Consider the following 56,646-nt stretch of genomic DNA (forward strand, 5'->3'; position numbering starts at 1 on the left):
GGTATCGCGCATTTTTTTAGATGCTGAAACGGCGCGCGCTCAAACCGTGGCGTTGTCAAAGATTTTTGGTGAGTTTGTTGGCAACAAACGAATGCCAATGCTCATTTTAGACAACGATGGATTCTTGAATGATCGAACCAAGTTCAATGCGCGCGCCGCTGCAATACTGGGATTCTCTATCTTTGGGCGTGATGCAAAATATGCGCTTGATGAAAACTTGCAGCCGCGTTGGGACGAGATCAACGAATGGCTAAACAAGTACAAGGACACGCCCATCTTCGTATTTGGTTTTACGTTCATCGTTTGGAAGCACTTTATCCAAGCACTTAGTGCAAAGGGCCTTCAACTGAATCTGGCAAAAGACAGCGTACTTCTGCATGGAGGTGGTTGGAAGCGAATGATTGAAGAAAGTGTAAACAACGCGGAGTTCAAGCGGATGATCGCGGCGACAACGGGTATTGAGCGCGTTCACAACTACTACGGCATGGTCGAACAAGTCGGCTCGATCTTTTTCGAATGCAGCTGTGGCTTTCTGCACGCACCCAGCTACGCAGACGTGGTCATTCGTGATGAGCTAACTTTAGGCGCACTACCCATAGGTGCGCAAGGCGTCATTCAAGTAGTGAGCACGTTGCCTAGAAGTTATCCTGGCCACAGTCTACTCACAGAGGATGTAGGCACCTTGTTGGGTGAGGATGACTGCAATTGCGGTCGCAAGGGGAAATATTTCGAAGTGCGCGGCCGCCTCAAAAATGTAGAGGTGAGAGGCTGCAGTGATACTCGACCGATGGTGACGACGTGAGACAGGCATTTAGTGGGTTTAGCGAAGGCGAGTCTTTCGAAGACGCACTGGGTCGTCTCAGCAAGATGCCGGCCATGCCGCCTTTTGACCCGGCACTCGTGGCGTTTGTCTCTGCTTTTTCAGATCGGGTCCGCGCTCTACCTGGCCTTCGCAGTCACCCCGAACTCGCAACCCTTGCGCATTGGTTTAGGGGTTCAGCCTTGCGAAACATGGCGCGGCTTGTTGAAGGGGATAGTCGCTACGTCACGCGCCCTAGAGGGCTGGTTTTCCATATTGCGCCATCGAACGTTGACGCCCTCTTTGCGTATGGTTGGTTGATGTCCCTTTTATGCGGCAATACCAATATTGCGCGACTGTCTCAGAAGTCATCAGACTCGAAGGACTGGTTGGTGGGTATTGTCCGGGACCTCACGTCTGATCCAATGCATGCAAACGTGGCCAGACGTTCTCTATTGTTGACTTATGATCATTCGGATAGCGCCACCGCGGATATTTCAAGTGTTTGCCACGCGCGCTTAATTTGGGGAGGCGATTCAACTGTGCAACTGTTGCGTACAGTTTCGCTCTCACCACTTGCAGTGGAAATGGCATTTCCAGACCGCTTTGGTGTGGCCGTTATCAAATCTTCGGCGTTGCTTCATTTGAGCGACGAAGATCTCTCTCAACTGGCGCAACGCTTTTGTAACGACATGTTGTGGTTTGGACAACAGGCCTGCTCGTCGCCGCGCACGGTGTATTGGGTAGGCCAGTCCTCGGAGACTCGTGCAGCAAAAGCCAGGTTTTGGTCAGCAGTGTCGGCCCGCGCGGCATTTGTTCAAGAAGATGATGCCGCCTCCAGAATGGCCCGAATTTCAGATGCGTTTCTGATCGCAGCCAAGCAAGGGAATATTTCTCTTAAAGAAGAGACATCGCTTGCCACTTACCCTCTCCATTTGGAGGCAGAAGGGCCAGATGCAAGCTCGCGCGAACTTCAATCCGGTTACGGCATGGTTCTAGAGTCATCAATCTCAGATCTTTCCACGCTCTCAGCATTTTTAGATGACCGAGACCAAACCCTCATTGAATTTGGTTTTGATGATGAAGAGATACGTGAACTCGTGGGAAGTCTCACCAACCGCGCCATAGATCGTATTGTTCCGATGGGTCGTGCGTTGGATTTCAGTTCGACATGGGATGGAATGGATCTCTTCAGTATTCTCTGTCGCCGCATCAATCTGAGGGCTTCATGAATCTTTCCTATTTCTACTTAGCGGGCACGATCGGCTTTACCGTGCTTGGCCAAATGATCCTAAAGTGGCAAGTGAGTGAAAATGCTCATCTGCTCGTTAAGCCCTTTTCAATACGTGCACTCGCCGGCTTTATTTTGTCGCCGTGGGTGATGTTCGCATTTGCGTCGGCTTTTGCAGCCTCTTTGTGCTGGATGATGGCCATTAGCCGGATGCCAATCAGTAAGGCATATCCATTTATGGCCATTAACTTTCCGTTGGTTGCCGTTGCCGCCGTACTCTTTTTTAAAGAACAGATGGATTTCGCTCGTGTCGCGGGAACGGTCTTGATCATGATCGGGGTGCTGGTCCTCTCACGCTCTACCGTTTAAGCACCGACTAAATGTGTCCTCTATAGTCCACCTTGTGCCACACCCTCAATCACATTTTCCGGCTCATCTAACTGCACTGAGATTATCGCCATGATCCCATTCAACAAGCCGTACCTCACCGGGCTCGAGTTGTCTAACATTCAAGAAGCCCATGCCAACGGCCACCTATCGGGTGATGGTCCATTTACAAAAAAGTGTCATGCTTGGCTACGGGAGAATACTGGCGCGGCACGTGCGCTCCTGACGCACAGCTGCACTGCGGCGTTAGAGATGTCGGCTATGTTGCTGAATCTTGCGCCGGGTGACGAAGTGATCATGCCGTCGTTCACTTTCGTTTCGACCGCGAACGCTTTCGTACTGAGGGGAGCGATCCCCGTGTTCGTTGATATTCGAACCGATACCCTGAATATTGACGAACGACTGATCGAAGCTGCGATTACACCTAAGACGAAGGCTATTTGTGTCGTTCACTATGCCGGTGTTTCTTGCGAAATGGATCAGATCATGGCCATTGCACGCCGCCATGGCTTGGCCATTGTTGAGGATGCAGCACAAGGCATCATGTCCAAGTATCGAGGCAAGCCACTGGGCACGATCGGTGACCTAGGTGCACTCAGCTTCCACGAAACGAAGAACATCATTTCGGGCGAAGGGGGTGCACTGCTTTGTCGTGATGATGAATTTTCAGAGCGTGCCGAAATCTTGCGCGAAAAAGGCACGAATAGAAGCCGCTTTTTTCGTGGACAGGTCGACAAGTACACTTGGGTCGATCTTGGCTCATCATTCTTGCCAGGCGAAGTCACCGCTGCATTTCTTGCTGCGCAAATGGAACGTGCAGATGACATCACGGCAAAGCGACTGTCAATTTGGTCGACTTACCACGACTGGGCTGCCGAACACGAAGCAGCAGGACGCGTGCGTCGCCCTATTATTCCCGAGCATTGCGATCACAACGCGCACATGTATTACTTACTTATGCCGAGCCCCGAAGTGCGTACGCATTTCATCGAAGGCATGAAGGCAAAGGGCATAGGCTGTGTTTTCCACTATATTCCGTTGCATTCGTCACCCGGCGGCATCCAATACGGTCGTGCGCATGGTGTACTCAATACGACGGACGATGTCAGTGATCGCCTTGTTCGGTTGCCGCTTTGGATTGGCATAGAACCATACATGGATAATATTATCCACGCCGCTGATAGCCTGCTACGCAGTTGACTGAAATGGACACGTTTAAGAGCTTGACGCGCGAGAATCCAAACCTCTTGTCTAGATTGTTGGCTAGACCTCTCGCACTGATCCTAGTTGCATTTGCATGCGGTAATGCTTTGTACTTTAGTGCATCGGCGGCTACACCGCTAATTCAAGCTGATGCTTGGTACTTTCTTGAACATTTCATTTACAAGTACATAGATGGAACACTTGGATTTCTAGACCTTTTCATACAGCGAGGCGGTGGCGACCATGCTCAACCGCTGCAAAAGCTCGTGTTGCTCTGGCACACCCGCTACTTTGGAATGGATTTTAGGATAGAAGGCATCGTTGGCACATTTGCGGCGATCGCATGCTTCGCTTTAGTCGCCTTCGTCCTCATGAAAAACGAGTCCTTAGATGATCGCGCGCGATTGGTGCAGGCGCTAGCGCTCGGAATGGTATTTGTCTGCGGACTTTCCTTGAACTCAATCAATATTTATACGTGGCCGTTGGTCACACTGGGCTTCATAATTCTCTTTGTTGCGCTATTGTTTGCGGTCCTCATTGCAAGTACGTCACTGGGCAAACGGCCAATTGCTTCGATGTTTCTAGCATTTTGCGTTGGCATGCTTTGTGATGAGCAGAGCGTCGTATTCGCGTTCTCTTTGATCGTCGGATTGGCTCTATTCGGACGTGGAGATCGGCCTCAGTTTTTGAAAACTGCCGCGTCAATCTGTATGGGAATTATCATTTCACGGATGGCCCTTTGGTGGATTTCCTCCCAAGCGTCCGTGAGTTCTTCCGCCTTTGAAGTCGGCGTTGACACTTCAAAGCTACTCAGTTGGCCCGACATCCTGAATGCAGTGATCATTCCCGCATCAGATGGAGTAGTTCATCAAGAACATTTTGCGAAGCTGGGTGCCCACGCGAGTGCCTTTAAATGGCTTGTCGCCATTTCGGGGATAGTACTCAATAGTTGGCTAGTGTGGACGCTTTTTATATTGAGACGAAGGGGCAGCAAGGATGTTCGACTGGTCCTCGCGACGTTCCTGTTACTAACCTGTTACGTTGTAACTTTTGGCCTTGTGATCAATCGCGTCGGAACATTCGGCTGGGAATACCTGCACCAACCAAGATACGTTTTCTACTACCAGCTACCGTTCGTTTCAATGTTCATCATTCTTCATTACACCCAAGGAGAGCGAGCAAAAGAGTCCCGTTCAATTCTTGGACGAGCATTTCCAATTGCAGTCATTTTGGGAGTCGGAGCATTACAGGTCGCGCTAAGCCGCGAGGCTTGGAAAATGCCACCTTACCTTGTCGCGTATTGGGTCGGTGCTGCATCGAAGATGGAAGAGATCCGCACCAATCCTGATGCCGATGTATCGAAGTGCCCAGACATAATTGATCCGTGCGCCTACTCGCGAGAACACAGAACTGAAACGATGGAGTATCTTCATGATCATCGTCTTAACCTGTACTCAGAAAGCTTTCAGCGAAGGGTAGGCTTGCGGCCGATTAGTTCGCACCAACGATGACTGGGACACATTTTCTTTTGCTCAAGGAAGATATCTCGATATGAGAAGTTTCATAGCGAAAACTATAGCTTTGTCCAGCGTTTTCCTACTCATTTCGTGTGAGCCTGAGATTACCGCAGGTAGTTCTGGAACAGCCTCAAGTGAAGATAAATTATCGTCGCCCGTCGAATCTTTTGATCCCGTTCTAGTATCCGAAAACGGGATGTTGACGGTTCGAAACGGGCGGATTGATCTCTGTACCAACCCAGAAGGGATTGTCAGTAGCGACGTAGATTGGAATGCCACTGAGGCAAGGACCGAAGGAACGCAAGTTTGGTTGAAAGAAGCGAACAAAGCGGCGGTGCTATGGTCAGCAGCTGGTGCAATTTCAAGTTCGCACACGGGAGTCTGGCTGCGTGACGGTACCGAGATAATTCTCAAAGATGCAGAGAATATGTCCGAATTGGCTCGCGTCAAGGTAACTTCAATTGCCTGCAACTAGCGCGATTTGCAATCATGCCTCGTAAATTAGGTACTGCGACCAGCCCGCCCAAGACCAGAATGCCGCTTGCGCTGGAAATCGGTCTTCAGCATCTCGATAGTTCGCCATCAACTCATCCTCCAACCAAGGCACTCTCGCAACACCTTCTGCGACGAGATGAAGCCCCATACTCTTTGCGTAGGACTTGATAAAGTCCCGGTCTGGAAGGTCCTGGTGTGTATTGTCATCATCAAACCGAGAAATTACGAGATTGACGTCAGCCTTCACCAGATCGGATATGGACGGCATGGACGCTTCATTAGATGCCTCAGATGGCCATTCGAGATACAGGCGTCCACCTGGCTTTAGTTTTCGTACACACCAATCAATGAAAGATGCAGGCGATTTGATGTGCTCTATAAAATGCGCCGAAAGAACTGCATCAAATGTCTGCCCATTGAACTCAGGCGGTTGCGCGTTCCAGTCACTCAGTTCGTACGCATCAAAGTCGTCAAATCTCGACCCCTTCTCTATTGAGTACGCATACATTCGAATGTCCTGCCTAACAGGGTCCGGCCAATTCCGAAAGATCGACAAAGACCCGTCACCTGCTCCAATGTCTACCAACGTTGAATTCTGAGGCAGCGTCTTGACAAAAGCAGTTCTAGGATGAAACTGAAAATACAACTCAATCGCTCTCTCCGCGCTCAAGACAGGGGTTCGGGATTTTCGGTACCAGTTGAGAACGCTTTCATAGTTCATGTCACTGCTCACCAAATTAAGAGTGCTGTCGCCACTTAGAGATTCGATAGAATATCTAGGCGGCTAATGTCGTCGCTCGAAGTAAAGAGTGCCGCGTTATAGATTCCGGCTGCATGCGCTGCTTCAATATCGCTTTGCTTGTCACCGATAAGCACACTTGTTTCGGCGTTTATGTTCCACCTGCTCATTGCTTGCCTGAGCATCCCTGGTTGAGGCTTCCTACAATCGCATTCAACACGATACCGCCCTTCGCCAGCAGTTGGGTGATGCGGGCACCAGAACGTCGCTGCCAGTGGCGCATTTCGCTCGGTGAATACCTTGTGCACCCATCGTGTGTACTTGATAAAATCCAGCTCACTGTAATACCCTCGCCCAATACCAGCTTGATTCGTCACGACAACTGGCAGGAAACCCTTCTCGTGCGCTCTGGCTACAAATTCGAATATTCCATCGACCCAATCGGTTTGTTTGGGTGAGTGAACGTAGCCATGATTTACGTTGATGACACCGTCTCTATCTAAAAAAAGCGCGCGTCTCGGCGCCGAGAGCTGCGCCAACTGTTCCGAGAGCGTAGGGTCAAGAAATGGCTGCCGGATCTCGATCTGGCTCATGCGGGCACAAAAATTGATTGGGCGCGTGCATAGTCTTCCGGTACACCAATATCGATGAATTTCTCTGCGCCGTCTATCACAGCAATATCTGACTTTTCCACTGCAGGCACCAATACGTCTTGCTCGAAAGAAAATCTGGACGTCGCAGGCATTGAATTGATCGCCCTCTCGGTCAATAGATAGCAGCCGCCATTGATCAGTCCTGGACCTTGCTGACCTTTCTCACTAAATCCAACTGCACGCTGATTTGAAACAACGACAGCACCATAGCGGGACACATCGTCGACCGGGGCTAGGACCATGCCCATCGAAGCGTTCATCTCTTCAACAACATGTTCAAGCGGACGCAAAGAGTACTCCAAATAGGTGTCGCCATTGACTACATGGCAGCTGGGTTCATTCAAGTGCTTGCATGCTAAACGTATAGCTCCACCGGTACCCAGTGGTGCCCGCTCACATGAGTACGAAATTGCCATGCCATTCCAGCGCTGTCCAACGGCTAGTTCGACTTGCTCTGCCAGATAGCCGGTTGCCAGAATTGTGTGGCGGATTCCCTGCCTAGCCAAACGATCAAGTAACCACGCGATAAAAGGACGACCGGCAACAGGTGCCAGAGGTTTTGGCACGTCGCTGACTACGCTACGTAGTCTGGTACCCTTGCCGCCGGCAAGAACAATGCATTCTTCAACTGGCTTCACGTGGGTGCATCTCAGCTTCAATTAAGGCGCAAAGCATATGACCGAGAAACTCGTGACCTTCCTGAATTCGTGGAGTTTCATTTGAAGGCACTTGGAAGCATAAGTCTGACTGTTGTGCCAATGTCCCACCATGGCTACCCGTGAACCCAATCGTCAAAATGCCGCGCGCCTTTGCCGCTTCCACTGCACGAATGATATTCGGTGAATTCCCTGAAGTTGAAATCGCCACAAACACGTCACCGGCTCGTCCGATTGCTTCAATTTGACGCGCGAATACATAGTCGTATCCGTAATCGTTTCCTATTGCTGTCAAAATGCTTGAATCAGTGGTGAGTGCAACGGATGCGAGCCCAGGTCTGTCGTAGTAAAAGCGGCTAACGAGCTCACCCGACCAATGTTGGGCATCGGCCGCGCTACCGCCATTGCCTGCAAACATGATCTTTCCACCGGCACGCAAGGCATTCGTACTTAGGTTAGTTGCCTCAATGAGCTGATCCGAGAATTTTTGTGATTCTGCCATCCGCTTAAAGTTCTCTTGAACTTTGTCGAACTCAGATTTGATAAATACTTTCATTGGTGCAATGTCCATGACGTCGCCCCCTGTGAATTAAAGTGAAAGTCAAGCACGCTACCGCCTTGCTCCAAAAGCGCTCGACAAAGTGAAATGCGATCAACCGGGTCGCAGACAAACATCATGAATCCGCCGCCACCCGCACCGGAAACCTTGACTGCTTTGGCGCCAGCCCTTGCACCAATGCGCTCCAATGAGTCAATCATTGGGTTGCTAACACTGCTTGCCATACGCTTCTTTGCAAGCCAACCTCGCTGCAAGGTCTTAGCAAACCCGTCAATATCGCCTCGAAGAAGATCCTGTTTCATTTGAACCGCTTCTTGCTTGAGTTCGTGCATGGCCTCAAGCGGATCTTTTATGCCCTCTCTAGCATTCATAACTTGCTCGTCGATGATGCGTGCGGACTCACGTGATACACCCGTGAAGTAGAGCACGATGGATGACTCCAATTCACTCACGATCCAATCTTTAATTCGAAGCGGATTGACCACCACGCGATCTTCCGCGCCAAACTCCATGAAATTGAACCCACCAAACGTCGCCGCGTACTGGTCTTGCTTCCCGCCCGTCAGACCAAGGTCTTTTCGTTCGACTTCATACGCCAATCGCGCAATTTCGTACTCACCGAGTGGCAGGCGAAAGTACTCCGCCATTGCAGTCACGATTGCCACCACCATGGTAGAAGAAGATCCCAATCCGGAACCCGGCGGCGCATCTGAGTATGTTTTGATTGAGATTGCAGGTGCATCGTCCAGAAAATCGCGACGAATTCTATCGTAGACACCATGGATGAGTTGCAGCTCGGGGGCTTTGCAATCTATCGTTCCGACGGGCCATGTGTCTTGCGCATTTCGGTCTATTGCATTGAAGCTCACTGTATTGCCTTCGCTCGCAGTGATCGTTGCATAAGCAAACTTATCAATACTTGCATTCATTACAGCACCGCCGTAGTTGTCACAGAACGGAGAAACATCTGTGCCACCTCCAGCTAAACCAAGACGCAATGGTGCACGTGCTCTTACGATCACTTTGACATCTCCTTTCCGCCCTCGATCTCCAGGGCACCTAAGAGTGTGTTGCGCATAGTCGCGGCGGAGAAATTTGCCTCTGCGTAATGTGCGCCGGCACGTGAAAGCACAGTCCATCGCTCGTTGTCAGTGAGCAAGCTGACAATTGCGTGCGCAATCTCAACAGGTGAATCCGAAACGAGGGTACAACGTTCGATGTCGGGCAAGCCTTGTGCACCCACCGCCGTTGTCACCAATGGAACGCCTTGCTGCAAAGATTCGGTTACTTTGCTCTTAACGCCTGCACCGAAACGAAGCGGTACAACAGCAACGCGAGCCAATGCATAGCGCCTTTGCAACTCGGTGTCACTCACATAGCCCGTTACTTCGACCAATGTGCTACTCAGCGCCTTAACCGCTTCAGTTGGATTAGACCCGACCAATGAAACCTTAACTGTGGGTTCTACTTTCCACACCAGCGGCATGATCTCTTCGACGAGCCACGTTGCCGCATCTACATTGGGTGGATGGCCAAAGCCCGCCACAAAGAGAATCCCTTCGCGACCCCTCGGGGACGCCGCGCGCTCGAAGCTGTCGTAGCAATACGGTGTTATCGCTCTTGCATCAACACTCGGCGCCAGCGCGCGGACCGCCTCAGCTTCCTCTTGAGAAGGGTAAAGGACCACGTCAGATCTTACCCATACAGATCTTTCCAAGCGCTCCATCTCGTCCGCATCAGAATCGCTGGTATTTGTTGCTTTCAATGCGGACTCTGCCCTCATGCGAACATGATGAAGATCATGTCCGTAGTACACAATTCGCGCCTTGCAGTTTTCTCGAATAGCATCAATGTACTTTGAAGCTTCAGAAGGGCGTGAAAGTAGTACAGCATCATATTCGCGACCGTTGTGACGCATATACGCTTCAAATCCACCCAACCATCGCAACCCGGTAAAAACTTCAATTCCCATCGCTTCGAGCGCGGGCACGTACAAGGGGTCTTTGTACAAACTGTCCGGCCAAAACTTCACTACGCATCCGGCTTCGACAAGGGTCTTTAAGAAAGCAACCATCGTGCGTGAACCCGCGTCGCGATCCGGCTGCGGCGCATAGTGATCGACGACCAGAACCAGTGGTCGGTCCCACGCTCTATCCCTGGCGCGGATAACACTTTCACCATTTGGATAGTGCTTCTTAAGCTGAGATTTCCACCTTTCCTTGAACTTTTCTTGATTGACTACTTGATAGGCCTTGATACCGCTTCCCGTGTCCGTACCGTGAGAAATGCCTTCATGGTGAATGACAACCGAGAAAGGCGTGTAGAACACTTCATAGCCGGCCTCACGCACTTGGAAAGCCAAGTCCGAGTCCTCACAATATGCCGGCACATATCGTTCGTCGAAACCACCAAGTTGTTTGAAAAGATTCGTTGGAATCATCAACGAGGCGCCGGAACAATAGTCAGCCTTTCGAACATAGTTGAATTCTTGATCGTCCGGGTTGGACATACGCCCATAGTTCCATGCAGACGAATCTCTCCAAAGGATGCCGCCGGCTTCTTGCAAGGTTCCGTCGGGATAGACCAGCTTGGAACCCGCCATTCCCGCGTTCGTATGTTGCTCAAAAACGGCGACCAAGCCATCGAGCCAACCCGGCTGGACCTCAGTATCATTGTTCAAGAAGCATATGTACTGGCCGCGCGCCAGCGACAACGCTTGATTGCACGATCTAAGAAATCCTAAGTTCGCCACGTTCTCGTGAAAGCGCAGCCCAGGGATCGACTTTAGATGTTCAATGTCCGGATCACCCGACGCATCTTCCAGAACAATGACTTCAAACGTTGTTCGTTCGCGCAGCGAATGTATGGAGCGAAGGCATTGCGCCGTGTAACGCAAGTTCCCATAGGTTGGAATGACGACCGAAACAACCGGGCTTTGATGTTCTAAGAAATGCAATCCGCTCAGATCTTCAACATGATCCTTGCCATCACTCAGCTGACCACGTGGATCGAGCATTTTCGAATGCACTCTTCCATTGCTGTTCTCAGTGAGCACAGCATTGAAATCGTGTTCTGACTTCCTTCCTGAAAGCAAAGCAATGAGTGTCCTGAGTGGCCGCGTGATCTTCCACGAGCGAGACCCAAGGATCAATCCAAGCGCACTATGCAGGTTTTGTGCGCGCAGTTGAGCGTCATGGGCTTTGTCTCGATATGAAGCCGTTTGAGCCTCTTCGTACGCTAATTGGTGTTGAAGACTTTGAAGCTGAACTTCTTTTTCAGAATGGAGCTTTTCCAAAGCCTCTAAGCCTGAACGGGTCTCCTCGACTTCTTTGCTCAGTGCTTGAGCCCACGTTGCAACGTTCTCGTGTTCAATCGAAAGATTGGAGACGACCGCACGTGCTTTTGATATTTCTGCATCTTGTGACTTTGCCCAATCAATCGTCGACAAATGTTTCAGGTAGAGATCTTCATCCTTCGACATCAGAACGGAACGCAAATCCAAAGCCGCTATGTCCTGCCGCTTTGAGGCAATCGCAACAAAATAGACAGCATCACTTAGGGGCGCAAGACCAGCTTCGACCTCTCGATCCACTTCAGTAAAGGCACGAACCTCACCTGCACCACGTGTCTCAGTGATTGGCACAATTGCAGAAACCACTGAAAACCGCTGTCCAAAATACTTGATGTTCTGAAACTCGACACGAAGCGCACTGTCAAACTCGTAAAAATCGAGCTCTTTGACATGAAACTCGTTTCGATCTCCATGCCGCGCGTTGTACACCGGCTTGTTTGGAGATGAAATGATGAGAATCCCGTCCTCTCTAAGCACCCTGGAGATTTCGCGTAGCATTTGCGCTTGCTCTGCCAGATGCTCAATTGTTTCAAAGGAAACGACAACATCAACCGACGCGCTCGGCAGTGGAATGTCCGTTGCAGATCCGCGCTTGAATTCGAGGTTCTTGTGCAATGACCCATAGCTAGTTGTTGCGTGTGATACGGCTTCTTCAGAGATGTCAACGCCGAACACTTTGAGCGCGACGCTTGAGATCATTGCTGATCCGTAGCCCTCGCCACTTGCAATATCCAGTACGGTCTTACCTTCGCACAGAGACTTGACGCATGCGTAGCGATGAAGATGCTCTTGACGAATCTCACCAGCCTCCGATGGCGTATATCGCTCGCCCGTAAACTGCATTACAACGTCTCCACTAAGAGTTTAATGTCGGCCATCGGCAAACCAACAATTCCACGGATTGAACTTTCCGAACCATGTATCACCAGCGCATCGTGCAGCCATGCTTGCTGCGTATGCTCATCTTGCGTTCCGGTGGCGATAGCCACGTCGAATGTGTAACTCCCTTGCTGCAGCAGTGGCATTCGAAAGCTGAACTCAGCACAGGCGATCTCACCTTGATTCACGTTCACGGGTGAATTGAGCTGCGTCAAATAAGTGTTGTCACCGAAAATACGTTGGCCAAGCCTGTCTTTAAGATAGAAGCCGACAATGACGTCTTTTAAGTTTTGCACGGCCTCGGCGCGGATACGAAGTGTGACATTCTCGCCACCAAGCAAGAGTGTCAAGTGATGTCCCTGCTCGTTCAAGAGCGCAACTTCTGCAATGCGTGCACCGCCGGTGCCGAAGCCGCCGCTTTGCTCTTCAAACTCGAAAACCTCGATCAAAGATCGCCTTGAAGATGCGTCGATTAGATCCTGTCGGTAGTCACGCACGTACTCGGCCGGCGCGCGCTTACTTGAAGTACGTGCGTTGTCCTGCAAGCTCTTTACGGACTCGCCGAAATCTGCGCGATCCTTTGCGTGCTGTTCAGCCAGGTACGCCTCTACAACGTCCTTCGCAGCACCATCAGCTCTGAGATTTCCGTTGTCCAGCCAAATTGCCCGATCGCACAGGCTTGTCACTGCGCCCGAGTCATGACTCACGAACAGTAAGGTTCCGCGCTCGCGAAATGCGCGCATAAATCGCATGCATTTCTGGGCGAATCGCACGTCTCCCACGCTCAGTGCTTCGTCGATGACCAACGTATCGGCATCGACATGTGCGGCAATCGCAAAAGCCAGCCTCACGTACATCCCGCTCGAATAGGTCTTAACGGGCATATCGATGTGCTCACCGATATCTGCGAAATCTGCAATTGACGAAAAGCGCTCTTCGATTTGCTTCTTCTTCAACCCCATCAACGAACCGTTTAGAAAAACGTTCTCTCGCCCGGTAAATTCCGGGTTGAATCCTGCGCCAAGCTCTAACAACGCGGCTACGCGGCCTTTCACAACGGCCGTGCCGGTGGTTGGCGTTAAGGTGCCACAAATGATGTGGAGGAGCGTGGACTTTCCTGATCCATTTGTGCCGATGATGCCGACGCTCTCCCCCTTTCGAAGTTCGAAAGAGATGTCGCGCAGCGCATCAAACTGATTCTTTCGCGCGTAGGTTTTCCCCGTGAGCGCAGACATGAGTCTTTGCGCAGGCCGCTCAAAAATCGGGAATCGTTTCCCGACCTCTTTGCACTGGATCACAATCGAATCAGAGGACATCAGAGAATCCAGTACTGGCTTTTCTAAAGAGTGAGTGCGCTAGATACATGAGAGCGAGTGAACACACCGTTGCAATAGCCAGGGCATTGAAGTTCGGCAATTGATTCCAAAGCGCGACGTTTCGCGTTTGGTCGATAAAGAATGTCAATGGATTCAGGTAGAAGATGAGTTTGTACTTCTCATCCAAGGTGTCTACAGGAATAATCGCCGACGAAAGAAAGAACATCGCGGTCGAGACGATTGGCATGACCTGACCCAAGTCCTTGAAGTAAGGACCAAGCGCCGAAAGAAACCATGACGCAGCCACGCACAACAAGACCAGTGGAAGTAGCACTACCGGAAGCCAGACAACGGTAGCGGCCAAGTCGTGGTAGTAAGCGCCGGCAATCAGAATGAATACGATCAGATTCATCGCCACATGAAAGAGCGCCGACAAGATGGACACCCAAGACAGAATCGGCAATGGAAACACAACGCGTTTTACGTACGAAGCATTTTCCTGCATCAGCTTCGGCGCGCGCGAAATGCATTCTGCGAAAAGTCCGTGAACAATGATTCCGAGAAACAAGATGGGCGTGAAGTCTGCCATTTCACCCTGGGATGAAACCCACCTCGACTTCATGATGCTGCCGAATGCAATTGAATAAATGATCAGCGTAAAGAGCGGACCCAGAAGGGACCACAGCAAACCGAAATGGGCGCCGCGATAGCGCCCCAACACGTCGCGTTTCGCGAGCTCCCAAGTAAGTGAGCGAAATCGTCCCAATGCGTGAAATGGGGACGTCAGAGCGAGGGGGAAGTTGAGCATGCTCGGTAGGTACCAGTGAACAGAGGGAAACGCTTGCGTTCTAAAAGGCTCCGAATTCAGTCGAGCGCGTGATTCAAATCTTCAAAGAGGTCAACCGCGCTTTCAATCCCCACACTCAACCGCACCAGATTGTCCGTAATGCCCAACGCAGCGCGGCGCTCCACCGGCACACTCGCATGCGTCATCACCGCCGGGTGATTCACCAAACTTTCCACACCGCCGAGCGATTCGGCCAACGTAAACAGTTCAAGACGCTCACAGAAACGTGCGGCTTCTTGCATGCCGCCTTTCAGATACACAGTCACGATGCCGCCAAAACCGTCCATCTGACGTTTGGCGAGTTCATGCTGCGGGTGGCTTGCCAGACCTGGATACAACACTTTCTCGACGCTCGGATGCTTTTCCAGCATTTGCGCAATGGCGAGCGCGTTCTCGCAATGCGCCTTCATACGCAAGTGCAAGGTCTTCAGGCCACGCAACGCAAGGAAGCTATCGAACGGCCCTTGCACGCCACCAATGGAGTTTTGCAAGAAGGCCAGTTGGTCAGCGAGTTCCGAATTGTCGCCCACCACCAACATGCCACCGACCATATCGGAGTGACCATTGAGATACTTCGTGGCCGAATGCATGACAACATCCGCGCCCAAGCTCAGCGGACGTTGCACCATTGGCGACGCAAAGGTGTTGTCCACCACCACGATCAAGCCATGCTTTTTCGCAACGGCAGCTACAGCCGCGATATCGATAATCTTCAACAGCGGGTTGGTGGGTGTTTCAATCCACAGCAATTTTGTTTTTGGCGTGATCGCAGCTTCAAACGCAGCCAAGTCCGTCAGGTCAACGAAACTGAAGTCCAAGCCGGCGCTACGACGACGCACGCGCTCAAACAAACGGTAGGTGCCGCCGTAGAGATCATCGACCGCAACAACGTGATCACCACTGTCCAACATTTCCAGCAAGGTCGAGGTGGCCGCCATGCCGGATGCAAAGGCAAACCCGCGGGTACCCCCTTCCAACGAGGCCACGCAACGCTCATAGGCAAAACGGGTCGGGTTATGTGTGCGCGAGTATTCGAAACCCTGATGCACGCCCGGGCTGGATTGCGCGTACGTGCTGGTGGCGTAAATGGGCGGCATGACCGCGCCTGTGCTCGGATCGACCGATTGTCCGCCGTGGATGGCAAGCGTGCCTAAGGCATGCGCTGCGGATGAACGTGCGTCCTTCGATTCTTGGGTCATGAGTTCATCCAATTAGGTAGGTGCATAACCCCTAATTTTAACATCCCTGTATGGGGCGGACTCCATCAAATCTTGAACGCCGCCCGCTATTCAGGCAACCCGTCTACGGAGGTAATTGAGCAAATCAATGCGCGTGATCAATCCCAAGAATTTGTCGCCGTCCATCACGATCGCGACATGACCGCGGTTGAACACGGGCAGCAGCTCTTCCATGGGGGCCGTCACGTTGACGCGGTCCAAATTCGACACCATGGCCGTAGAGACCGGGTCGCGGAAGCGCGTTTCGTCGCCATACACGTGGAGCAGCATATCGCTTTCGTCCAAAATGCCGACCAGCGCATCGCCTTCCATCACCGGCAATTGCGACACGTCATAGAGCTTCATGCGTTGATACGCGGTCAGCAATAGATCATTCGGACCTACGACCACCGTGTCCCGAAGCGAATACGGGCGCAAAATCAAATCGCGCAAATCACCGTGCTGCTCGCGCTCGATGAAGCCGTTGTCCAACATCCAATAATCGTTGTACATCTTCGACAAATATTTGTTGCCCGTGTCCGGCACCAAGACCAACACATTCTTGGTTTCGGTTTGCTCTTGGCAATATTTCAGTGCGGCAGCCAACAAGGTGCCGGTTGAGGATCCGCCCAATACACCTTCTTTTGCCAGCAAATTGCGGGCCGCGGTAAAGCTTTCTTTATCGCTAATCGCATACGCTTTCTTGACGCGCGTGAAGTCCGAGATCGACGGCAAGAAATCTTCACCGATACCCTCGACCAACCAGCTCCCCGACTTGGTGCTCAAGGTGCCTTCATTGATGTATTGCGTGAGAATCGAGCCGACCGGGTCAGCAAGAATCATGTCTGTGTGCGGCGATTGCTTCGCCAAACAACGCGACAAGCCTGTCATGGTGCCCGAGCTGCCACAGCCAAACACGATGGCATCGACACCACCGGCAACAGCCATCTGCTGCAGCAGTTCCGGCCCGGTGCCGAACTCATGCGCAGCCGGATTGTCCGGATTCCCGAATTGATTAATGAAATAGGCACCGGGTGTTTCATTGGCGATGCGCTCGGCCAGGTCTTGGTAGTAGTCCGGATGTCCTTTCGCGACGTCTGAGCGCGTCAACACCACTTCGGCGCCCATGGCCTTCAAGTTAAAGATTTTTTCGCGGCTCATCTTGTCGGGCACAACCAAGATCAAGCGATAGCCTTTTTGCTGTGCGACGAGCGCCAAGCCGATGCCGGTGTTGCCTGCCGTGCCTTCGACCAAAGTTGCGCCAGGCTTGATGTCGCCGCGCTTCTCAGCCGCTTCGATCATCGCGAGACCGATTCTGTCCTTGATCGAACCCCCGGGGTTTTGGCTTTCAAGCTTGAGAAAGACGCGGCATGTGCCGGTATCCAAGTGTCGGGCTTCTACGATCGGCGTGCCGCCGATGAGGTCAAGGACAGAGGTGTGTAGGGTCATGCGGATCCGAGGGCCTGATGGCGGCTAGGGGTAATCTGCATGATAACTCGCGGGTGATGCGCGCCCCACCCAGTTTTTAAGGTGCCCTCTCCATGTCAGATGGAGAGGGCGTTCGCTGTGCTGTTCCCTCGCATGGAGAACGGCGGCGCGATGCGCCGAGAGGCGCGGTTTAGTTGGTAATACGCTCGTACATCGTTTGTAGTTGTGACTTCAACGCAAGCTTTTGTCGCTTCATGTCCGCGAGGGTCTGGTCGTCTAGGGGGAGTACGCCAAGAGATGCATCCGCGGCTTTCTTGTCGAGTTCGCGGTGGCGGTAATAAAGCTGCCGGAATTCCGGGTTCGCCTTCATCATGGATTCCAGCGAGTCTTGCGATTGGCCTTCAAACATCATTGCCTCCTATCAGCAATTGCGCGGTGCTGCGCGCGGGAACAATGCAATGTCGACACCTTGACCCTACTCCCTTCAATCAGCGGAAGCAACGCGCCTCGCACATTCAGGTTGCGATCTTGGGTATTTGGTCGTGTGGGCGTTCATTCGCCTGCAAAAGCCCTTGCGCAAGTGACCATTTCCTGTTGCCATAGGGGGTTGAAGCTTGGGGAAATTCGATGGATATCGGTCACTTTCTGAAACTCATGATGCAAAAGCGCGGGTCGGACATGTTCCTGACCACCGGTGCGCCGATTCACGTCAAGATTGAAGGCAAGATGCATCCCTTGGGCACCACGGCATTGCCGCCGGGCTTGGTGCGCAGAATCGCCAATTCGTTGATGGATGAAGATCAACGCGCCACGTTCGAACGTGAGTTGGAACTCAACATGGGCTTGATGGTCGAAGACATCGGCCGCTTCCGTGTCAACGTGTTTAAGCAACGCGGCGAAGTGGGCATGGTGATTCGTGCGATTCGCACAGAGATCCCAACGATCAACGAACTGCAATTGCCCGACACACTGAAAACGTTGATTTCCGCACCACGCGGTTTGATTTTGGTGGTGGGTTCAACCGGTTCGGGTAAGTCCACCACCTTGGCTTCGATGATCGATCATCGCAATAGCCATATGAGTGGCCACATTTTGACGATCGAAGATCCGATCGAATACTTGCATCGCCACAAACGTTCTTTGGTGAACCAGCGCGAAGTCGGGATTGATACGCATGGGTTCCATAACGCGCTGAAGAACGCGATGCGTGAAACACCCGATGTCATCTTGATCGGTGAAATCTTGGATGCACACACGATGGAATCCGCCATTGCGTTCGCAGAAACCGGGCATTTGTGCCTGGCGACATTGCACGCAAACAACGCTGACCAAGCCATCGAACGCATTCTGAACTTCTTCCCGGAATCAGCGCATAAGAACGTGCTGATGAATCTTTCGCTGAACTTGCACGCTGTGGTCGCACTTCGATTGATTAGCGGTAGTGACGGCAAGCGTTTGCCGGCGTCGGAAGTGTTGATCAATACGCAGTTGATTCGCGACTTGATGCGTCGGGGTCAAGTGCATGCCATCAAACAAGCGATGGAAGAATCACTTCAAGACGGCATGCATACCTTCGATCAGTCTTTGTTCCGACTCACGAAGGCGGGTCGTATCAGCGAGGAAGATGCGCTGCGTGCCGCCGATTCGAGAGATGGTCTGGCCGTGAAGTTCCGTTTGTCCGATGGTGCGGGCGAAGAGCACGATGCCTACGCAGAAATCTTTGCGACCCAAGCCGCGGATGCCATCAAAGAAGACGACGACGCAGGTATTCCGAAGGCGACGGAATTCAGCAACAACTTCGAAGAATTTCAGTAATAACGCCGGTCCTTAGGCCGGTTGCGCGTCCACCTGCACAGACGGGTGGGCGGCCTTGAATGCGTCCAAGCCTTCGCAGGCCGCATCGATTCTTGAGATGTTCGGCCAACGCGCCATGTCCAAACCAAAGCGACGCGCGTTGTAGAGCTGCGGTATCAGGAAACACTCGGCCATGCCCGGTCGATCGCCGACACAAAATTCACTGCCCTCACCATGCTGGGTGAGGAGCACTTCAAACGCGTCCAAGCCATTGCCGATCCAATGCTTGGACCATTCATTGCGTTGATCTTCGCCCACATCCAAGGTGTTCGACAAATACTGCAAAACCCGCAAGTTACCGAGCGGATGAATGTCACACGCAACGACTTGTGACAGCGCACGTGCAAATGCACGTTCACGCGCCGTGGCCGGCAACAGCGACGGCGTGTCAGGAAAAATTTCGTCGACGTATTCGAGAATCGCGGCAGATTGCGTCAGCACACGATCGCCGTGCGCCAATACAGGGATCAATTCTTGCGGATTACGCTGCGCGTGCGCCGCGGAATGTTGCTCTCCCCCTTCTCGCACCAAATGCACTGGCACGATGTCGTATTCCAAACCTTTCAGATTGAGTCCGATCCGTACGCGGTAGGCCGCGCTGGAACGCCAATAGGAATACAGGACGAGGGCATTTCCGCTCATGGCTGACGATCTATCCTTTGTTCGATGGCACCGAAGACGGAGGCGCCGGACGCATCAAGCATTTCAATGCGAACAGTGTCGCCGAACTTCATGAAGGGTGTGGACGGCTTGCCGTCCCGCAGCGTCTCCACTGTACGCTGTTCTGCAAAGCATGAAGCACCCCGTGTGGTGTCTTCATTGGCCACCGTGCCCGAGCCAACAATCGTCCCTGCTGACAGCGGTCGGGTCTTGGCGGCATGTGCCACCAATTGGCCGAAGTTGAATTGCATGTCGACACCCGCTTCGGGCGCACCAAACCATTGCCCATTGATATGGGTCAGCATGGCGAGGTGGACTTTCGAATCTTGCCACGCGTCACCCAGCTCATCGGGCGTCACGAACACGGGGGACAGCGCAGAGCGCGGCTTGGATTGGAGAAAGCCAAACCCTTTGGCCAATTCACCCGGAATCAGGCCGCGCAAGCTGACGTCGTTGACCAGGCCCACCAACTGGATATGGGTGGCGGCGGCTTCCGGTGACACACCTGCGGGGACGTCGTCGGTGATGACCACGACTTCCGCTTCCAAATCAATCCCATAGTCTTCTGAGGCCACAAGCACGGCATCGCGCGGACCATAGAAACCGGCACTGACGGCTTGATACATCAATGGGTCAACGTAGAAGCTTTCCGGCACTTCCGCACCGCGCGCACGACGCACGCGTTCGACATGCGGCAAGTAGGCGCTGCCGTCGACAAACTCATAGGCGCGCGGCATGGGTGCTGCCAAAGCTTGGAAGTCCACATCGAAAGCGCCTTCGGCATGACCTGCGTTCAATTGGTCCGAAAGCGCGTTCAAACGCGGGGCGATATTCGACCAGTCTTCCAGCGCACGTTGCAAAGTGTCGACGATGCCGGTGGCGCGCACCGCACGCTTCAAATCACGTGAAACGACGATCAAAGTGCCGTCGCGGCCGCCTTCTTTCAGAGAACCCAGTTTCATTCAAACATCCAATTGGTCCGAAAGGCGTATTTTCGCACACGTGGAATGGGCTGGATGTCGCTCGTATCAATCTTCGCCGATAAACGCATTGGCTCGGTATGTAAGCACCAAAGTGTCGCGGTGCCCCGCTCGATCTTCCACGGCGCGACGAATCGGTGTGCTCTCGTGAATCACCCGCGCATCTTCCATAAAAAGCAGGCTCCACGGCGCACGCAAAACAAATCGTTGACCGTTAGGCCCGTTGTAGTCGAACACCCGGGTTTCACCACCGGTGATATTGACGCGATCAACCAAAATGACGGCAACGAAGTCCACGCCATCGCGATGTGCGCCTTCGGGTGTGGGGCGACCGAGGCCGTCTCCCGTATCGATTCGAAATTGATGTGCCTCGACGAACCATTTTGTGTCGACGCCCCGAATGAGGTTGCATGCGCGCGCCAACGCTAACACCGTCTCGCGCCATGCAGGATTCGACAGCGTGTCTTCCAGCACCGGCGCAAACATGCGGTGCAATCCGCCATGAAGTGCGTTGTAGTCCACCGGCTGAAAATGCGCACGATGCGGTTGCAATGCGATTTCGTCGTTCTCAACCCACAAGCTCGCGTGCCGTCTAAAACGGTATTTACCGCCGTCGCGCAGCCATTCGTCAGGCGGCAAGTCATCCCATGTGGCTTTCAGCGATTCGAATGCCTGTGTAGGCATACCCGCCAGTCGCTCGAAATCCGGCGTTGCCAAGGCCGCGTAGCCATACAAACGCACATCCTGTTCGAAGTCGTTGAGTGCGCTGTAAGGCGGGGAAAAAGTCTCTTCGTTCATGTCGACAAGATTACGGGATTTGAGGCACAAAAAAACCCGCATCGAGATGCGGGTTTCTTCGTTTGCAACAGCAGCTCGATTAGCGCTTCGAGTACTGCGTTGCGCGGCGGGCTTTGTGCAAGCCGACCTTCTTACGTTCAACTTCACGCGCGTCGCGGGTCATGAAACCAGCCTTGCGCAATTCGCTCTTCAAGGTTTCGTCGTATTCGACCAAAGCGCGCGCGATGCCCAAACGGATGGCGCCGGCTTGGCCGGTGGTGCCACCGCCCGTTGCCGTGACAAACACGTCGAACTTATCGGTCGACTGGGTCAGTTCCAGCGGTTGGCGGACGATCATGCGAGCGGTTTCGCGGCCGAAGAAATCTTCAATGGCGCGACCGTTGATGGTGATTTTGCCTTCACCCTTGCGCAGGAACACGCGGGCGGTGGAGGACTTGCGACGGCCGGTGCCGTAGTTTTGTTGAATTGCCATGATCTACGGTCCTCAGAATTTCAGCGGCTGCGGTTGTTGGGCAGCATGCGGGTGGTTCGGACCTGCATACACTTTGAGCTTGCGATACATCGCACGGCCCAACGGATTCTTCGGCAGCATGCCCTTCACGCCGGTTTCGATGACGCGCTCCGGGTGACGGTCGAGCGCTTCGCCCAGGGTTTCGGTCTTCAAGTTACCGATGTAGCCGGTGAAGCGGTGATATTTCTTGTCTTTGAGTTTGTTGCCGGTGACGGCAATCTTCTCAGCATTGATCACAACGATGTAATCGCCGGTATCCATATGCGGGGTGTAGACAGGCTTGTGCTTGCCACGGAGGCGGTGTGCGATTTCGACACAGAGGCGGCCGAGGGTTTGGCCGTCGGCATCTACCACGTACCAATCTTGCTGCACGTTGTCAGCTTTGGCGGAAAAAGTCTTCATGAGCTTGCTCGTGTAAGTATCGGTACATGGTCGGGCGGATTGCGCTGATCTCAGCGGAACTTTGCCACGCGATGTTCTGATGGGTGGAACAAAAGAAGCGGAATTATAGTCCGCTTTCCGAATGCGTGCAAGGTGACCGGGGTCTGCTCCCCGAGAGATAATGTCGGGATGAATGCTGCCCACCCGTCTGAACACACCTCCTTTCGCACCCTCGGGGCCCTGGATCGCTGGATCGACGACGCCCAAAACGGCCTTGTCACGGTCTTTGGACGCCCCCCGGCCGAGCGCCCCAACCCGGGTGACGCCGAGCCTGACGTGGTGCTCGACGAGGCGGGTCGCCGCCATGCGGCCGGTCTCATGCGCATCAACCACGTGGGTGAAGTCTGCGCTCAGGCCCTGTATTTCGGCCAAGCTGCGGTCGCCCGCGACCCTGACACCCGCGCCCATCTGTTAGAGGCGGCACAAGAAGAAACCGACCATTTGGCGTGGTGCGCGGACCGACTCGAGGAACTCGATAGCCGCCCTAGCCTGTTAAACCCGCTGTGGTACGCCGGCAGTCATGCCATTGGCGTGCTGGCTGGCCTGCGCGGTGACGGCTGGAATCTGGGGTTTGTTGTCGAAACCGAACGCCAAGTTGAGGCGCACCTGGAAGATCATCTGGAAACCTTGCCTGCCGAAGATCTCCGCAGCCGAGCGATTCTCAAGGTGATGAAGGAAGACGAGGCCCGTCATGCCGACAATGCCGAAGCCGCCGGTGCCCGACTATTGCCGAGACCGGTGGCCGGTGTCATGACCCTGGCCTCCAAGGTCATGAAGGCCGTCGCTTACCGCATTTGAGGCGCGCTTAGTCGACCAAGTTGCGGCCGTGATACAGCTCTTCAATCTCACGCTTCAGACGCGCTTCGATCTTCATGCGTTCTTTGAATGACAAGTTGCGTGACTTCTCTTCGAACAGATAGTTGTCGAGGTCGAACTCTTTCAAATGCATCTTCGTGTGGAAGGTATTTTCCTGATACACGTTGACGTCGATCATTTCGTAACGCGACTTCACATTCTTCGCCAAGTAGTCTTGGATCGAATTGATCTTGTGATCAATAAAGTGCTTTTTACCCTTGATATCACGGGTAAAACCGCGCACGCGATAGTCCATCACCACGATGTCGCTTTCCAGCGATTCGATCAAATAGTTCAGCGCCTTCAGCGGTGAAATCACGCCGCAAGTCGAGACATCGATGTCAGCACGGAAGGTGGCAATACCGTTATCCGGGTGGGTTTCCGGATAGGTGTGCACCGTGATGTGCGACTTATCCAAATGGGCCACGACGGCATCTGAAATCACGCCTTTGGCATCGGCTTTATCAATCACCGGTTGCTCGGAGATCAGGATCGTGACCGAAGCGCCCTGCGGGTCGTAATCCTGGCGCGCGATATTCAAAATATTCGCGCCGATGATTTCGGCCACGTCCGTCAAGATTTGGGTCAGACGATCTGCGTTGTATTCCTCATCGATGTATTCGATGTAACGCTGGCGCTCGTCCTCGGAAGAGGCGTAGCAAACGTCATAAATATTGAAGCTCAGGGACTTCGTCAGGTTGTTGAAACCCTGCAGCTTCAGGCGCGGAAGTGGTTTGACCAAAGTCGTGTCTCGAGAATCGGTTGGAGGCGACAATTATGCGGCATCCCTGCTGAAGGTGTGAGTCAAAAACCCCTTGCACTACTTATCCTAGCGCTGGGGTGCAATAATGCGATGTAGAACACATTCGATACGGTATCTCATGATCTATCCGCTTTCTGCGGGTCACTTGGGCACCCGCCCTCCGACTGGCCCGCTTGTCCTGGATGCCCCGGCACTGGAGCGCCTGTTGGCAAAATGCCAACGCCATCGCTACCCGGCACGCGTCGATGTCTTCCGCCCGGGCGATCCGGCGTCGACGATGTACATCATCTTGAATGGTTCGGTCAGCATCCTGACCGAGGAAGAAGATGGTCGCGAGCTAATCCTCGGCTATTACGGCAAGGGTGAATTTGTGGGCGAAATGGGCCTGTATATCCAGTCGCCCCAACGCGAAGTCACCTTGCGAACACGCGTGCAAACCGAACTCGCGGAGATCAGCTACGAAAACCTGCTGAATCTGCTGACTGGCGCGTTGGCGCCGGATGCGGCAAAAATCTTGTTCGCCATTGGCGCCCAGTTGACGCGCCGCCTGCGCGACACCGGTCGCAAGGCAGGCCGTCTGGCCTTCTTGGATGTCACTGACCGCATCATCCGCACCCTGCACGATTTGGCCCTTGAGCCGGACGCAATGAGCCACCCGCAAGGCACGCAATTGCGCATTTCGCGCCAAGAAATTGCCCGCCTCGTCGGCTGTTCGCGTGAAATGGCAGGCCGCGTGTTGAAGAAGCTACAAGCCGACGGCGTCCTGCACGCTCGCGGCAAGACCATCGTGTTGTATTCCGCGCGTTGATATGAGCGACTGGGCGTCGGCCGGTGCACTCCCCGATGCGGATGTTCGCGTCGCCACGCCCATGGATGCCGATGATGTCGCCGGCCTCCTTGAAACACTTGGCTACCCCTGCTCACGCGAGGATGCCTCCAACCGCATCATGTCGATCACCGACAACCACCGCCAAGTCTTATTGGTGGCACGCTGCGGTGGTGTTGTGTGCGGTCTCCTCTCGCTCGACTTCATGTACTACCTACCGCTCGACACAACCACCTGCCGCATCACCGCTATGGTGGTGACACCAGACGCGCAAGGTCGTGGCTTGGGTAAACAACTTCTACGTGAGGCAGAGCGCCGTGGACGTGCAGGCGGTGCCGCTCGCATTGAAATCACCAGCGGTTCGCAACGCACCGATGCGCACAAGTTTTATCGCGACAACGGTTATAGCGACGGCACGCTGCGGTTCGTCAAATACCTCACCGCTTAACTAAGCGACCGGCGTTCCAGCACGGTCTTTGCATCCCCAGTTCAAGATCGGCGTCTCTGCACCGAGCAGGCGTTTAAAGTCCGCCACGGCGCGCGTGTTCGGATTCACAACGACCGGTGACTTCGCGGCCAGCAGCAAGGGCAAATCGGCGCGACTGTCAGAATAGGCGCTGTCAATCTCTCGATTGAATCCCGCTGCACGCAACATCGTCATCTTGTTGTTGAAGTGACAATGTTCACCCGCGACCATGCCACCCCAAAATGGCTTCATGACCGTGCCAATCACACGCACAGGCGTGTGCTCTACAAAACGGAAGATGGCACTGGCAAGTTCAGGCGGCGCACCCGTGGCAATCACAACTTCATCGCCTGCTTCAAGGTGTGTTTTAAGCACACGAAATGCGATTGGCAAGATGCGCTTATCGATGTCTGCCTTGTGTGCGAGCACATAGTCGTCGATGCGACGGTTGTACTGCTCAATCGAATGCAAGCCCAAACTTCCGACCCATACGAAGGCGGAAATACCCGCGCGCCGCGTCGGCATGAACGCAATCAAGGGCGCTGCGATCGGCAAGATCAGCAACGCAAGCAGACTGCGCCACACGCTGCGACGAATCAGCCAGAGATAAAGGTGCGACCCCGAGTCGCCGTCATACAAGGTGTGGTCGAAATCAAAAACGATGAACTTATTTGCAGCCGAAGACATCAGGCACCTGTGTCAAGAAAGTTGCGAAGTAAGGCGTGGCCGTGCTCGGTCAGAATCGCCTCAGGATGAAACTGCACACCGTGCACAGGATAGGTGCGATGTTGCATGCCCATGATGACACGCGCGTCGCCTTCTTCTGTCCAGGCGTTTACGCGAAGTTCGGCGGGCAGCGTTTCAGGTGCAACCACTAAAGAGTGATAGCGCGTTGCAGTAAAACTCGAAGGCAAGCCCTTAAAAACGCCTGTGCCGTCATGCGTGATCGAAGACGTTTTACCGTGCATGATGTGCTGCGCGCCAACGACATTCCCGCCATACACCTGGCCAATGGCCTGATGCCCTAAACACACACCGAGGATGGGCGTGGTTGGGCCGAATGCACGAATGACGTCCATCGATATCCCTGCTTCGTCGGGCGTACAGGGGCCCGGCGAAATCACAATATGCGAAGGCTGTTTCAACGCAATGTCAGCCACGCTGACAGCATCATTTCGGAACACTTCAGTGTGCGCACCCAGACCTTGCAGATATTGCACAAGATTCCAAGTGAAACTGTCGTAGTTGTCGAGGACGAGGATCATGCGTAGCTGACAGTGCGTCGACGCCCACGCACATGCGCGGGCTGTCCAAAGCCTTACTTGGCCGTTGCCGCCTGAATTTCGCTACGCATGCGTGCAATCACGTCGTTGTAATCGCTCGCTCCGAAGATGGCACTGCCTGCGACAAATGCATCTGCACCCGCAGCGGCAATGGCGCCGATGTTGTCCACTTTCACGCCGCCATCGACTTCCAGGCGGATGTCACGTCCGCTGCGATCAATGCGCTCGCGCACAGCGCGCAATTTCTGCAAGGTGCTCGTGATGAAGGACTGACCACCGAAGCCCGGATTGACGGACATCAGCAACACGTAGTCGACTTCGTCCAGCACGTAATCGAGTACTTCAACTGGGGTTGCGGGGTTTAAGACCACACCGGCTTTGCAGCCTTCGCTCTTAATCAATTGAATTGTGCGGTGCACATGTTTGCTGGCTTCAGGATGAAAGCTGATCCAACTGGCACCCGCGCGCGCAAAATCCGGAATGATCCTATCCACGGGCTCGACCATCAAGTGCACATCGATCGGGGCGGTGACGCCATGCTTGCGCAAGGCTTCGCAGACCAACGGGCCAATGGTGAGGTTGGGCACGTAATGGTTGTCCATGACGTCGAAGTGCACCCAATCGGCGCCTGCTGCCAAGACGGCATCCACTTCCTCCCCAAGACGGGCGAAATTTGCCGACAAGATGGAAGGTGCGATCACTGCGTTCTGAGGCATGGCATCGGGCACGTCAAAGGTCAGCGCTCATTTTAGCCTTTCGCCGCTTCGGCCCGTGCTAACCCTGAATTACAATGGTGTTTTGCGGAGCTTTCGCCAGTGCCCACCACGCTTTCGCAGTCCGATCTGCCCGGCCTCGACCTCATGCACCGCGGCAAAGTGCGCGACGTGTACGACCTGCACGACGGGTGTCTATTGATGGTGGCCTCCGATCGTTTGTCGGCCTTTGATGTCGTGCTGCCAAAACCCATCCCGGGCAAGGGTGAAATGCTGTGTCAGATCAGCAATTTCTGGTTTGAGAAAACAGCACACATTCTGCCCAACCACCTCACGGGCCGCGATGTCGCGACCGTGTTGCCCGAAGGCACGGATCCTGCACTCTATGCGCAGCGGTCTGTAGTCACCAAAAAATTGAAGCCGCTGCCTGTTGAAGCCATTGCGCGCGGTTACTTGATTGGAAGCGGCTGGAAGGATTACCAAAACACCGGGCAAGTCAGTGGCATCACCTTGCCCACCGGCCTGCGTCAAGCAGAAAAACTGCCCGAACCCATTTTCACGCCTTCTTCGAAAGCCGCCGTGGGCGACCATGACGAAAACATCAGTTTTGATGATGTCATTGCTTTGATCGGTCAAGAGATGGCAGAACGTGTGCGCGACGCAACGCTGGCGCTGTATGTGTTTGCCCGCGATTTTGCCGCCGAGCGCGGCATCATTCTGGCGGACACCAAGTTCGAGTTTGGGCTGGACGACGCCGGCACGCTGTATGTCATGGATGAAATGCTGACGCCTGACTCATCGCGCTATTGGCCCGCGGCGGACTATGTGGTCGGCAGCAGTCCGCCAAGCTTCGACAAGCAGTTCGTGCGCGACTATTTGGAAACGCTGGACTGGAACAAAACCGCACCCGGCCCGGAAGTGCCGGATGATGTGATCGAACGCACCCGCGCCAAGTATGCTGAAGCCTTGGACCGAATCGCCGGCATCCGTCTCGACTGACAAGGGAAGCGCACAGTGGAAATCGTAGATAACACCCTTCGACCCGTGGACCGTTGGTTTGCGAACTACGGCGCTGATCACGTCAATACAACGAATCAGTGGATCCATGTCTTCTGTGTGCCGCTGATCTTCTGGTCGATCATGGTGATGCTGTGGTGCGTGCCGGTGCCCGGCACTTGGTTTCGTGCGGGCACGTGGGCGGCGCTCAGCATGTTCGCTGTGTGGATGTTCTATTGGCGCTTGTCGAAACCTTTAGCGTTTGGCGCACTCGTCTTCTTCATGATCATTTCGTGGAGCTCGCGCTTCTTGTATCCGCAGATGGGCGCGAAGAATTTCTTGCTGATGGGCATCTCGGTGTTTGTGGTGGCGTGGGTCGGTCAGTTTGTCGGCCACAAGATTGAAGGCCGTAAGCCCAGCTTTTTCACCGACCTCACCTATTTGCTGATTGGTCCAGCGTGGGTCTTGGCCAAGCTGTTCAAGAAGCTTGGCATTCCGTACTGATCAACACAGCGCATGGACAATCAAAAGCAATTGGGGCTGAGAGATATCGGCCTGCTCATGCTCGTTGTCGTGGCATGGGCATTCAACTTCCTGACCTCCGCTTGGGCGATGCGCGAAGCAGCGCCCTTCCTATTCACGGCGATGCGGTTTGGCCTGTTGTTGATTCCGATGCTGTTCTTGATGAAATTGCCGCCGAAGAATCAACGCACACGATTGATCATCGTGAGCCTTCTGATCGGTGTGGCGCATTTCGGGTTGAGCTTTCTTGCTTTGCATTTGGCCGGTCAACTGACCTCGCCCGCCATCGTGACGCAGTCTTATGTGCCAATGACGGTGATCTTGGGACGCTTCTTTCTGGGTGAACAATTTGGTTGGCGCACGGGCTTGTCCATTGGCGTCGCGTTCTTGGGTGTGCTCGTTTTGGGTCTTGACCCGGAAGTTCTTGCGAATCCCGTCGCGCTCTACACCATGCTGGTTGCGGCATTTATGTTGGCGGTTGCCACCGTCTTGATGAAAGGTCTGCAGGGTATCGACGTGTGGACACAGCAAGGGTGGATGGCCGCTCTAAGCATCGTCCCCTTGCTGCTGATCAGTCACTTCTTTGAGTCGGGACAACTGGCGAAGTTGCCGGACTTCACATGGCGCGTTTGGGTGGGCGCGGCCTACTCCGCCTTCGTGTCTTCATTGCTTGGACACGGCTTGTATTTTGCGCTGGTCAAGCGCCATCCGGTTGCACAGCTGATGCCCTGGCTATTGTTGGTCCCCGTCATCACCGCATTGCTCGGTGTCTTCCTTTGGGGCGACCAACCGGGCGTTCGAGTTTGGCTAGGCGGCGCAATGATCCTGGGCGGCGTGTTCTACATTGCGCTGCGCCGACTAGCGCGCGAATCAAGCTGATTTTTTCGGCAAGGTCAGATACAACCAGATATATCCCGAAATAGCTGCGATCGCCGATGCGGCCAAAATCGCCAAGACACTGTGGTCAAAATTCGCGCCGACTTCGCCAAATGCGAGCCCTGAAATAAACAGGCTCATGGTGAAACCAATCCCGCACAAGATGCCGAGACCCAAGAGTGCCGAGAAGTTCAGATCTTTGGGTAGCGGTATACGGCCCGTTGCATGACATAGCATCGCCACGGTGACGACACCGATTGGCTTACCCACGACCAAGCCCACCAGAATGCCGAGCGACAACGGCGTGGCCAAATCCGCCAAGCTGAAGTCCGCAATCATCAAACCGGCGTTGGCGAATGCAAAGACGGGCAAGATCAAATAGGCCACCCAAGGATGCAACACATGTTCTAGGGTTTCCAAAGGCGATTGCGCTTTGTGATCTGCTTCGCGCGTATGCGGAATGCAAAGGCCCGTGACCACACCCGCAAGCGTTGCGTGAACACCTGACTTCAGCACACACACCCAAACCACGCAGCCCAAGATCAGATACGGCGTGATCGCGCGCACCTTGCATCGGTTCAATATCACCATGACGGCAATGGCCACGGCTGCAAAGGTGAGCGCCACCCAAGACATTTCACTCGTGTAGAAGACGGCAATGATGACGATGGCGGCAAGGTCATCAATCACGGCAATGGCGGACAGCAAGATTTTCATGCTGCTGGGCACGCGAGATCCCAAGAGCGACAACACGCCCAAAGCAAACGCGATGTCTGTTGCCGTGGGAATCGCCCAACCGCGCATCAGCGCGTCGTTGCCTGTATTGAATGCGGTGAAGATCAATGCGGGGACTGCAACGCCCCCTGCGGCGCACAGCAAGGGAAGTGCCAGTTGGCCTTTTTGCGACAGCTGACCCGAGATCGTTTCTCGTTTGATCTCAAGGGCGACCAGCAAGAAGAACACCGCCATCAGGCCGTCGTTGATCCAAAGCAATAAGGGTTTGGAAATATCCAAAGCGCCAATGCGAATTTGCATCGGCATTTCACGGAAGTGCTCGTAGAACTGTTCGAGTGGCGAATTGGCCAAGATGAGGGCCAAGATCGCGGCGCCAATCAGTAAGATGCCGCCCGCGGCCTCAAGACGCAGAAAATCCGCGGCGAGCCGACGGGCGCGCCGAGTGATGCCTGCAGGTGGCGGTGATCTATCTTGGGCCATCAATCCACTGTCCTTGAGCTTGCGCACACGCAAGCGAAGGTACAAGCCTAACGGTTGTGAGCCAAAGATGGCATTAAGCGGGTGTGAAGTGCTTCTTCAGCCCTGCCCAGCACTCGATATATTCACGCTGCAAATGCGCTGCATCCAAGGCCTGTGGCGTCGGCCGGATCACATTGCGCGATTCGAACATGAAGGCCATCGTGTCTTTGACGTAGTCCGGCTTCGACGTATCCGCGTTGCTCGCCTTCTCGAAGGTCGCCGCATCGGGGCCGTGTCCGGTCATGCAGTTGTGAATCGAGCAGCCGCCGGGTGCAAAGCCTTCCGCTTTCGCGTCGTACTCACCGTGAATCAAGCCCATGCATTCGCTGGCGATGTTCCGATGGAACCAAGGCGGACGGAAGGTGTCTTGCATTGCGAGCACGCGCGGACCAAAGATCACGAAGTCCAGGTTGCCCACGCCCGGGGTGTCCGAAGGCGAGTTCAACACCAAGAAAATGGACGGATCCGGATGGTCGTAGCTGATCGAACCGATCGTGTTGAACTTACGCAGGTCGTATTTATACGGCACGTGATTGCCATGCCAACCCACAACATCCAACGGCGAGTGCGCGATGTCTGCACGCCATAGATGTCCTTGGAACTTGCTCACCAACTCAAACGCGCCTTCGACATCTTCATACGCGGCGCACGGCGTCAAGAAGTCGCGCGGATTCGCCAAACCGTTGCTGCCGATCGGCCCCAGGTCAGGCAAACGCAGGAACGCACCAAAGTTTTCACAGACATAACCGCGCGATGCCCCATCGGGCAAGTCCACTTTGAATCGAACCCCGCGCGGAATCACGGCAATCTCGTGCGGCACCACTTCAAGCACACCGAGTTCTGTGGCGATGATCAAGGTGCCCTGTTGCGGCACGATCAACAGCTCGCCATCCGCGCTGTAGAAGTAACGGCCGTCCATGTTCTTGTTGGCCGCATACAGGTGAATGCCGATCCCCGTGCCTGCAACCGGCGAGCCATTGCCACCCATGGTGAACAAGCCATCGATGAAATCGACGGGCGTCGACGGCATCGGCATCGGGCTCCAACGCAATTGCTCAGGCGTGACCGGGCCCGAGCCGAAATCGTTATGGAAATGCACTTGCTCAAACGGCGCAAACTTTCCATGCATCGCTGCAGGACGAATCCGGTACAGCCATGAACGGCGATTGCTGTGGCGTGGCGCAGTAAACGCCGTGCCACTTAGCTGCTCGGCATACAAGCCATGGGCGACACGTTGCGGGCTGTTACGACCTTCCGGCAAGGTGCCTGCCAGTGCTTCAGTGGCGAATTCATTACCGAATCCGCTCATGTAACCCGTTTGCTTGAGCATGCCTGCGCTCCTGAGGTCGTTTAGAGAACGCCGCGTTTCATTTGGTCGCGTTCGATCGATTCGAACAAGGCTTGGAAGTTGCCTTCGCCGAACCCTTCATTCCCCTTGCGCTGAATGATTTCAAAGAAAATCGGACCGAATGCGTTTTGCGTAAAGATCTGCAGCAGCTTGCGTTGCTTGGTTTCCAAATCGGCATCGATCAAGATTGAGTTCTTGCGCAGACGTGCCACGTCTTCACCGTGATTGGGCACGCGCACGTCGATGACGTCGAAATAGCTGTCGGGTGTATCCAAGAATTTCACGCCTTTCGCGTGCATGGCTTCGACCGATTCATAGATGTTGTTGGTGAACAAAGCGATGTGTTGAATGCCTTCGCCTTTGTAGTCACGCAAGTATTCGTTGATCTGGCTCTTTTCATCCGAAGATTCATTGAGCGGGATGCGCACGATACCGTCGGGCGCCGTCATCGCTTTCGAGAGCAAGCCCGTCTTGGAGCCTTTGATATCGAAGTAACGGATTTCGCGGAAGTTGAACAACTTCTCGTAATAGTCCGACCACTTCTGCATGTTGCCCAAGAACAAGTTGTGCGTGAGATGGTCAATGAAGGTCAGACCAAAGCCCTTCGGCTGGGTGTCGACACCTTGGAATGGAATGAAGTCCGCGTACAAATCGGCTTTATTGCGATCGACGAGATACAACATGCAATCGCCAATGCCTTTGATCACCGGCGCGTCGACCGCTTTTGTGTCTGCCTTGAAGCCCATCGCTTCGCCGCCGTTGGCAATGACATGTGCCAACACCGTGGCCGATGGTTGATTGAAATTGACTGCAAAGCCACAGGCTGAGGCACCGTGCTTTTCTGCGAAGTCCGAAGCAAACGTATCTTGCGTTTCATTCAACAAGAAGTTGATCGCACCTTGACGGAACAAGGTGATGTCACGGTCCTTGTGTTTCGCAATCGCGGTAAACCCCATGCCTTCCAAGTACTCGCGCATGCCTGCGCCCTCACCTTTCGGCGCGGCAAATTCAACGAACTCGAAACCTGCAATCCCCATCGGGTTGTCGAAGGTGGTCGGAACCATGCCGACGTCTAGGTCGGAATTGGCGCGCTGGGTGGACATGGCAGTCTCCAAAGATGGTTGCGAAGATATCCTTTATAGTTTCAAATGAAACCAATTTCAAGAGACGCAGGCGGATGGCAGTCAAGGCTCAGAAAATGAATGCGGATGTCTCACTGGTCCTGGAGGACTTCATCCCCTATCGCCTGTCTGTGCTGTCAAATCGGATCAGCGCACGCATCGCCGAGCTCTATCAAGCCGAATTTGACTTGTCTGTCACCGAATGGCGCATCATCGCCGTGCTCGGCCATTTCCATGCACTGTCTGCCAACGAGGTGGCTGCACGCACCGCCATGGACAAAGTCACCGTTAGCCGAACGGTTGCACGACTGCTTGAGCGCAAACTGCTGAAGCGCAGGATTGACCCTGTGGATCGCCGCAAATCCGTGCTGGATCTGAGCGCCTCAGGCGCGCGTATGCATGCACGTGTCGCGCCGCTGGCCTTGCAACTTGAAGCACGCTTGCTGTCGGGTTTCAATGCGCGCGAACATGAAACGCTTGAGGCCCTATTCGACAAGCTGGAAGTCGGTCTCGAATCCCTTCCGTGAGACGCAGATCGCGGCCGACAAAAAAAGCCCGCTTATCAGCGGGCTTTTTCATGTCCGTAAGAACGCTCGGACTTACTTCACACCATGCATCAGCTTTTGGATCAGCGGCGAGAGCAGGAACAGCGCCACGCCACCAATCATCAAGATCCAGAATCCGCTGGTGTAGGCCGAATGTGCCGAGGCTACAGTCATGCCGCCCTCACCGCTGGCTTCAGCCGCGAACAGGCCGGACAGATTGTTGCCAATACCGGTCGACAGGAACCAACCGCCCATGCCGAAACCGACCAACTTCTCCGGTGCCAACTTGGTGGTCATCGACAGGCCGACCGGCGACAGGCAGAGCTCACCGATCGACTGGATCCAATAGACTGCGAACAAGGTCCAGAACGGGATTTTGCCGGTATCGATATCCACCAACGAAGCCAGCGCGTACATCAGCAACAGGAAGGCCAAGCCATTGAAGATGATGCCTAAGGCGAACTTGCGCGGAATCGACGGGTTGGCCCGCCCCATCCGCATCCAGATCCACGCAATGATCGGGGCCATGACGATAATTGCCACCGAGTTCACCGATTGGAACCATGCATTCTCGAACTGCACGAAACCAAGGTCGCGGTTGACGATCTTGTCGGCGAGGAAGGTGAAGCTGCTGCCCGCCTGTTCGAAGAACATGAAGAACAGAATGTTGAACAGGAAGATCACCAGCATGGCGATCACCTTGTCACGCGCCACCGCGCCGTTGCGGATGCCCTCGACAAGCAACAGCACGCACAGCGCGGCAAACATCGGTGCCAACACATACCACTGCAATGCACTGGCTGGAATGGTCAGCAGGAAGTAGAACAAGGGGATCGCACACAAGGCACCCGCCACGACTGCGGCGATGCGGCTGATGCTCTCGTTGCCCGGATTTGGCAAACCGATGCCCTTGAGCTTGGCACGACCGAACCAGAACCACAGGAAGCTCAAAATCATGCCGATGCCCGAGGCGATGAACACGATCTTGTAGGCCGGCATATTGTCGACACCGAACACATTCTTCGCCAGGTACTGCGTGATGATCGGGGCGATGAACGCGCCTGAGTTGATACCCATGTAGAAGATGGTGAAGCCGGAATCGCGACGCGCATCGCCGGTGGCGTACAGCTTACCCACCAAGGTGGAAATGATCGGCTTGAACATGCCATTACCGACAATCACGGTGGCAAGGCCCAGCTTGAACACATGTTCACTGGGAATCGCAATCATGAACAAACCGGCGGTCATAAATACCGCGCCTAGAAGAATCGAACGCTGGTAGCCCAATATCTTGTCGGCCACGTAACCGCCAAAGATCGCGCCCGCATACACCAACGCCAGATACGCGCCATACAACTTGCCTGCGGGTGCTTCACCCGTGGCGGCACCGTCGTAGAACTGCGCCACGACATACAACACAAAGGCCCAACGGATACCGTAGAACGCGAAGCGTTCCCAGAACTCCGTCATGAACAACATCCACAACGGTCTTGGGTGCCCCATCGTCGTGTCGAACGGCGGCGGATTGCCGTCGACCGGCGCGACGACAGACAAGCCCGACGGTTCCACTTGGTTTGGAATAGGTGTACTCATCAAATACTTCCCGAAAATCAAATTGGCAGCGCAACCCCGTGCCGCGCATTCCGGCGAGCATCACTTATTTCATTGGCGTGCGTCAAATACCCCGCATTCAGGCGCTAGGGGCGTGAATGCCCGCCGTTCTGACCGATGGTTGTACGTACATCAAACAGCTCGGGGAAGAAAGTGAGATCGAGTGCGCGCTTCAGGAAGTCCACGCCACTCGAGCCGCCCGTGCCGCGTTTGAAGCCGATGATGCGCATCACCGTGCGCATATGACGGAAACGCCAGAGCTGGAACTGAGACTCCAAATCCACCAAGTCTTCGCACAGCGCGTACTCGCGGAAGTACGCATCGGTGTCTTCGTAAATGCGTTCGAATACCGGCAACAGGTCATCGTTGCGCGCATGCGGCACGGACCAATCGCGCGACACATGCGCTTCGGGCACTGCGTGCCCCCACCGCGACAAATAGCGCAAGAACTCGTCATACAAGCTCGGTGCATCCAGTGCTGCCTGCAAGGTCTGCTGCGCCTGTGGGTCGTGTTTGAACACTTTCACCATGCCGGCATTTTTATTGCCCAGCAGGAACTCGACCTGACGGTACTGCAAAGATTGAAATCCGCTCGACGGGCCGAGGATGTCACGGAATTCCATGTACTCGGACGGGGTCAAGGTTTCCAACACCGACCATTGATTGGTGAGCTGGTCCAACACGCGTTTGCAGCGTGCGACCACTTTGCCGAATTGCCCCACGTGGTCATTGCGCAAATGTGCGATGGCAGCCGTCAGTTCATGAATCAGCAACTTGAGCCAAAGCTCACTGGTTTGATGCTGAATGATGAACAGCATTTCGTCATGATGCGGCGGATTGGACAGCGGATGTTGCGCCGACAGGAGTCGGCCCAGATCCAGATAGCCGGCGTAGGTGAGCTTTCCATCCAGATCGGTATAGATCCCGGACTCCAGCGCGCGCGAATTCTTTTCAATGCTCATGGCAGGATTTTCACATGTCTGAAAAGCGCGCGTATTGCGCTGGATCAAGTGCCCTTTTGACGCAGTGCGCAAAAGTGAATGGCCGCTCGGGCCTTATCATGGGGGTTTCACCTGAAATGGAATGACGTGCCCATGACGCTCGCGGCAAGTTACGAAATCGAATATCTGCAATGTCTGAATCCGGACGGCGTACTCACAGGTGCCTTGCCGCCTGCGGTGTCCGACCCGAACCGTCTGGTCGAGCTGTTCAAGCACATGCTGTTCGTGCGCACCTTTGATACTAAAGCCATTGCGCTGCAGCGGACCGGCAAGCTCGGCACGTATGCCGCTTGTTTGGGCCACGAAGCGACGCACGTCGGTATCGGCGCCTCGATGGCACCTGAAGACGTGTTTGCACCCAGCTATCGCGAATATGGCGCGCAGTTCATGCGCGGTGTGCGACCGCGCGAAGTCCTGATGTATTGGGGCGGCGATGAACGCGGCAACGACTTTGAAGGCCCGAAGAACGACTACCCCTGGTGCGTGCCGATCTCGACCCAAATGCTCATGGCGGCGGGTGCCGCATTGAGCTTCAAGCTGCGTGAAAAATCGAGCGTGGCCGTGGCGTGTTGCGGTGACGGCGGCTCGTCCAAGACCGACTTCTACGCTGCAGTGAATTCCGCCGGCGCCTATAAGCTGCCGCTGGTGCTGTGCGTTATCAATAATGGTTGGGCGATCTCGGTGCCGCGCAAAGCGCAAACCGGCGCCACAACGCTTGCGCAAAAGGGTTTGGCGGGCGGCCTGCATTGCTTGCAAGTCGACGGCAACGATATCGTCGCGGTGTTGGAAGCGATGCGTCGCGCCACCGAACGCGCACGCAATGGTGAAGGCGGTTCTGTCATCGAGTTCATGACGTATCGACTGCATGACCACACCACGGCCGATGACGCGCGCCGTTATCGCGGTGACGAAGAAGTCAAAGATGCGTGGACGCGCGAGCCCTTCATTCGTTTGCGCAAATACCTCACCGGCCTGAAGTTGTGGGACGAAGAAAAAGAAAAGGCGTGGATCGAGGAGTGCGGCAAGAAAGTAGACATTGAGATCAATGCCTACTTGGAAACACCTGTCCAACCTGTTGAAGCGATGTTTGATTATTTGTATGCCGATTTGCCGGCCGATTTGGCCGAACAACGCGCTACGGCCATTGCATTGGAGAAACGCGCATGAGCGAGCAAACGGCACAACCTATTTGTTTGATTGAAGCCATCACCCAAGCGCTTGCCTATGAAATGCGCGCTGACAAAGACGTCGTTGTATTGGGCGAAGATGTCGGCGTGAATGGCGGCGTGTTCCGCGCGACGGCCGGTCTGCAGCAAATGTTTGGCGATTCACGCGTGCTGGATACACCGCTCGATGAAACCACCATTGCAGGCTTGACGGTCGGCATGGCATCTCAAGGTATGAAGCCGGTTGCAGAAGCTCAGTTCGACGGCTTTATGTATCCGATGGTCGACTTCTTGGTGTGCCACGCAGCGCGCATGCGCTACCGCACACGCGGTCGCCTGACCTGCCCGATGGTGCTGCGCGTGCCGTGGGGCGGTGGTATCCGTGCGCCGGAACATCACAGTGAGGCCAACGAATCCATTTTCACCAACGTGCCCGGCATTCGTGTCGTGATGCCGTCGTCGCCGCAACGTGCTTACGGCCTGTTGCTGGCAGCGATTCGCGATCCGGATCCCGTGGTGTACATGGAACCCAAGCGTATCTATCGCCAATACAAAGAATTGGTGCCGGACGACGGTGAAGCTTTGCCGTTGGATGTCTGCTACGTGTTGCGTGATGGCAGCGATGTCACCTTGGTGACCTGGGGCGCGCAAGTGAAAGAATCACTTGAAGCAGCCGAAGCCCTCGCAAAGGACGGCATCCAAGCAGAAGTCATCGACGTCGCGACCCTGACGCCTTTGGACTTCCCGACGATTGCAGAAAGCGTCGCCAAAACCGGCCGCTGCATCATCGTGCACGAGGCGGCAAAAACGGCCGGCTTCGGTGCGGAAATTGCCGCGCGCGTCTCCGAAGAATGCTTGTTCGATTTGTTGGCACCTGTGGAACGCGTGACGGGTTATGACACGCACATTCCCTTGTTCCGACTTGAAATGAAATATCTGCCCAGCGTTGACAAGATTGTCGCCGCTGCAAAGCGCGCCATGGCGCATCGTTAAGGACTTCGCATGACCAAGAAAACGTTCAATCTCCCTGACCTCGGCGAAGGTTTGCCAGACGCAACGATCGTTGAGTGGTACGTCAAGGAAGGTGATGTCATCAAGCTGGATGACAACCTGGTGTCGATGGAAACCGCAAAAGCCGTGGTGGATGTGCCCTCGCCTGTCTCGGGCAAGGTGGTCAAGCTGTCGGGTGCTGCAGGCGACATCATCGTGACCGGCCATATGTTGGCCGAGTTCGAAATGGACATGTCGATGCCGCAACGTGCAGAAGGCCAAGACACCGGTCACCACCATGGGGGCGCAGCACCTGAAGCACCCGCTGCAAAAGCAGCGCCCGAAGCCGCACCTGCCGTCGAGAAAAGCGATGCCGGTACGGTGGTCGGTGCCATGCAAGTGGGTGACGCCGTTCGCGCTGAAGCCGCTGTTGCGGTGGGCGGCGTGAAAGCGGTGCCTGCTGTTCGTGCGACGGCGCGTAAGCTCGGCGTTGATATCACGCGCGTTCGCGCAAGTGGCCCCGATGGTGTTGTCACCATGCAAGACGTCAAGAATGCAGCGACAGACGCGAGTCTGTTGATGCCTGCAGGTCAAGCTGCAGCGCCTGCTGCTTCGCGCGCCACTGCAATGCCGGCGGCCCACGCAGACACACAAGCGCGCAGCACCTTGTCGCAATCGGGTAAGCCGATGCGCACACAACCGCCGACGGTCACGGCGACCGGCCAACCCGAACAACTGAAGGGCGTCCGCCGCAACATGGCGCGCGTGATGGCCGATGCGCATGCACAAGTGGTGCCCACCACCTTGGTGGACGATGCCGATTTGCATCAATGGATTGGCAAACAAGACATCACTGCGCGCTTGGTGCGCGCCATCGTTGCCGCGTGCAAAGATGTGCCTGCATTGAATGCATGGTTCGACGGCAATGCGCTGACACGCACCTTGCATCCGCACGTGGATATCGGCATTGCAGTTGATACGGATGACGGTCTCTTTGTGCCGGCACTACGCAACGCCGACATGCTCGACGCACATGGCGTGCGTGCCGCGATCAAACGTCTTCGTACCCAAGTGGAAGACCGTTCGATTCCTTCATCAGAACTCTCGGGCTACACCATCTCGCTGTCGAACTTCGGCATGTTTGCCGGTCGTTATGCCACGCCGGTGGTTGTACCGCCGTGCGTCGCCATTATTGGCGCGGGCAAGCTATGCCACGACGTGGTCGCGGTGATGGGCGGCATTGAAGTGCATCGCCGCATGCCGATTTCTTTGACCTTTGATCATCGCGCCTGCACCGGCGGTGAGGCGGCACGTTTCTTGAAGGCATTGCTGGACGACTTGGGTCGCCCGAACTGATGTACACAAAGCGCGCCCTGGTGGCGCGCTTTCTTTTTACGGCAAGGTTTTGAACCAGCGACGACGTGAGAAGAACGCGAGCGTCATCGTCAGCAAAAAGCTGCCGTAGCCCACACTGGTCGCAAACACTTGCTTCCAAAGACGATGCGTCCCGTCTGCATGGTGGAATGCCCACCAAGTGCTGAGCACGAACACCACGGTTGCTACGCACAAAGCCAAAGCATCCAGCACGCGGCGACGTGAATTGCGCGGCTGTCGCGGGAAGTGCCAATACAAGCTGCCGACGATTGCAAACCACGGCGCAAACAGCACCAGAGCCAGCAACGGAAACTGCGCAGGATTCACGCTTTAGCGTCCTTGCGCGCAAGCTCTGCAGCCACCAAACGCGCCAAGGCTGCATCGGCAGACGGCGTATCCACGCCTTCCGCCAATAGCGTCTCGTCGGTCACATGGCGCGCCGCTTTCAGTGCCGCCACTTGTTCGCCGCAGGCTTTGGGCGAATCGAATGCCGCACTTTGCAACAACACGCGCTCACCCTCAGTGAGTTTGAACTTGAAGCTGCCATCCGCTTCACGGTATTGCTTGAACACGGGCAGCACTTCTGTCTTCGCTTGCGGCGCTGAAGGCTTAGCGAATGATTTGGACAAGTCGCGCAAACCGACCGCATCGCGCAGCTCAGCCATGAACGGCGTTGCATAACGCTCGCGCAGACGCCGCGCGCCATCACGCAACAGCGCTTCGATGTCTTGCGGTTTCGCCATCAGAGCTTCGTAGCGCTCACGCATCGGCGCGAGTTCTTGATCAATCTGTTCAAACAAACGGGTTTTCGCATCGCCCCAGCCGATCCCGTGCTTGAACGCCTCAGCCATGTCAGCCGTTTGATCCGCGGTGGCAAACGCGCGAAAGATTTCAAACAGCGCAGAGCCTTCCGTGTCTTTGGCTTCACCTGGCATCCGCGAATCGGTGACGATGCCGGCAATCAACTTCTTGAGCGCGTTGCGCGACACGAACAAAGGAATCGTGTTGTCGTAGCTCTTCGACATCTTGCGGCCATCAAGACCCGGCAAGGTCGCGACATTCTCTTCAATGGCCACTTCGGGCAACACAAAGTGATCGCCATACAGATGGTTGAAACGCTGCGCAAAATCGCGCGCCATTTCGATGTGTTGAATCTGGTCGCGGCCCACCGGCACTTTGTTGGCATTGAAGAGCAGGATGTCTGCCGCCATCAACACCGGATACATGAACAAGCCGGCGGTGATACCTGCATCTTCGTCGGTGTCTTCAGCCGTGTTTTTATCCACCGCTGCCTTGTAGGCATGCGCGCGATTCAAGATGCCTTTGCCGGCAACGCAGGTCAGCAGCCAATACAGCTCGGCGGTTTCCGGCACGTCGCTCTGACGATAGAACCACACACGCGACGGATCCAAGCCACAGGCGAGCCACGTGGCCGCGATCTCCAAGGTGCTGCGTTGAACGCGCGCCGGATCCTGCGTCTTGACCAAGGAGTGGTAGTCGGCCAGAAAGTAAAAGCTCTCTACGCCTGTTGCGCGTGACGCTGCAACGGCGGGACGGATCGCGCCTGCGTAATTGCCGAGGTGCGGGGTGCCTGACGTGGTGATACCGGTCAGGACGCGCTGTGTGAGTTCAGACATGTGGCTCTTTTGAAGCGCTGGATGAACGGACATTTTAGCTTGACCCCGATTGCGCAGTTGGTGCGTTGAACAGTTAAACCCTCGGAGAATGCTCATGTTCAACCGCAAAACACCTCTCGCGTTGACTGCGGCCATTGCCGCCCTGCTGATCTGCGGCACTGCACAGGCAGGCGCACTGGTCGACATCAACGTCATTGACCACAGCCGCAGCGGCACCTTGCCCGAATACCGTCGACACGGCGAAACATGGGTCGAAGGCACGCCAGGCCACGTGTACAGCCTGCAATTGGTGAACCACAGCAACCGTCGCGTCTTGGTCGTGCTTTCTGTGGATGGTGTGAATGTCATCACAGGCGATCGCGCCAGCTATGGTCAATCCGGCTATGTCTTGGAGCCCTACCAAACCACCGAAATCGACGGCTGGCGTAAATCCATGCAGCACAGCGCACAGTTCTATTTCACCTCAGTGCCGGATAGCTACGCCGGTCGAACCGGCCGCCCTGAAAATGTCGGTGTGATTGGTGCTGCGGTGTTTACAGAACGCTATCAACCCCCGATGCCGGTCTATCGCCCGGCGATGGCGGAGTCACGTGCGGCACCCCCTGCACCGCAGGCAGACCGTGCGAGTACTTCTGCAAACGCGGAAGTGCAGCGTATCGGTACCGGACATGGTGAAACGCAATACTCTGCGGTGAGTCGCACGCAATTTGTGCGCGCGTCGAATCGACCCAATGAAATTGTCAGCTTGCGCTATGACGATCGCGCGCGATTGGTCGCGCTTGGCATCCTGCCGCGTCGACACGTCACGCGCCAGCTTTCACCGCAACCGTTTCCGGGCTTTGTGCCGGATCCGCCACGCTAATGTGTGGTGTGCTGACGTCATGAAAAAAGCCGGCTTGCGCCGGCTTTTTTCAATTGCGTACCCATCAAATTAACAACGACCGTCCTTGCAATCCACGGCCTTGTCTTCGACCTTTTCACCGACCTTTTGCACGTCCTTACCGGCACCTGCCACGGTGTTACATGCGCTCAAGCCGATTGAAAACAAAGTCATCATCAACAGCAGTACGAAACGCTTCTTCATGCGGAGTCTCCTTCTGGGGGAAAACGGCGCACAAAGTGTCCGCCGCATGAGACCCATCTAACGTGTCTATGCGTGAATCCGTTGTGGATCACGCGGAGAAAAACGGCCAGCGTTCAGGTGCGTATTAAAGATGCGTTCAGTCACGTACCAACGTGGACTTGCCGAACAGGCTCTCCATTAATGCGACTGCAAGACGCGCGGTTGCATTGCGTTTGTCGAGTGCGGGATTCACTTCGACGATGTCGACCGAACCCACGCGACCGCTATCGGCCAGCATTTCAAACATCAATTGTGCTTCGCGATAGTTCACGCCGCCCGGCACGCGTGTGCCTGTGCCGGGTGCAATGGAGGGATCGAGCATGTCGACGTCGAAGCTCACGTGGATGTGCGTGTTGTCATCGACACCTTCGAGCGCTTCATCCATGACACGGCGCATACCGATCTCATCGATGTAGCGCATGTCATAGATATCGAGATCGTATTGCTTCACCAATTGCTTTTCGGGGCGATCAACCGAGCGAATACCGACCTGACGAACTTGGTCCGGTGTAATGGCGGGCGACGTGCGTCCCATGTTGACCAAAGATGCGGGACCCAAGCCACACAGCACCGCCACCGGCATGCCGTGGATGTTGCCTGAAGGCGACACTTCACTGGTGTTGAAATCTGCGTGCGCATCCAACCAAAACACACGCAATTTCTTGCCTTGCGCGCGGCAATGATCAGCGACGGCAGCAATCGCACCGATGCCCAAGCAATGGTCGCCGCCCAACATGATCGGCAACTTGCCTGCAGCCAGAATTTCCGTGCTTTTTTCAAATGCGGCACGGTTCCATGCCGTCACTTCAGCCAGATGGCGATACCCATCCACAGCTTCTCGCAATGGATTTTGCGGACCCGTCAAATTGCCTGCATCTTCCACGTCGACGCCGCGACGCGCGATCTTTTCCACGATACCTGCAACGCGCAATGCTTCAGGACCCATCGATGCACCACGGTGTGCGCAACCGATATCAGTAGGAACGCCATAGATCACGACGGGGGGAATGGTTCGGTTCAATGCAAGCTCCAGGCCGGGTTCGGTCAGGGTGTGGTGCCGCTTGTCCGAATCGAACGGACGACCTACTGATTACAAATCAGTTGCTCTACCGACTGAGCTAAAGCGGCGAAGATTGCATTCTAACAATTCAGGCGTCGGTGACACGCCTGCAGGGCCTATCCGTCACACGGAACGGTTTTGGCCTGCTGTGCTTGTGCGAGACCGCGCAGGGTCTCAACAGTCTGCGCGGGGGATTGTACCGCTTGAATCCATAATTCGCTGGTGGACGGACCCACCGGCGATACCTGTGCAGGGAAATCGGCGGCCTTCAGACGCGCAAGTTGTGTTTGTGCCGCGGCCTCAGTACTGAAACGCCCCAAGGCAATGCCATTGGCCTGCGTACCTTCCCTGAACAAGAATTGGTCGGTGAACCCGGCAGCGACCAATCGCGCCTGCATGGCAGTCGCGGCTTCTTCAGACGGCAAAGGCGGAATGAGCACGTTGAAACCACGTGGTGAATGCACCCGCGTCACCGCCGATGCTTCGACGCCTGCTTGTCGCAACGCTGCCAAGCCGCGCTGCACATCTTTCGCTTCCGAATAGGCGCCCAGCGCGACGCAAGTCGCGCCAGGTGCACGCGCTTTGCGTGGCGTATTTAATGCCGGAGCGGCCTTGTTGTTGGCTGTCGGCGCTTCAGCGTTTACGTCGCGCACAATCGCGAGCGGCGGCAAATTGGCAGCCGCCTCTGTGCGTGGCGCGCGCGGCGTGTGCAACAGCCACCATGTGGCTGCGCCCAAATTCAATACCAAAAGAAAAATGAAAACCGGGCGCGCAGTCATCACGACATTCTAGGTGTCTGCAACGCCTTGCGCCAAACATTCAAGCCGCGCAAGACCAAATTCTTTTCGAGTGTGGCGTTTGGCAAATGCGGATGTAGCTGTGCCGCCCCGCCCCCGTGCAGGATGCAGGCAACCGGTGTGCCGACGTGCTGTTCAAGCGCGCGCCATCGGTCTTGAATCAACGCGACGGCGGACAACACGCAACCCGAAGCCAAGGCATCGACGGTGTTGTCCGCAAACGCTTTGACTTCGCCTGATGCCGAGGGCAATCGCTCTGAAACGCCTTCAAGCGCAAGCCGCATAAGCTGCGGCGAAGGTGCGATGAGGCCCCCGATGTGCCGGCCCGTGGGTGCCAATGCATCTAGGGTCAATGCCGTACCGACGCTCGCGACAAGCGTGGCTTGCGTCACCGGCACACAGGCCAACAGTGACAAAAAGCGATCGACGCCCAGTTGACCGGGCACCGGATAGGCGATGGTCAGATCACCAAAGTGTTTTTGTGTCTGCGCACAATGCACGCGCACAAATCGTTCCGAGAGCACATCAAGCAGATGTGCACGCAAGGGCGTGGGCGCGACAGAGGCGACCCAGGCAGTCTCGCCTCGCACTTCTGGCGGCAACGCGATGCGCATGTCGTCATGCGCAAGGGCCTGAATACTCAAAGGCGAGTCAATCGTCGCCCATTTCAAACGGGTGTTGCCCAAATCAAATAGATAGTCGGTCACAGTCGCACACTCACTTCACCCGCCCGCAATTGACGAATAACACCATCATGCGGCGATTCAATGCATAACGCACCTGTTTGATTGACACCGCATGCACGTGCGCGCTGAACTTGATCGTGTAAGTGGATATCGATGTCGCGATCCAGGAGCAGATCACGCCGCGCATAGTCCGCTCTAAATGCAGGAAAGCCTTCCGCTTCGAATTTTCCAAAGGCGGTGATCACTCTGCCGACGCATTCGGCGGCCAACGCGTTTCGATCAACCTCGACCGGCGACGCGCGCAGATCACTCCAAGGTTGATCTATCCATGCGTCGGCGTCTTCGGGCATATGCACATTCAAGCCCACACCCATCACTACATGCACCACGTTGCGCGCCAGGGATTGCGTTTCGATCAGAATGCCGCCCAATTTACGTTCGGCGAGGTAAAGGTCGTTGGGCCACTTAAGCTGAACATCTTGCTGCGCCACGGCTTCGACCGCTTCCGCACAGGCGACCCCAACTGCCAACGCCAACGGCGGCAAACGGGCCAAGTCACCTCGATACACCGTACCTATGGAGAAATAGAGATGCGCACCCTTGGGGGAATGCCAGCGCCGCCCCTGCCGGCCGCGCCCTGCCGATTGCGCCTCGGCAAACAACACATCAAAACCGACCAGTGACGCGGGCTCGGCCAGCAAACGTGCATTGGTGGAGTCGGTGTCTTGCAGAACGCGCAAACTGGACACGGCTGTTTTGGCGTGCGGCTTCAACAGCGTCCTGATTTGGACCTCAGACAGCCCTGCGGACGGCATTCCCCCATTCATGCGTACGGTCCCACGGCGATACGGAATCCATGTATATTCGGTATTCCTCGCGCTTCCGTCTGAGCCATGCGTCGCATTGTCGCACTCTTCGTTTTGTCACTTGCACCGACACTCGCTTTTGCGGTGCCGGCACAAGCTGTGCAATCGAATGCGCAAAGCGAATCGCAGAACAACGGCAATCCGGTGGATGATGCGCAAGAACTGCCGGAGCGCCCGACAACCACGCGTTCAACAACGCCTGAAAGTCGTGCTCGCCGTCCGACACGTGCTTCTTCGAAGCCCGCAACGCGCACCCAGAGCTTCTTACCCGGCATGTTTCGCTGAGCGTTCGCCTTCTGGCGGAATGCTCGCTTCAAACCTCGCACCCCCCAATTCTTGAGATCGGCCGACGTTCAACAGGCCGGAATAGTTGTGCATGATGTCCTGCACGATCGACAAACCAATGCCGTGACCTTGCACGCGTTCGTCGCCGCGAACACCGCGTTGCAGCACCAAGTGGATCTTTTCCGGTTCGATGCCGGGGCCATCATCATCCACGGCGATCAGTAATCCCGGGCGCAGACCGGCGCGCGACTCCAAGCGCTCGATCGTCAATAGCACACGCGAATTCGCCCACTTGAAGGCGTTCTCCAACAAGTTGCCGAGTAGCTCTTGCAAGTCGCCAGGCTCGCCATAAAAGCGCGCGCTTTCATCCACCTCGAACTCACACAAGATGCCCTTTTGCGCGTAGACCTTTTCGAGCCCCATGGAAATCTCTTCGGCGTACTTCTGCACTTCAATCGGTGTTGCGTACAAAGAGTGACCACCCGCACGTGCGCGACCTAATTGATAGCCGACGATGTCGTTCATGCGGCTCAACTGTGCATTGAAACCTGCGCGCAACGTGGCTTCGTCTTCATGCGCGTCAAGCTGTGAGCGCATCACAGCGAGCGGTGTTTTCAAACTATGCGCGAGGTCTGACATGACATTGCGCTGTCTTTGCAAATTGTTGCGCTCACTTTCAATCAGCTCGTTGATACTACCCACGAGTGGCGCAAGCTCTCTCGGGTGCGCGCCCGTCATCTGGCGTGCACGGCCTTGTTTCACTTGTGAAAGTTCTGACACCACGCGCCGGAACGGTAACAAGCTCCAGCGCAGCGCCAGCATTTGCAACAAGATCAACACCAAACCCGCAAGCAACAAGTAGCGCCACATGTATTGGCGAAACACATTCATCAGCGCACGAAAGGGCCGTGTGTCTTCGATGACATACACCGTATAGCGCGCTTGTTGTCCGTCACCGTATTCCATGGCAAAGGAACGGCCATAGCGATAAACCTGCGTGCCGAGCACATCCCCTTCTGCGGTGATCCGTAAGGGGCCGTCGAACACTTCTTCTTGCAGGGGCAGCATCTTGCCTTGCGGCAACTTGACGCGCATCGCGGAAATTGAGCTCCACGTGCCGCCGGGCTGCACGATTTGCACGTAGAGACCGCTACCAGGCATTTCCAGACGACGGTCCGGCGCGAGGACGGGTGGCAACAATGCGCCGGTCACGTCTACGTCAATACCTGCCGCATACGCGATGGCATAGCCTTGCATCCGGCTTTTGACGCTTTGTTCGGCCGCTTGCTCGAAGGCGCGATCCAATGCGTAGCCGACGAATGCGAGGAACGCGAGCAAGCCGAAGAAGGCGGCAATCAATTGCCGCCTAGACAGGGAACGCGTTTGCCATTTACCGAATGCCAAGACCGGACTCCACGGCGCTTACGCGCCGCAGATCAAGTTTCAGCGTTTCGCGGAATTGCGAATCGATAGCCGCGACCACGCACGGTTTCGATCGGTTTCAAGCTGCCGTCGGTATCCAACTTTTTGCGCAGACGACCAATGAAAACTTCCAACACGTTGGAGTCGCGGTCGAAATCTTGTTGGTAGATGTGTTCGGTTAAATCGGCTTTCGAGACCAATTCGCCGGCGTGCATCATCAAGTACTCGAGGACTTTGTATTCGTAACTGGTCAGGTCGATGTTTTGACCATTGACGGCGACGGTTTGTGCAGCGAGATCAAGCATGACCGGGCCGCATTCGAGTGAAGGCTTGCTCCAACCTGCAGCACGACGCACGAGCGCATTCAAACGCGCCAACAATTCTTCGACATGGAACGGCTTGACCAAGTAGTCGTCTGCGCCTTGTTTGAGGCCGTCGACTTTGTCTTGCCAGCTGGCGCGTGCGGTCAAAATCAAAATTGGAAATTGTTTGCCTTCAGCGCGCAGGTTTTGGATCAATTCCATTCCTGACATCTTCGGCAATCCGAGATCGATGATGGCCACATCGAAGGGCACTTCTTTGCCCATGTAGAGACCTTCTTCGCCATCTTGCGCAGCGTCTACGGCATAGCCCTCGCGCTTCAGTCGCGCGGCAAGGGTTTCCCGCAACGGGGCTTCATCTTCAACGAGCAGGATACGCATGGGATTTCCTTAAGTTCAGGCGTTAGGCCTGAGCAAGGGTGCCATTCAGGATGTTGTGATGGTGTGTAAATCGCCGGCGAAACTGAATCAGCGTTCAACTTGGACCGAAATCACCTGAACGATTCCATTACTGCGCATGATCTTGATGCGGCATTGCGAGCCGCCTTCGAACCCGATGGGGTCGACTGAGAGCACTGCGGTATCCGGCGGCAGATTGACCTTTTGCAGACAGGCCATCTTGCCGGCCCGGTCACCGCGGCTGCGCATGACGGGACTGCTGGCCTGCATCCGCGGTGCGTGGGAGAAGCCGGGCTCCCCTTGCGGTGGCGGTAAATTGCTGGAAACACGGGATTGCATTTGATCGCTGCCCCTGCCCTCATTCGCACGCTGCGCCCACGCGGGACCCGTCACCAATGCGGTGCCGAGGAACACGATCAGGGATAGACGAGAGCTGGACATGATTTCCTGCGATGGCTTCACGGCGGACACTATGACCCCTTCGCAGTGAATTGACCCTTAATTGATTTAACGAATTCTATACAAATCTGAAGCCGACGCCAGCTGTGCTTCCAGGGCTTGGGTCACCAAGCGCCAATCGGCCCCTTTGTGGTGCGCCCCCTCTGACAGCACCTGGCGGAACTTGCGCCCGCCCGGTTCACCTTGGAAGACGCCCAAGATATGTCGCGTCATCGCCGCCAAGGGCACGCCCGCCTCGAGCTTGGCCTCCACATACGGACGATACGCAGCAATCAAGGCACCGCGCGTCTGTGTGCTTTGCCCGCTCAATGCCGCATCGATTTCATGCAGGGTGTAGGGCGTGTGATACGCGGCCCGCCCCAACATGACACCGTCGATCTTTGCTAAATGCGTTTGCACGGCAGGCAAATCCGCAATGCCGCCGTTCAATGTGATGTGGAGTGCGGGTCGCAATTGCTTGAGCGTATAGGCCCAGTCGTACTTCAGCGGCGGAATCTCCCGGTTCTCTTTGGGCGACAAGCCTTTCAGCCACGCGTTGCGCGCGTGGATCGTAAACGCCGTGCAGCCGGCAGCGGCCACCGTGTCAATAAACGCCAGAAATTTTTCAAAGTCATTGTCGTCATCCACACCCAAACGGCATTTGACCGTCACCGGGATGGACGTAGGCACCGCTTGCCGCATTGACGACACCAAATCTGCCACGTGGTTTGGCTCGTGCATCAAGCAGGCCCCAAACCGCCCTGCTTGCACGCGGTCCGAGGGGCAACCGCAATTCAAATTGATTTCATCGAAGCCCGCATCCGCACAAATACTTGCCGCGCCCGCCAGCGCACTTGCTTCCGCGCCCCCCAATTGAACCGCCACGGGATGTTGGGTGATGCACTTTTCAAGCAGCTTGGCGCGATCGCCTTTCAAAATCGCGTTGGCATGGATCATCTCGGTATAGAGCAAGGCCGACGGCGCACAAATCCGGTGAAAGGTTCTGCAGTGCGTGTCGGTCCAATCAATCATCGGCGCGACTGAAAGACGCGGTGTGGGGCTAGGTTGCATGCCGACCATGATGCCACCGCTAGAATGTGTCGCAAGATGATTGCGAACGAATCCAAAACATTTTTATTGACGGGGAGCCGCAGTCAATTGGGCATGGCATTGCTGCCTAAGCTCGCCGAACGCCAGGATCGCGTCGTCGCTGTCGCACAAACGCCGTGCGCCGCGTTCTCCAATATCGAATGGGTGACGGGTCGATTGCCCGAAGCACAGGTACCGGCGCTGCAGTACGACGCCCTCATCAGCTTCGGCCCCATGGACAAGCTGGCCGAATGGCTTGCGCAGCAACCGACTGCACCCGCGGCGCGCGTCATTGCCACGAGCTCGATGAGCGCGGTGAGCAAACACAGCGCACGCTACGCGGAAGATCGAGACATTTCGCGGCGACTCGTCGCGGGCGAACAACAGTTGCGCACCATCTGCGCGCAGCTCGAGATGCCCTGTGTCATCTTTCGCCCCACCATGATCTATGGCTTGGGTTTGGACGAGAACTTAAGTGCCGTTGCGCGCAGCGCATTGAAGCGCAGAGTCTTCGTTGCACCTCAAGCGCGAGGCATGCGTCAGCCTGTGCATGCCGAAGACGTGGCAGAAGCGGCCTTGCGTGCGGCGACGAAAGCCCATGCGTTGGATGAAACCATTGAACTGGGTGGCGGCGAACGTCTGACCGTACGTGAGATGTTTAGACGCGTACATCGATCACTACCTCGCAAGGCGCTGTGGGTGCCGGCACCTGCCGGCGTGATGGCGCTGCTTGCGCTTGTATCAAAGCGTTTTCGTGGCGCGGTGTCACGTTTGGAGTCGGATCTGATTGCCGACAATTCGCGTGTGTCTGCTGCCTTGGATCTCGAGCCGCGCGGGTTTCAACCCAACGATGACACGTGGCGAAATCTTTAGCGCAGGCGTTCGGCGTTTCGCTCTTTCAGTGTTTTTCGGCGCTTTGATTTCTTCTGATCGTTTTCATCAGACCACGGCCGACCATCTGCAGGTTCAAGCGTAAAACGGGCCAAGGACACGCCAATGTCCCATCCGGATCCACGGCCAACCAAAGCCAATGAAACCGAACCTTTAGTGACGACTTGTACCTGTCTGGACTTCATTGCACCGACATGTGCCTCAGCGGCTGCGTAAGAGCCCAGCACATCTTCAATGGAAAAAATGCCGCTGAATTCACCGCGACCATCTTCAACCGTTGAACTTCCGAATGTGAGCCCGCCACCGCGAGACGTAATTTTGACCGGCATGCGGGCACCGTTGCTGCAGGTCACCATGCCGGTGCCATCCGCCGTCTTGTAGAAGGCAGACCATCCCTTAAGCGCGAAACTCAGCTTGCAGTCCAGATCTCCGCCCGCATACGCGGGTGACCCTGCGCCCACAAAAAGCGAGAGACCCAAAAGCACCTGATGGATGCGATTCCGGGAAGGCATGGCGGATGGAGACCCCTTAACGAGCTGAAGCTGTTGACGAATCTACCATTGCAAGCTTGAACCGGAGCTATCACCGGCACTGTTCCCGGACTTGATTGTCCAATTCGACCGCGCGATCGAAGGTCATCGTCATGAATTCGCGATCGCGAATCCGGTCGCGTCGTGTCCGTGCACGTGCACAGGTGTCGACGCTGTTGCCACGTTGGCGCACCCTGCGCGCGGTCTGCTGATGTTTGACCCACGCGGCGACTTCCGCGCGATTCTCGCGTTGCCACGCCCGCGCATCATTCAATCTGGCGCGCGCATCTTCTGACAGCGGCGTGTTTGCGGGACCCATGTCGCGGACCCAGACCTCTTTGCTGCCCGGTGGGCACGCTGCATCCGAATACTGGCTGCTGCCATTGCTTAATCGACAGCGTCTAAGTTCGCCCGCATGCAGCGAAAGTGTGCACACGCCTATTAGCACGCATAGAAAGCCGCGCCAATACAACTTTATTGAACTGTTTCGACATTCACCCATCTGCAGCAGTTTGAGAAAACTTGCGCTGCGTGTCTGTCGGCGCGCGCTGATTAAGGTGTCGGAGATTCTGCCAATGCTTGAATCATTGCAGGGATGTCAGCCGCACTGTGCGCGGTTCTGAAGCGCTCAATCCCCGCGCTGATTTCCGCATGCTCATGCACCCAAGTCACGTGATATGGCACGTGTATCCCCATACCGCCAAGCTCAATCACGGGTGCAATATCCGAGCGCAAGGAGTTGCCGACCATCAAGAACTCGGCCGGATCCACAGCAAATTCTTTGAAGAGACGTTCGTACGACGCTTCATTTTTTTCACTGACGATTTCAATGCGTTGAAAGACCTCCGTCAGCCCCGACACAGCGACTTTGCGTTCTTGATGGAACAAGTCACCCTTGGTGATCAACACCAAGGGATACGATTCCGCGACTTGACGCACCGCGTCCGAAATGCCGGGCAAAAGCTCGACGGGGTGATCGAGCATCGCTTTGCCGATCTCGACGATTCGATGAATGTCTTTGGCGGAAATTCGCGCATTGGTGAACTCGACCGCGGCTTCAATCATGGAAAGCACCATGCCCTTGACGCCATATCCGAACAAGGCGATGTTCCGCGACTGAATTGCGTAGAGCGCTTGCGCCGATGCCGAGACATCTTCGTAGCGACCCACGATCTCTAAGAAGGTGGCTTCCGCTTCGCGGAAATAGTCTTCACTCTTCCACAGCGTGTCGTCTGCATCGAAGCCGATGAGTGCGATCTTGCTCACTGCGCGGCCGTCATTTGCGGGTGCAGCGGTGGAAGTTTCATCGCCTTTCGATACCTGGCGTGCAAGGCAAGCACCTTGTCGACATAAGAAACTGTTTCACGATACGGGGGTATGCCGCCGAACTTCGCAACGGCCCCCGCCCCTGCGTTGTATGCAGCTGCCGCTTTGGCATAGTCGCCTTTGTAGCGTGCAAGAAGCTGTTTCAACATCTTCGCGCCACCATTGATCGACTCCTTGCTCTGGTACGGGTTGGAAACACCCAATTCCTTAGCGGTGTTCGGCATCAGCTGCATCAACCCTTGCGCACCTTTCGCTGACGTTGCCGCGGGGTTGAAGCCGCTTTCCGCATGCGCAATCGCGCGCAAGAATGCGTCATCGACTTTGTGCGCTTTGGATGCCGCCTTGAACTCCGATGCGTACATATCCAGACGTGGCTTGCTGACCTTGCCCAATCCGACGTGCGCAGGAGAATCTTTCGGCGTCGCTACGAAAAACTTCAAGACCGGTTCGAAACCCGGCAATTTACGCGTGGTGTAAACGGTCTGGCCGTTCAGTGTGCCCTCGTACAAAGTGCCTTTGATCGCGCCCAAGTTGCCCCAAAGATTCGGCACCTTTGCGGCGTCATCCTCGATTTCTTTCTTTTGGCACTTTGAACCCGGCTCAGGCGCCGTTGAAAGACTCACCGTGTTGTTCTTGACGCAGCGATACACCGTGCGGGCCTCAGCAGGGCCCACACAGAAAAGAACGCCGGTCAAAACCGCCAAGCAGGAAAGCCGATTCATGAGCGGTATTGTCGCTGAAAGCAGCTGAATGGCGGACCTTAAACGTCGCGTTGAAGCAACTGTGGGTCTCTTCGAATCATCGGCGAAACGCGCGGAATACTCATCATCGTGCTGGCAACAGCCATTAAAAGTAGCGCAGTGAACGTGGTGTTGCTGATGATTTGCTTGTCCAACAAGACGTTGACGAAGATGATCATGATCAGCGCCTTGGTCTGCAGCAGCCAGCCGATAAAGCTCGCCTCGCCTTTGCCCCAACGGAGGATCCGACCCGCCAAATGGACACCGGCCAACTTGCCGGTCACCGATGCAATCAACAGCACGCCGGCGACGACAAAGACAGCGACCCCACCGACATCGAAGCTCGTCTTGAGACCCGTGCTCAGGAAGTACACCGGCATCATGACCAGCAACAAATCGCTTCGCAGGTTGTCCAACTTTTCTTCGCTGAACCAGTGCGCGTCCATGACAACGCCAGCCAAGAATGCGCCCACCATGTAGTGCAAACCGGCCCAATCGGCGCCGAACGAAACAAGCGCGAGCCAAATCACAGCGATGTACCAGCGATCGCGCTCTGACAACTTGGCCATCAGTTTGCGAAAGAGAATCGTGGCCACTACAAATGCAGCCAAGAATGCAGCCTGGCGGCCCATGCGCACCCAGTCCATCATCACGATCGCAAGTACACCCCAAATAGCGACGTCATCCAAACTTGCATAGCGCAAGATGCGTTGCCCCATCGGCGTGCGTAGCATTTCCAACTTTTCCATCAGCAAGATCAAGATCGGCAAAGCAGTGACGGCACACGACATGCCCATGCCGACGACAAACTGCCAGTCCTGGCCCTTTGCACCAATCCAACCCGGATACTTCAGCATCACGGCGGCAACGATCGCACCGAATAGCAATGGCACACCCAAAGCAAGTCCGGCGGTAAGACCCGTTTCCTTTCGATTGTTCCAGGTGCGTTTCAGGTCCAGTTCGACACCTGCCACGCATACGAAGATCATGACGCCCCACCACGCAATACCGTTAAGTGATTGCACGACGTCCTTGTTGAATACGAAATTGAAATAGTCGGGGAAATATTTGCCCAGTACACCGGGGCCCAACACAATCCCCATCATGATTTGCACGACCACCAGCGGTGCGTAGTAATCGGTCTTGAACAACCGCCAGAACAAATACGGTAAAGAGAAAATAATTGCGATTGCGATCAAGAAGATCTCAGTGGTTGTCATATGCATGACGGATGGGTGCCCAACGCCGAAAGGTGACGATTATCCCAATTTCATAGCGCAAATGGCGGAAAAAACACCGCGGCGAACACATTTTTTTTAGCACAGAACGCGGGTTTTTCAAATTTCAGACAAAAGAAAACGCCCCGATCAATGATCGGGGCGTGTTCCGGTATAAAAACCTGGCGATGACCTACTCTCACATGCTCAACTGCACACTACCATCGGCGCAGCTGCGTTTCACTTCCGAGTTCGGAATGGGATCGGGTGGTTCCACAGCGCTAATTTCACCAGGAAAACGGTGAAGACATTGGTCTACCCATAGGGGCAGACAAAAGTCTTGCATAAGTTGGAATGTAGCGAGGCGTAAAGCCGAGACACTTATACGTGTCAATCGAGCTCAAGGCCACTTGAGGTTATATGATCAAGCCGCACGGCTCATTAGTACAGGTTAGCTCAACACATTGCTGCGCTTACACACCCTGCCTATCAACCACCTAGTCTTGATGGTGCCTTTAGGGGGCTTATGCCCCGGGAAATCTCATCTTGAGGCGCGCTTCCCGCTTAGATGCTTTCAGCGGTTATCGCTTCCGAACATAGCTACCCGGCAGTGCCACTGGCGTGACAACCGGAACACCAGAGGTTCGTCCACTCCGGTCCTCTCGTACTAGGAGCAGCCCCTCTCAAATTTCCAACGCCCATGGCAGATAGGGACCGAACTGTCTCACGACGTTCTGAACCCAGCTCGCGTACCACTTTAAATGGCGAACAGCCATACCCTTGGGACCGACTACAGCCCCAGGATGTGATGAGCCGACATCGAGGTGCCAAACTCCACCGTCGATATGAACTCTTGGGTGGAATCAGCCTGTTATCCCCGGAGTACCTTTTATCCGTTGAGCGATGGCCCTTCCATACAGAACCACCGGATCACTAAGTCCTAGTTTCCTACCTGCTTGATCCGTCGATCTTGCAGTCAAGCACGCTTATGCCTTTGCACACAGTGCGCGATGTCCGACCGCGCTGAGCGTACCTTCGAGCTCCTCCGTTACTCTTTAGGAGGAGACCGCCCCAGTCAAACTACCCACCATACATGGTCCCCGACCCGGATAACGGGCCTAGGTTAGAACGTCAAGCACATCAGGGTGGTATTTCAAGGTTGGCTCCACAAAAGCTAGCGCCTCTGCTTCAAAGCCTCCCACCTATCCTACACAGACGAACTCAACGTTCAATGTAAAGCTATAGTAAAGGTTCACGGGGTCTTTCCGTCTTGCCACGGGAACGCTGCATCTTCACAGCGATTTCAATTTCACTGAGTCTTGGGTGGAGACAGCGCCGCTGTCGTTACGCCATTCGTGCAGGTCGGAACTTACCCGACAAGGAATTTCGCTACCTTAGGACCGTTATAGTTACGGCCGCCGTTTACTGGGGCTTCAATCAAGAGCTTCGCTTGCGCTAACCCCATCATTTAACCTTCCAGCACCGGGCAGGCGTCACACCCTATACGTCCACTTTCGTGTTTGCAGAGTGCTGTGTTTTTGATAAACAGTCGCAGCGGCCTGGTATCTGCGGCCCTCCTCAGCTATTA

59 protein-coding genes, 1 tRNA gene, 2 rRNA genes and 1 pseudogene (2 of these 63 only partly in view) are annotated in these 56,646 nt (G+C 55.2%); 19 read left to right on the top strand and 44 right to left on the bottom strand.

Annotated features, from left to right (window positions below):
* From G7069_RS01670 to G7069_RS01690, 5 genes are all read left to right on the top strand, one after another.
* On the top strand, positions 1-802 hold the 3' portion of the coding sequence (locus G7069_RS01670; protein ID WP_166293634.1) for an acyl-protein synthetase. Its footprint begins 275 nt before the window's first position; only the last 802 of its 1,077 coding nucleotides appear in the window; the start codon falls outside the window, past its left edge; the stop codon is at positions 800-802.
* Positions 799-2,031, top strand: a complete 1,233-nt coding sequence (locus G7069_RS01675) for an acyl-CoA reductase (RefSeq protein ID WP_166293636.1) — start codon at positions 799-801, stop codon at positions 2,029-2,031. The genes G7069_RS01670 and G7069_RS01675 overlap by 4 nt, the downstream gene beginning before the upstream one ends.
* Positions 2,028-2,399, top strand: coding sequence for an EamA family transporter (locus tag G7069_RS01680; RefSeq protein ID WP_166293638.1), 372 nt, complete (start codon positions 2,028-2,030; stop codon positions 2,397-2,399). The genes G7069_RS01675 and G7069_RS01680 overlap by 4 nt, the downstream gene beginning before the upstream one ends.
* Before the next feature lie 90 nt (positions 2,400-2,489).
* Positions 2,490-3,617, top strand: a complete 1,128-nt coding sequence (rffA, locus tag G7069_RS01685; protein ID WP_166293640.1) for a dTDP-4-amino-4,6-dideoxygalactose transaminase — start codon at positions 2,490-2,492, stop codon at positions 3,615-3,617.
* A gap of 5 nt (positions 3,618-3,622) precedes the next feature.
* Positions 3,623-5,131 (top strand): hypothetical protein, encoded by a 1,509-nt coding sequence (locus G7069_RS01690; protein ID WP_166293642.1) that lies wholly within the window; start codon positions 3,623-3,625, stop codon positions 5,129-5,131.
* Positions 5,132-5,624: 493 nt separating this feature from the next.
* Here the strand turns inward: G7069_RS01690 and G7069_RS01695 are convergent, their stop codons facing one another.
* The 11 genes from G7069_RS01695 to G7069_RS01745 form a co-directional block, all read right to left on the bottom strand.
* The gene (locus tag G7069_RS01695; protein ID WP_166293644.1) at positions 5,625-6,353 is read right to left on the bottom strand and encodes a methyltransferase domain-containing protein; all 729 of its coding nucleotides are present in this window, start codon (positions 6,351-6,353) and stop codon (positions 5,625-5,627) included.
* Positions 6,354-6,388: 35 nt separating this feature from the next.
* Positions 6,389-6,964 carry an HAD family hydrolase gene (locus G7069_RS01700; RefSeq protein WP_166293647.1) on the bottom strand — a complete coding sequence of 192 codons (576 nt, stop codon included), beginning with the start codon at positions 6,962-6,964 and terminating at the stop codon, positions 6,389-6,391.
* Positions 6,961-7,662, bottom strand: a complete 702-nt coding sequence (locus G7069_RS01705) for a nucleotidyltransferase family protein (protein ID WP_166293649.1) — start codon at positions 7,660-7,662, stop codon at positions 6,961-6,963. Before G7069_RS01705 ends, G7069_RS01700 begins: the two co-directional genes overlap by 4 nt.
* The gene (locus G7069_RS01710; protein ID WP_305055014.1) at positions 7,649-8,251 is read right to left on the bottom strand and encodes a D-sedoheptulose 7-phosphate isomerase; all 603 of its coding nucleotides are present in this window, start codon (positions 8,249-8,251) and stop codon (positions 7,649-7,651) included. Before G7069_RS01710 ends, G7069_RS01705 begins: the two co-directional genes overlap by 14 nt.
* Complete coding sequence (locus G7069_RS01715) at positions 8,233-9,261, bottom strand: dehydrogenase (RefSeq protein ID WP_166293651.1); 1,029 nt, start codon at positions 9,259-9,261, stop codon at positions 8,233-8,235. The genes G7069_RS01710 and G7069_RS01715 overlap by 19 nt, the downstream gene beginning before the upstream one ends.
* A complete protein-coding gene (locus tag G7069_RS01720; RefSeq protein WP_166293653.1) occupies positions 9,258-12,434 on the bottom strand; it encodes a methyltransferase domain-containing protein in 3,177 nt (1,058 codons plus the stop codon). Before G7069_RS01720 ends, G7069_RS01715 begins: the two co-directional genes overlap by 4 nt.
* Complete coding sequence (locus tag G7069_RS01725; protein WP_240912605.1) at positions 12,434-13,705, bottom strand: ABC transporter ATP-binding protein; 1,272 nt, start codon at positions 13,703-13,705, stop codon at positions 12,434-12,436. Before G7069_RS01725 ends, G7069_RS01720 begins: the two co-directional genes overlap by 1 nt.
* Positions 13,706-13,775: 70 nt before the next feature.
* A complete protein-coding gene (locus tag G7069_RS01730) occupies positions 13,776-14,594 on the bottom strand; it encodes an ABC transporter permease (RefSeq protein WP_166293657.1) in 819 nt (272 codons plus the stop codon).
* Positions 14,595-14,650: 56 nt separating this feature from the next.
* Positions 14,651-15,832, bottom strand: coding sequence for a cystathionine gamma-synthase (locus G7069_RS01735; protein WP_166293660.1), 1,182 nt, complete (start codon positions 15,830-15,832; stop codon positions 14,651-14,653).
* A 90-nt stretch (positions 15,833-15,922) separates the two neighbouring features.
* Positions 15,923-17,299: a pyridoxal-phosphate dependent enzyme gene (locus G7069_RS01740; RefSeq protein WP_166293662.1), complete on the bottom strand. Its 1,377-nt coding sequence runs from the start codon at positions 17,297-17,299 to the stop codon at positions 15,923-15,925.
* Between the two features lie 169 nt (positions 17,300-17,468).
* Positions 17,469-17,687, bottom strand: coding sequence for a YdcH family protein (locus tag G7069_RS01745; RefSeq protein WP_166297422.1), 219 nt, complete (start codon positions 17,685-17,687; stop codon positions 17,469-17,471).
* Between the two features lie 218 nt (positions 17,688-17,905).
* On the opposite strand from G7069_RS01745, the gene G7069_RS01750 reads away from it, so the two are divergent.
* Complete coding sequence (locus G7069_RS01750; RefSeq protein ID WP_166293664.1) at positions 17,906-19,093, top strand: PilT/PilU family type 4a pilus ATPase; 1,188 nt, start codon at positions 17,906-17,908, stop codon at positions 19,091-19,093.
* A 12-nt stretch (positions 19,094-19,105) separates the two neighbouring features.
* Here the strand turns inward: G7069_RS01750 and maiA are convergent, their stop codons facing one another.
* The 5 genes from maiA to rplM all read right to left on the bottom strand — a co-directional run bounded on the left by maiA (position 19,106) and on the right by rplM (position 22,483).
* Positions 19,106-19,774 carry a maleylacetoacetate isomerase gene (gene maiA, locus G7069_RS01755; protein WP_166293666.1) on the bottom strand — a complete coding sequence of 223 codons (669 nt, stop codon included), beginning with the start codon at positions 19,772-19,774 and terminating at the stop codon, positions 19,106-19,108.
* On the bottom strand, positions 19,771-20,754 hold the full coding sequence (locus tag G7069_RS01760; protein WP_166293668.1) for a fumarylacetoacetate hydrolase family protein: 984 nt from the start codon (positions 20,752-20,754) through the stop codon (positions 19,771-19,773). Before G7069_RS01760 ends, maiA begins: the two co-directional genes overlap by 4 nt.
* A gap of 66 nt (positions 20,755-20,820) precedes the next feature.
* On the bottom strand, positions 20,821-21,570 hold the full coding sequence (locus G7069_RS01765; RefSeq protein WP_166293670.1) for a 2OG-Fe dioxygenase family protein: 750 nt from the start codon (positions 21,568-21,570) through the stop codon (positions 20,821-20,823).
* A gap of 79 nt (positions 21,571-21,649) precedes the next feature.
* A complete protein-coding gene (gene rpsI, locus G7069_RS01770; RefSeq protein ID WP_166293672.1) occupies positions 21,650-22,042 on the bottom strand; it encodes a 30S ribosomal protein S9 in 393 nt (130 codons plus the stop codon).
* 12 nt (positions 22,043-22,054) lie between these two features.
* Positions 22,055-22,483, bottom strand: coding sequence for a 50S ribosomal protein L13 (rplM, locus tag G7069_RS01775; protein WP_166293675.1), 429 nt, complete (start codon positions 22,481-22,483; stop codon positions 22,055-22,057).
* 168 nt (positions 22,484-22,651) lie between these two features.
* On the opposite strand from rplM, the gene coq7 reads away from it, so the two are divergent.
* The gene (coq7, locus tag G7069_RS01780) at positions 22,652-23,320 is read left to right on the top strand and encodes a 2-polyprenyl-3-methyl-6-methoxy-1,4-benzoquinone monooxygenase (RefSeq protein ID WP_166293677.1); all 669 of its coding nucleotides are present in this window, start codon (positions 22,652-22,654) and stop codon (positions 23,318-23,320) included.
* 7 nt (positions 23,321-23,327) lie between these two features.
* Here the strand turns inward: coq7 and speD are convergent, their stop codons facing one another.
* A complete protein-coding gene (speD, locus tag G7069_RS01785) occupies positions 23,328-24,119 on the bottom strand; it encodes an adenosylmethionine decarboxylase (protein WP_166293679.1) in 792 nt (263 codons plus the stop codon).
* A 139-nt stretch (positions 24,120-24,258) separates the two neighbouring features.
* Between speD and crp the strand changes: the two genes are divergently transcribed.
* Both crp and G7069_RS01795 read left to right on the top strand, forming a co-directional pair.
* Positions 24,259-24,948 carry a cAMP-activated global transcriptional regulator CRP gene (gene crp, locus G7069_RS01790; protein ID WP_166293681.1) on the top strand — a complete coding sequence of 230 codons (690 nt, stop codon included), beginning with the start codon at positions 24,259-24,261 and terminating at the stop codon, positions 24,946-24,948.
* Position 24,949: 1 nt separating this feature from the next.
* Positions 24,950-25,414: a GNAT family N-acetyltransferase gene (locus G7069_RS01795; RefSeq protein ID WP_166293683.1), complete on the top strand. Its 465-nt coding sequence runs from the start codon at positions 24,950-24,952 to the stop codon at positions 25,412-25,414.
* Here G7069_RS01795 and G7069_RS01800 read toward each other — a convergent pair whose 3' ends face one another.
* Genes G7069_RS01800 through rpe form a run of 3 tightly spaced genes read right to left on the bottom strand, consistent with a single transcriptional unit; the run spans position 25,415 to position 27,431 of the window.
* Positions 25,415-26,119, bottom strand: a complete 705-nt coding sequence (locus G7069_RS01800) for a haloacid dehalogenase-like hydrolase (RefSeq protein ID WP_166293685.1) — start codon at positions 26,117-26,119, stop codon at positions 25,415-25,417.
* Positions 26,119-26,697 carry an aminodeoxychorismate/anthranilate synthase component II gene (locus G7069_RS01805; RefSeq protein ID WP_166293688.1) on the bottom strand — a complete coding sequence of 193 codons (579 nt, stop codon included), beginning with the start codon at positions 26,695-26,697 and terminating at the stop codon, positions 26,119-26,121. Before G7069_RS01805 ends, G7069_RS01800 begins: the two co-directional genes overlap by 1 nt.
* A 53-nt stretch (positions 26,698-26,750) precedes the next feature.
* A complete protein-coding gene (gene rpe, locus G7069_RS01810; protein ID WP_166293690.1) occupies positions 26,751-27,431 on the bottom strand; it encodes a ribulose-phosphate 3-epimerase in 681 nt (226 codons plus the stop codon).
* A gap of 99 nt (positions 27,432-27,530) precedes the next feature.
* Between rpe and G7069_RS01815 the strand changes: the two genes are divergently transcribed.
* The 3 genes from G7069_RS01815 to G7069_RS01825 are packed head-to-tail and all read left to right on the top strand — an operon-like array spanning position 27,531 to position 29,825.
* Positions 27,531-28,427 (top strand): phosphoribosylaminoimidazolesuccinocarboxamide synthase, encoded by an 897-nt coding sequence (locus tag G7069_RS01815; RefSeq protein ID WP_166293692.1) that lies wholly within the window; start codon positions 27,531-27,533, stop codon positions 28,425-28,427.
* A 15-nt stretch (positions 28,428-28,442) separates the two neighbouring features.
* A complete protein-coding gene (locus tag G7069_RS01820; protein WP_205758731.1) occupies positions 28,443-28,928 on the top strand; it encodes an Mpo1-like protein in 486 nt (161 codons plus the stop codon).
* 12 nt (positions 28,929-28,940) lie between these two features.
* On the top strand, positions 28,941-29,825 hold the full coding sequence (locus tag G7069_RS01825) for a DMT family transporter (protein ID WP_166293694.1): 885 nt from the start codon (positions 28,941-28,943) through the stop codon (positions 29,823-29,825).
* Here the strand turns inward: G7069_RS01825 and nhaA are convergent.
* From nhaA to hppD, 3 genes are all read right to left on the bottom strand, one after another.
* Positions 29,817-31,037 (bottom strand): Na+/H+ antiporter NhaA, encoded by a 1,221-nt coding sequence (nhaA, locus tag G7069_RS01830; protein ID WP_166293696.1) that lies wholly within the window; start codon positions 31,035-31,037, stop codon positions 29,817-29,819. The two genes, G7069_RS01825 and nhaA, sit on opposite strands and share 9 nt — an antisense overlap.
* Positions 31,038-31,110: 73 nt before the next feature.
* Positions 31,111-32,406, bottom strand: coding sequence for a homogentisate 1,2-dioxygenase (hmgA, locus tag G7069_RS01835; RefSeq protein WP_166293698.1), 1,296 nt, complete (start codon positions 32,404-32,406; stop codon positions 31,111-31,113).
* 20 nt (positions 32,407-32,426) lie between these two features.
* Positions 32,427-33,527: a 4-hydroxyphenylpyruvate dioxygenase gene (gene hppD, locus G7069_RS01840; RefSeq protein WP_205758732.1), complete on the bottom strand. Its 1,101-nt coding sequence runs from the start codon at positions 33,525-33,527 to the stop codon at positions 32,427-32,429.
* 74 nt (positions 33,528-33,601) lie between these two features.
* On the opposite strand from hppD, the gene G7069_RS01845 reads away from it, so the two are divergent.
* Positions 33,602-34,072: a MarR family winged helix-turn-helix transcriptional regulator gene (locus G7069_RS01845; RefSeq protein ID WP_166293700.1), complete on the top strand. Its 471-nt coding sequence runs from the start codon at positions 33,602-33,604 to the stop codon at positions 34,070-34,072.
* 72 nt (positions 34,073-34,144) lie between these two features.
* Here the strand turns inward: G7069_RS01845 and G7069_RS01850 are convergent, their stop codons facing one another.
* The gene (locus G7069_RS01850) at positions 34,145-35,593 is read right to left on the bottom strand and encodes an oligopeptide:H+ symporter (protein ID WP_240912644.1); all 1,449 of its coding nucleotides are present in this window, start codon (positions 35,591-35,593) and stop codon (positions 34,145-34,147) included.
* Between the two features lie 194 nt (positions 35,594-35,787).
* Complete coding sequence (locus tag G7069_RS01855; protein ID WP_166293704.1) at positions 35,788-36,663, bottom strand: tryptophan 2,3-dioxygenase family protein; 876 nt, start codon at positions 36,661-36,663, stop codon at positions 35,788-35,790.
* A 132-nt stretch (positions 36,664-36,795) separates the two neighbouring features.
* Here G7069_RS01855 and pdhA point away from each other — a divergent pair, with 132 nt between their 5' ends.
* The 3 genes from pdhA to G7069_RS01870 are packed head-to-tail and all read left to right on the top strand — an operon-like array spanning position 36,796 to position 40,214.
* Entirely contained in the window at positions 36,796-37,869 is a 1,074-nt protein-coding gene (gene pdhA, locus G7069_RS01860) for a pyruvate dehydrogenase (acetyl-transferring) E1 component subunit alpha (protein ID WP_166293706.1), read from the top strand.
* Positions 37,866-38,861, top strand: a complete 996-nt coding sequence (locus G7069_RS01865) for an alpha-ketoacid dehydrogenase subunit beta (protein WP_166293708.1) — start codon at positions 37,866-37,868, stop codon at positions 38,859-38,861. Before pdhA ends, G7069_RS01865 begins: the two co-directional genes overlap by 4 nt.
* A 9-nt stretch (positions 38,862-38,870) precedes the next feature.
* The gene (locus G7069_RS01870) at positions 38,871-40,214 is read left to right on the top strand and encodes a dihydrolipoamide acetyltransferase family protein (RefSeq protein ID WP_166293710.1); all 1,344 of its coding nucleotides are present in this window, start codon (positions 38,871-38,873) and stop codon (positions 40,212-40,214) included.
* Positions 40,215-40,250: 36 nt separating this feature from the next.
* Here G7069_RS01870 and G7069_RS01875 read toward each other — a convergent pair whose 3' ends face one another.
* A complete protein-coding gene (locus G7069_RS01875) occupies positions 40,251-40,559 on the bottom strand; it encodes a hypothetical protein (protein ID WP_166293712.1) in 309 nt (102 codons plus the stop codon).
* On the bottom strand, positions 40,556-41,869 hold the full coding sequence (locus G7069_RS01880; RefSeq protein ID WP_166293714.1) for a tryptophan--tRNA ligase: 1,314 nt from the start codon (positions 41,867-41,869) through the stop codon (positions 40,556-40,558). Before G7069_RS01880 ends, G7069_RS01875 begins: the two co-directional genes overlap by 4 nt.
* A 94-nt stretch (positions 41,870-41,963) precedes the next feature.
* On the opposite strand from G7069_RS01880, the gene G7069_RS01885 reads away from it, so the two are divergent.
* Positions 41,964-42,731: a hypothetical protein gene (locus G7069_RS01885; RefSeq protein ID WP_240912606.1), complete on the top strand. Its 768-nt coding sequence runs from the start codon at positions 41,964-41,966 to the stop codon at positions 42,729-42,731.
* Positions 42,732-42,800: 69 nt separating this feature from the next.
* Here the strand turns inward: G7069_RS01885 and G7069_RS01890 are convergent, their stop codons facing one another.
* From G7069_RS01890 to G7069_RS01915, 6 genes are all read right to left on the bottom strand, one after another.
* On the bottom strand, positions 42,801-42,953 hold the full coding sequence (locus G7069_RS01890) for an entericidin A/B family lipoprotein (protein ID WP_166293718.1): 153 nt from the start codon (positions 42,951-42,953) through the stop codon (positions 42,801-42,803).
* Between the two features lie 136 nt (positions 42,954-43,089).
* Positions 43,090-44,013 (bottom strand): arginase, encoded by a 924-nt coding sequence (gene rocF / locus G7069_RS01895; RefSeq protein WP_166293720.1) that lies wholly within the window; start codon positions 44,011-44,013, stop codon positions 43,090-43,092.
* A gap of 31 nt (positions 44,014-44,044) precedes the next feature.
* Positions 44,045-44,120: transfer RNA gene (locus G7069_RS01900), tRNA-Thr, on the bottom strand.
* A 48-nt stretch (positions 44,121-44,168) separates the two neighbouring features.
* On the bottom strand, positions 44,169-44,831 hold the full coding sequence (locus G7069_RS01905) for an SPOR domain-containing protein (protein WP_166293722.1): 663 nt from the start codon (positions 44,829-44,831) through the stop codon (positions 44,169-44,171).
* A complete protein-coding gene (locus tag G7069_RS01910; RefSeq protein ID WP_166293724.1) occupies positions 44,831-45,556 on the bottom strand; it encodes a type III pantothenate kinase in 726 nt (241 codons plus the stop codon). Before G7069_RS01910 ends, G7069_RS01905 begins: the two co-directional genes overlap by 1 nt.
* Positions 45,553-46,362 carry a biotin--[acetyl-CoA-carboxylase] ligase gene (locus tag G7069_RS01915; protein ID WP_166293726.1) on the bottom strand — a complete coding sequence of 270 codons (810 nt, stop codon included), beginning with the start codon at positions 46,360-46,362 and terminating at the stop codon, positions 45,553-45,555. Before G7069_RS01915 ends, G7069_RS01910 begins: the two co-directional genes overlap by 4 nt.
* 66 nt (positions 46,363-46,428) lie before the next feature.
* Between G7069_RS01915 and G7069_RS01920 the strand changes: the two genes are divergently transcribed.
* The gene (locus G7069_RS01920; RefSeq protein ID WP_166293728.1) at positions 46,429-46,686 is read left to right on the top strand and encodes a hypothetical protein; all 258 of its coding nucleotides are present in this window, start codon (positions 46,429-46,431) and stop codon (positions 46,684-46,686) included.
* Here G7069_RS01920 and G7069_RS01925 read toward each other — a convergent pair.
* The 4 genes from G7069_RS01925 to dusA form a co-directional block, all read right to left on the bottom strand.
* Entirely contained in the window at positions 46,666-48,090 is a 1,425-nt protein-coding gene (locus G7069_RS01925; RefSeq protein ID WP_240912607.1) for a sensor histidine kinase, read from the bottom strand. The genes G7069_RS01920 and G7069_RS01925 overlap by 21 nt on opposite strands.
* A gap of 32 nt (positions 48,091-48,122) precedes the next feature.
* Positions 48,123-48,809 (bottom strand): response regulator transcription factor, encoded by a 687-nt coding sequence (locus tag G7069_RS01930; RefSeq protein WP_166293730.1) that lies wholly within the window; start codon positions 48,807-48,809, stop codon positions 48,123-48,125.
* An 87-nt stretch (positions 48,810-48,896) separates the two neighbouring features.
* On the bottom strand, positions 48,897-49,268 hold the full coding sequence (locus G7069_RS01935; RefSeq protein WP_166293732.1) for a hypothetical protein: 372 nt from the start codon (positions 49,266-49,268) through the stop codon (positions 48,897-48,899).
* Positions 49,269-49,334: 66 nt separating this feature from the next.
* Positions 49,335-50,345 (bottom strand): tRNA dihydrouridine(20/20a) synthase DusA, encoded by a 1,011-nt coding sequence (dusA, locus tag G7069_RS01940; RefSeq protein ID WP_166293734.1) that lies wholly within the window; start codon positions 50,343-50,345, stop codon positions 49,335-49,337.
* A gap of 27 nt (positions 50,346-50,372) precedes the next feature.
* On the opposite strand from dusA, the gene G7069_RS01945 reads away from it, so the two are divergent.
* Positions 50,373-51,227, top strand: coding sequence for an NAD-dependent epimerase/dehydratase family protein (locus G7069_RS01945; RefSeq protein WP_166293736.1), 855 nt, complete (start codon positions 50,373-50,375; stop codon positions 51,225-51,227).
* Between the two features lie 89 nt (positions 51,228-51,316).
* On the opposite strand, the pseudogene G7069_RS01950 reads toward G7069_RS01945, so the two are convergent.
* The 7 genes and pseudogenes from G7069_RS01950 to G7069_RS01980 all read right to left on the bottom strand — a co-directional run.
* Positions 51,317-51,730, bottom strand: a pseudogene (locus G7069_RS01950) (hypothetical protein); the annotation flags it as partial.
* 97 nt (positions 51,731-51,827) lie between these two features.
* The gene (locus G7069_RS01955; RefSeq protein WP_166293740.1) at positions 51,828-52,094 is read right to left on the bottom strand and encodes a hypothetical protein; all 267 of its coding nucleotides are present in this window, start codon (positions 52,092-52,094) and stop codon (positions 51,828-51,830) included.
* Positions 52,095-52,327: 233 nt separating this feature from the next.
* A complete protein-coding gene (locus G7069_RS01960) occupies positions 52,328-53,041 on the bottom strand; it encodes an HAD family hydrolase (protein WP_166293744.1) in 714 nt (237 codons plus the stop codon).
* A complete protein-coding gene (locus G7069_RS01965) occupies positions 53,038-53,823 on the bottom strand; it encodes a lytic transglycosylase domain-containing protein (RefSeq protein WP_166293747.1) in 786 nt (261 codons plus the stop codon). The genes G7069_RS01960 and G7069_RS01965 overlap by 4 nt, the downstream gene beginning before the upstream one ends.
* 38 nt (positions 53,824-53,861) lie before the next feature.
* Positions 53,862-55,067, bottom strand: coding sequence for a cation:proton antiporter (locus G7069_RS01970; protein ID WP_166293749.1), 1,206 nt, complete (start codon positions 55,065-55,067; stop codon positions 53,862-53,864).
* Positions 55,068-55,238: 171 nt separating this feature from the next.
* Positions 55,239-55,353, bottom strand: a 5S ribosomal RNA gene (gene rrf, locus G7069_RS01975).
* A 125-nt stretch (positions 55,354-55,478) separates the two neighbouring features.
* A 23S ribosomal RNA gene (locus G7069_RS01980) occupies positions 55,479-56,646 on the bottom strand (it continues 1,693 nt past the right edge of the window).

It is taken from the genome of Lysobacter sp. HDW10, from assembly GCF_011300685.1.
Classification (GTDB): domain Bacteria; phylum Pseudomonadota; class Gammaproteobacteria; order Xanthomonadales; family Xanthomonadaceae; genus Solilutibacter.

Coding starts and splice junctions, on each gene's coding strand:
- G7069_RS01680 (WP_166293638.1), top strand. CDS start 2,028: ATGAATCTTTCCTATTTCTACTTAGCGGGCACGATCGGCTTTACCGTG.
- rffA (WP_166293640.1), top strand. CDS start 2,490: ATGATCCCATTCAACAAGCCGTACCTCACCGGGCTCGAGTTGTCTAAC.
- G7069_RS01690 (WP_166293642.1), top strand. CDS start 3,623: ATGGACACGTTTAAGAGCTTGACGCGCGAGAATCCAAACCTCTTGTCT.
- G7069_RS01695 (WP_166293644.1), bottom strand. CDS start 6,353: ATGAACTATGAAAGCGTTCTCAACTGGTACCGAAAATCCCGAACCCCT.
- G7069_RS01700 (WP_166293647.1), bottom strand. CDS start 6,964: ATGAGCCAGATCGAGATCCGGCAGCCATTTCTTGACCCTACGCTCTCG.
- G7069_RS01710 (WP_305055014.1), bottom strand. CDS start 8,251: ATGGACATTGCACCAATGAAAGTATTTATCAAATCTGAGTTCGACAAA.
- G7069_RS01720 (WP_166293653.1), bottom strand. CDS start 12,434: ATGCAGTTTACGGGCGAGCGATATACGCCATCGGAGGCTGGTGAGATT.
- G7069_RS01725 (WP_240912605.1), bottom strand. CDS start 13,705: ATGTCTGCGCTCACGGGGAAAACCTACGCGCGAAAGAATCAGTTTGAT.
- G7069_RS01730 (WP_166293657.1), bottom strand. CDS start 14,594: ATGCTCAACTTCCCCCTCGCTCTGACGTCCCCATTTCACGCATTGGGA.
- G7069_RS01735 (WP_166293660.1), bottom strand. CDS start 15,832: ATGACCCAAGAATCGAAGGACGCACGTTCATCCGCAGCGCATGCCTTA.
- G7069_RS01740 (WP_166293662.1), bottom strand. CDS start 17,299: ATGACCCTACACACCTCTGTCCTTGACCTCATCGGCGGCACGCCGATC.
- G7069_RS01745 (WP_166297422.1), bottom strand. CDS start 17,687: ATGTTTGAAGGCCAATCGCAAGACTCGCTGGAATCCATGATGAAGGCG.
- G7069_RS01750 (WP_166293664.1), top strand. CDS start 17,906: ATGGATATCGGTCACTTTCTGAAACTCATGATGCAAAAGCGCGGGTCG.
- maiA (WP_166293666.1), bottom strand. CDS start 19,774: ATGAGCGGAAATGCCCTCGTCCTGTATTCCTATTGGCGTTCCAGCGCG.
- G7069_RS01760 (WP_166293668.1), bottom strand. CDS start 20,754: ATGAAACTGGGTTCTCTGAAAGAAGGCGGCCGCGACGGCACTTTGATC.
- G7069_RS01765 (WP_166293670.1), bottom strand. CDS start 21,570: ATGAACGAAGAGACTTTTTCCCCGCCTTACAGCGCACTCAACGACTTC.
- rpsI (WP_166293672.1), bottom strand. CDS start 22,042: ATGGCAATTCAACAAAACTACGGCACCGGCCGTCGCAAGTCCTCCACC.
- rplM (WP_166293675.1), bottom strand. CDS start 22,483: ATGAAGACTTTTTCCGCCAAAGCTGACAACGTGCAGCAAGATTGGTAC.
- coq7 (WP_166293677.1), top strand. CDS start 22,652: ATGAATGCTGCCCACCCGTCTGAACACACCTCCTTTCGCACCCTCGGG.
- crp (WP_166293681.1), top strand. CDS start 24,259: ATGATCTATCCGCTTTCTGCGGGTCACTTGGGCACCCGCCCTCCGACT.
- G7069_RS01795 (WP_166293683.1), top strand. CDS start 24,950: ATGAGCGACTGGGCGTCGGCCGGTGCACTCCCCGATGCGGATGTTCGC.
- G7069_RS01800 (WP_166293685.1), bottom strand. CDS start 26,119: ATGTCTTCGGCTGCAAATAAGTTCATCGTTTTTGATTTCGACCACACC.
- G7069_RS01805 (WP_166293688.1), bottom strand. CDS start 26,697: ATGATCCTCGTCCTCGACAACTACGACAGTTTCACTTGGAATCTTGTG.
- rpe (WP_166293690.1), bottom strand. CDS start 27,431: ATGCCTCAGAACGCAGTGATCGCACCTTCCATCTTGTCGGCAAATTTC.
- G7069_RS01825 (WP_166293694.1), top strand. CDS start 28,941: ATGGACAATCAAAAGCAATTGGGGCTGAGAGATATCGGCCTGCTCATG.
- nhaA (WP_166293696.1), bottom strand. CDS start 31,037: ATGGCCCAAGATAGATCACCGCCACCTGCAGGCATCACTCGGCGCGCC.
- hmgA (WP_166293698.1), bottom strand. CDS start 32,406: ATGCTCAAGCAAACGGGTTACATGAGCGGATTCGGTAATGAATTCGCC.
- hppD (WP_205758732.1), bottom strand. CDS start 33,527: ATGTCCACCCAGCGCGCCAATTCCGACCTAGACGTCGGCATGGTTCCG.
- G7069_RS01845 (WP_166293700.1), top strand. CDS start 33,602: ATGGCAGTCAAGGCTCAGAAAATGAATGCGGATGTCTCACTGGTCCTG.
- G7069_RS01850 (WP_240912644.1), bottom strand. CDS start 35,593: ATGGGGCACCCAAGACCGTTGTGGATGTTGTTCATGACGGAGTTCTGG.
- G7069_RS01855 (WP_166293704.1), bottom strand. CDS start 36,663: ATGAGCATTGAAAAGAATTCGCGCGCGCTGGAGTCCGGGATCTATACC.
- pdhA (WP_166293706.1), top strand. CDS start 36,796: ATGACGCTCGCGGCAAGTTACGAAATCGAATATCTGCAATGTCTGAAT.
- G7069_RS01865 (WP_166293708.1), top strand. CDS start 37,866: ATGAGCGAGCAAACGGCACAACCTATTTGTTTGATTGAAGCCATCACC.
- G7069_RS01870 (WP_166293710.1), top strand. CDS start 38,871: ATGACCAAGAAAACGTTCAATCTCCCTGACCTCGGCGAAGGTTTGCCA.
- G7069_RS01880 (WP_166293714.1), bottom strand. CDS start 41,869: ATGTCTGAACTCACACAGCGCGTCCTGACCGGTATCACCACGTCAGGC.
- G7069_RS01885 (WP_240912606.1), top strand. CDS start 41,964: ATGTTCAACCGCAAAACACCTCTCGCGTTGACTGCGGCCATTGCCGCC.
- G7069_RS01890 (WP_166293718.1), bottom strand. CDS start 42,953: ATGAAGAAGCGTTTCGTACTGCTGTTGATGATGACTTTGTTTTCAATC.
- G7069_RS01905 (WP_166293722.1), bottom strand. CDS start 44,831: ATGACTGCGCGCCCGGTTTTCATTTTTCTTTTGGTATTGAATTTGGGC.
- G7069_RS01915 (WP_166293726.1), bottom strand. CDS start 46,362: ATGAATGGGGGAATGCCGTCCGCAGGGCTGTCTGAGGTCCAAATCAGG.
- G7069_RS01920 (WP_166293728.1), top strand. CDS start 46,429: ATGCGTCGCATTGTCGCACTCTTCGTTTTGTCACTTGCACCGACACTC.
- G7069_RS01930 (WP_166293730.1), bottom strand. CDS start 48,809: ATGCGTATCCTGCTCGTTGAAGATGAAGCCCCGTTGCGGGAAACCCTT.
- G7069_RS01935 (WP_166293732.1), bottom strand. CDS start 49,268: ATGTCCAGCTCTCGTCTATCCCTGATCGTGTTCCTCGGCACCGCATTG.
- dusA (WP_166293734.1), bottom strand. CDS start 50,345: ATGGTCGGCATGCAACCTAGCCCCACACCGCGTCTTTCAGTCGCGCCG.
- G7069_RS01945 (WP_166293736.1), top strand. CDS start 50,373: ATGATTGCGAACGAATCCAAAACATTTTTATTGACGGGGAGCCGCAGT.
- G7069_RS01955 (WP_166293740.1), bottom strand. CDS start 52,094: ATGGGTCCCGCAAACACGCCGCTGTCAGAAGATGCGCGCGCCAGATTG.
- G7069_RS01965 (WP_166293747.1), bottom strand. CDS start 53,823: ATGAATCGGCTTTCCTGCTTGGCGGTTTTGACCGGCGTTCTTTTCTGT.
- G7069_RS01970 (WP_166293749.1), bottom strand. CDS start 55,067: ATGCATATGACAACCACTGAGATCTTCTTGATCGCAATCGCAATTATT.